The sequence below is a fragment of the Aeromonas sp. R7-2 genome, assembly GCF_040908105.1.
Taxonomy (GTDB): Bacteria; Pseudomonadota; Gammaproteobacteria; order Enterobacterales; family Aeromonadaceae; genus Aeromonas; species Aeromonas caviae.
The window spans coordinates 1-57,500 of the sequence record NZ_JBFODC010000025.1; the positions used below are offsets into that span (position 1 = coordinate 1).

A 57,500-nucleotide genomic window follows, 5' to 3' on the forward strand; every position below is an offset into this window, starting at 1 on the left:
CCACGCCTCAATGGCACGGCTTCGCCGCGCAGGACACGAGGACTCCGTCCTCGACGGGGTTTCGGATTTGTCCCCTCTCCCCTTGGGGGAGAGGGCTAGGGTGAGGGGTGGGTAACGTCATTGCCTGGCGAATGCCGCACCACGCCTCAATGGCACGGCTTCGCCGCGCAGGACACGAGGACTCCGTCCTCGGTGGGGTTTCGCCGCCGCTGCGCGGCTGGGCGAGTGACTTTTCTTTGCGTGGCCAAAGAAAAGTCACCAAAAGAAAGGCCACCCCCACTTGTTCGCCCTCCTGCGTCGGGTTCCCTCGGTTCAGGCAAAAGGTCTGGCGGAACGACGCAGACGGTACATCCCTGTACCGCCTGCGTCTGCGCCGTCGTCCATGACGGCGCTCCTGACCTTGTGCCCTCACCTCGGCGAACAACAGGGGGGCAACACACAACCCGCAGCACCGAGGCCAGTTAATTGACCATGACCTTGTGTTTGCGGGGTCAGGGTCGGGAGGGCTGTTCTCTCAGAGCCAACCCCTCGCCCACCCCATGGCGAGATCAGATTGTCGCACCTATGCAACAGACCTCATCAAGATAGTTGCATTGGTGAAAAAATCATAGTGAATGCAACAGCAAGCGGCAGATGTCTCTATCGGGAAACAGCTTTATATCGAATGCCCGACAGTAAGTATTTCATCGTAATAACACCTTATTTCTCGAACGTCCGATTACGCTCCGCTAAGCGAATATACAGCCCCGTCTAAAGCTATCGATATTTTATAAACTAATAAGCAGGAATCGACATGTATTTACATGAACTAAATGTTCAAGGATTTCGTTGTTTCAATGAAAATTTTAAAATTCAATTAACCAATGGACTAAATGTAATAGTAGGTGAGAATGGAGCAGGAAAAACAGCAATAATAAGCGCTATTAGACAACTCTTTCACGACTCTGAGTCTGGGAGATACAACATCAGCAGTGATGATTTTTTCAATTCCTTTGAATCAAGTGACAATCCATACCAATTCTTTTCCATTAGAGCAGAATTTGATAATTTAGATTTAATTGATAAAGTGGCATTACTCCCGTGGGTTGGTTCAAAAAAAACCGCTCAATTAAATTTACAAGTTGAAAATAAAGAAAGATTTGGTCGTTTTAAAAGAGTGATTTGGGGCGGTAGTTCACGTAGTTCTCAGTTTGACCCAGAGCTTTTAGAACTTATTCAATGTGTATATTTACCGCCTTTACGCGATGCAGAATCAAAGCTATCCAATGGTCGTCAATCACGACTATCAAAATTGCTTAAAGCGATAAACCATAAAGAACTCATGAAGTGCAAAAAGAATGGTAAATTACATCCACTTGAGGAGAAAATAAAAGATTTTAATACATCTCTTGCAACTGATGATGGCCTGAGCATAAAACATGCAAATGAATTGATAACAGAAAACCTCACAAAAGCAATAGGTTATCATTTTGGACAAAACACAAGAATACAGTTTGCTGAAACTGATTTCACTAGGATTGCGGAAAGTTTAACATTATTGTTTTTCCCTAATTTATCAACAGATGATAGAGAACTATTCAGAAACCTAAACCAGAACAGTTTAGGATACAACAACCTATTATATATTGCATCAATTCTTGCAGAGATCACACTGAATGATGAGGCTGATGACCAGCCTCTTTTAAAGCTACTTCTCATTGAGGAGCCTGAGGCTCATTTACATCCTCAACTGCAAATTAGGTTACTTAACTACCTAAAAAACGTTGCTGAAAATAACAAAAACGTTCAAGTGATTGTAACTACCCACTCTACTGTTTTAGCTTCATCTGTTGACATTGAATCTATCATCCACTTATCAAAATCTCATAATCCTGTTGCAACTCCATTAAAGAATTGTGGATTAAAGCCAAATAGCACTCAATTTATTAACCGTTGGTTAGATGTCACAAAATCCAATTTGTTATTTGCAAGTGGTGTGATTCTAGTTGAGGGTATTGCAGAACAAATGCTACTCCCTGCTATTGCAAGAATAGTGCTTAACGGTCAAGAAAATGGGAAGAATAGCCTTGAAGACTTAGGAATATCAACAATCAATCTCAATGGAATATATTTTCAACACTTCATGCAGCTATATTGTAATATCCAAACTAGTGACGATGAAGACACTGAACACTGTAATATTCCAATTAGATGCGCGGGGCTAACTGATTTAGATCCGCCCAAGACAATAAAAGTTAAGAACCCAAATACAGCAACCGAAGATGAATCAAAAGAAATTGATGTCGATTTCATTCCATATGAAGGAAATTTAATGCATGGAACAAATCACGCAATAAAGCTGGTTGAATCAATTAATACTTCAACCCATGCTAGATTATTTGTTAGTAAATATAAGACTCTAGAATATGACCTTGCAATGGAGGGTAATAATGCAGCACTAATGTCTGAAATAATAGCCTCTCTGTGGCCTAAACCTATAAGTGGTAAAAGTCCAATAATTGATGAATTCACAGCAATGTCGAGTGAGGATTGGACTAAAAAATCACAGGAAGAAGTCGCCACTGCAGCACATAAAATTCTTCATAGAATTGATGATGACAATATTGGTAAAGGTATGTTCGCCCAAATTATGACAGATAAGATTCAAGAAAACCCACAGAAGTTTTCTGTCCCAAATTATATTAGAAATGCCATTCTCTGGGCATCATCATTAAACACCGTATAGGAGTTGATGTTCATGGAATTTACCGAAGAGCAATTGAAGTACATCAATTCCAGCATTAATAAACACACCTTTTTAGAGGCATGCCCCGGCAGTGGAAAAACTGAGGTTGTTTCTGCAAAAGTAGCAAAAGAGATTAGTTATTGGGATAAGTATCCCGGTGGAATTGCAATATTATCTTTTACTAATAGTGCTACCGATGAACTAACGCATAGAATATCAACACACCTATTGCAAGCAAAGGTAATGTTCCCCCACACTCTCGGAACATTTGATAGCTTCATCTATAAAAATATTGTTTCCCCATTAGTAACAGAGTTGACAAAATATATAGGGGAAGGAAATGATTCATCAATTAAAATAATTGATGCATCTGTTACGTTGGGTTATAGAACAAAGTATAGTTATGCAAAGAGAGGAAACATATATGCCCATCATTTTTCTTTTGACATGAAAAACGATGGCATTATATTTAACACCGGGGATCCGATAACAGATAAAGCTCTAAGTAAACTTACTCTAACCGACTGGCAAATTAAAGATTTTCAAGACACTAAATTAAAAATGTTTCAAGGGGGATTTGCTACCTATAAAGACATTGAATATCTAGCTATCATGGCTGTCAATGATCTCAAGTTCAAACAATATTTCGAGTTACTTGTAAAGCGCTATCCATTGATTATTATCGATGAATGCCAAGACCTATCAGAAGAGCAACTGACTATCCTTCAGGCTCTTGCAAACAATGGGGCCATATTGCATTTTGTGGGGGATCTTCATCAAGCTATCTATGGCTTCCGCGATGTTGAGCCAATTAAAGTTACAGAGTTTGTTACCAACAATGATTTTTTACACTTAAAGCTAACTAGAAATTTTCGTAGTTGCCAAAATATCATTAATGTTTGTGCCAAAATCACCGGCCGCTCGGATATAATAGGAAATATATCTTGGCTCGAACAAAGATGCATAGTGATGCAATATGAGGTCTGCCCTACAGAACTTGTGAGCAGCTTTGACAAAATATTTTCTCAATTCGAGAACAACGTAATTTTATCAAGAGGACACGCTATCCTACAAAAGTTCCAGACTAATATCGAAAAGTTAAATAATATACAAAGGCTAGCTCTGTCAATTAAATTATTTGATGTTGATGACCCTGATAACCTGAATACATCTATACAACTTTTCTCCGAATTCATTAGTCATCACCTTAAGGAAAGCTATAGACCTAATAGTTTTAACTGTCCTCAATCAATCTCTTCCAATCTTATATGGCGAAAGTTTTTATGTGCTTCATTGAACTATCTAGTAAACAATCATCTAAAAACTATGAATATATCATGGTCTGTATGGACTAAACGAACAAAGCAACTTATTCACTCCCTATCAAAACAAGAATTTTGCTCTGATTTAATAGCCAAATCGATATCTAGCTTAGATGATGTAAAGTTAGTTTCTCCTTCCGGATTGTCAGAAGAAGAAGTAACAACTACTTTAGGCACAGCGTTCAAACCAATGATTTCATACCGAAAATCAACAATTCACGGAGCAAAAGGTGAAACACATGACGTCACAGTCGTCATATCATCGCCACAAGCAGGCAATGACTCTAACTGGCTAAATTGGATTAAATCTCCAGATACAGAATCAGCAAGATTTGCTTATGTCGCGTCATCTAGACCTAAACATTATTTAATCTGGGCAGTAAAAAAACTAAAGGAAGCTGAAAAAGACAAACTAAAAAACATAGGTTTCTTCATACATTAAAATGCCATCAAGCATCCCACCTACAAATTTCTATATTACTGTAACTGCCATATATAAACTGCAGCCTTGAGCTGCGGTTTATATTTCTATTCCCCAAACATGCTTTGATCAAACCCAAACCTATTCCCCCGCCCCCTTGCACTGCTCTCCCCCTGCGGCGTAATAAACGGTCGACCAGAAAGATAAAGCCACGGGGGGGCACGGTATTGGTTCCCCCTGCAAACCGCTGAGTCGAGTTCAACGGGTCAGGAGCGCCATCAGGGATGATGGCGTAGCCGCAGTCGGCATATGGGCCAAATCAGATCAGGGCGAGCACTGCTCGACCCCGATTTGGCGCGAGAACAAGGATGTTCGAAGCGGGCTTTGGCCGAAGCCATGGATGGCGTAGGCCAAAGTGCCGTCTGCGGTGCTCCGTCCGACCCGTTGGACGAGACGAGGGAACCCGCGAAGCGGGCGGTTTGCCGGGGGGAAGACTTTTGGTGTTATTTGCCAAAGAGAGCGGGTCTTTCCAAAGTCACTCGCCCCAGCCCGAAGGGCGGGCGAAATCCTGTCGAGGGCAAGGCCCTCGTGTCCTGCATGGCGAAGCCATGCCATTAAGGCGTGGGACGACATTCAGCCGAGGAATGACATTAGCCCCCTCACCCTGACCCTCTCCCCCAAGGGGCGAGGGGATCAGACCGCAGGATGCCGAGGCTTCGGCAAACCACAAACAAAAACCGCAGCCTTGATCTGCGGTTTTTATTTCTATTCCCCAAACACTTTTTCACTCAAGCCAAAACCCTATTTCCCCAACCCCTTACACAGCTCTCCTCCTGCGGCGGGATAGGCGGTGAGCATGTCGTAGAGAGCGGCGCGCAGGCTGCCGGATTGGCAGAAATCACAGCTGCCGCCAGCGTCGATATCGGTGATGCGGGCGCCCTGCGGCCCTTCCTGTACCAGATAGGTGCTGACAAAACGGTAGGTGCCGCTGGGGGCGTCGGGCGGGGTGCCCGGCTCGCCAAAGGTGAAACGCACCTTGACCTCGCTGCGATCCCGGCTGCCGGCGATGGCGCGCGACGAGAGGATCTCCGAGCCCAGCAGGTGATCCCAGGCATTGGGCAGGAAGGGGTTGCCCTCGACGAAGGGGGGCTTCTCGTCCGGGGCTTCGCGAGTGGCTATCTCCCGCGCCTTGGAGGCGGCATTGAGCAGGCAGAGCAGCTCGGGGGAGACGATGCCTGGCAGTGCGCCGCCAAGATCGCTCTGATAGAGGCCGCTCGGTTTGACTTGGCGCTCCCAGTCGAGAAACTCGGCCACCTTGGCGCGGGCTTGGACCTGCATATCGGGGGCAGTGGCGGCCACAGACAGCCCGGACGCCAGCAGAGGCAGGGCCAGAAACGGCATCCAGTTCAACTTCATGACGTCATCTCCTTGTTATTCTTGAAAAACAGAGCCGCCATCTGGCCGGTTTATGCCGTATATTGGCCCTCTCCCTACCACAAAGGAACAGCCTCTTGAGACCCTATCCCGCCCTGTTGCTCTTGCTGGCAACCACTGCCGTTCAGGCCGAACAGGATTGTACTGCGCCGGTGACACAAACCGACATGAACATCTGTGCGTTTCAGGATTACCAGCGAGCCGATGCCAAGCTCAATGCCGCCTATCAAAAGCGGGTTGCCACCCTCGAGAAGGCACAGCTGGAGAGGCTGAGAACTGCGCAACGGGCCTGGATCGCCTTTCGCGATGCCCAGTGCCGTTACGAGGCCGGCGTCTATGAAGGGGGATCAATGGCGCCCATGGTCCACAGCAGTTGTCTCACCCAGTTGACCGAGGCGCGCACCAAAGACCTGAACATATTGCCAGACCAGCCATGATCAGAGGCGCCAACCAGGTCAGGTAGGAACTGGGGACAAGTAACAGACGGCTTGCAGGCACTCCGGTGAGTAATGACGCTAGTCCCCTCACCCTGACCCTCTCCCACAAGGGGAGAGGGGATCAGAACTCAGGCCGCCGAGGCTTGAGAGGTATCGAGGGAAGAGACACAAACAAAAACCGCAGCCCAAGGGCTGCGGTTTTTTTATTGGCTCAACCTGTTGGCCTAGGCGCCAACAAGGCCACCGGCCTTAGGCACGGCGCCAGCTGGTCTTGCCGGCGCTGTCTTCCAGCACGATGCCCATCTCGGTGAGACGGGCTCTAGCGGCATCCGCCGCGGCCCAGTTCTTGTCGGCGCGGGCCTGGTTGCGCTCGGCAATCAGGCGCTCGATCTCGGCGACCTCTTCGTCCGCCTCAATACCCTTCAGGAAGGCATCCGGATCCTGCTGCAGGATGCCGAGCACGGCGCCCAGCTCGCGCAGACGGGCACCGAGGCCGGCGGCCACGGCCATGTCTTCACCCTTCTGGCGGTTGATCTCGCGCACCAGGTCGAACAGGGCGGAGTAGGCTTCCGGGGTGTTGAAGTCGTCGTCCATGGCTTCCTTGAAGCGGGCCACCTGCTCGTCGCCACCGGCAGCAGCGGCCAGCGGCAGATCCCGCAATGCGGTGTACATGCGCTCCAGGGCGGCGCGGGCCTGCTTCAGGTTGTCTTCCGAGTAGTTGAGCTGGCTGCGGTAGTGGCCGGACATCAGGAAGTAACGGACGGTTTCGGCGTCGTAGTGGGCCAGCACATCACGGATGGTGAAGAAATTGCCAAGGGACTTGGACATCTTCTCTTTATCCACCATCACCATGCCGCTGTGCATCCAGGTGTTGACGTAGTCGCCGCCGTGGGCGCAGCAGGACTGGGCAATCTCGTTCTCGTGGTGGGGGAACTGCAGATCGGAGCCGCCGCCGTGGATGTCGAAGTGGTTGCCAAGGTGCTTGGAGTTCATGGCGGAGCACTCGATGTGCCAGCCAGGGCGACCCGGGCCCCAGGGGCTGTCCCAGGTCGGTTCGCCGGGCTTGGACATCTTCCACAGCACGAAGTCGAGCGGATTGCGCTTGGCATCCACCACGTCGACCCGGGCGCCGGCCTGCAACTGCTCCAGATCCTGGCCCGAGAGCTTGCCGTAATCGGCGTAGGAGTCGACGATGAACATCACATCGCCGTTGTCCGCCACGTAGGCGTGCCCTTTTTCCAGCAGGGTTTCAACCAGGGCGATGATCTCGCCGATGTGCTGGGTGGCGCGGGGTTCGATGTCCGGGCGCACCATGCCGAGGGCGTCGAAATCCTGGTGCATGTCGCCGATGAGGCGCTCGGTGAGATCGTCACAGGTCACGTGCGTTTCGGCGGCGCGCTTGATGATCTTGTCATCCACGTCGGTGACGTTGCGCACATAGGTGAGGTCGTACCCTGCATAACGCAGGTAGCGAGCGACGACGTCGAAGGCGACGAAGGTACGGCCGTGGCCGATATGACAGTGATCATAGATAGTGACGCCACACACATACATGCCCACCTTGCCCGGGTGGATAGGTTTGAATTCTTCTTTTTGACGAGTGAGTGTGTTGTATATCTTCAGCATCTTATGACCACTGCCTGTGAGTAAAATGGCCTGCCATTCTAACCGCATCCGGTATAGAAAACGAGGCAGAAAAAGCCCCCTCTCCCCCCTGCCATCTATGCCGCAGGGCCCTGATGGGCTAGAATTGCCACCACTTTATGCCATACACCTGCGGGCACCTTGCTGCCCGCGTCAAAATGAAAGGACAACTCATGGTTACTCTGCACACCAACCACGGCGACATCACCCTGACCCTGAACGCGGAAAAAGCCCCGGAGACCGTGGCCAACTTCCTGCAATACTGCCGTGACGGTCACTACGACAACACCATCTTCCACCGCGTCATCGACGGCTTCATGATCCAGGGCGGCGGCTATGCCCCGGGCTTCGAAGAGAAAGAGACCCGCGCTCCCATCAAGAACGAGGCGGCCAATGGTCTGTCCAACAAGGTCGGCACCATCGCCATGGCCCGCACCATGGAGCCGCACTCCGCCAGCGCCCAGTTCTTCATCAACGTGAACAACAACGACTTCCTGGACTTCAAGTCCGCCACCACCCAGGGCTTCGGCTACTGCGTGTTCGGTGAAGTGACCGCCGGCATGGACGTGGTCAACAAGATCAAGGGCGTCAAGACCGGCAACTACGGCCGCATGCACCAGGACGTTCCGACCGAAGACGTCGTCATCACCAAGGTGACCCTTGCCGAGTAATCCCTGCCGGCCAGGCTCTGACACAACTGCGGCCCCGGCCGCAGTTTTTCCATCTGCCGCCCCCAACTGGCGCCGCCTCGACTATCTGGCCCAGGGCAACGAACGTCAGCGCTCGGCCCACGCCCTGCTGAGCGGCGGCCTGTGGGATGAGCTTGGCCCCCTGTGCAACGATCTGGCCCTGGTAAGCACGATCGCCATCGGGCTGGATAGGCCCGGCAGCGATCTCGACATCCTCTGCCAGCATCCGGACCCGGCCTTCCTTGCCGCGACACTGGCCGCACAAGGCTGGCAGGTGCGAAGCAAGGGCGAACAGGTCTGGATCGCCGAGCAGCAACGCCACGGGCCAGATGGCCAGTGCTGGCCAGTCGAGCTCTACCTCACCCCTGATCCCCTCGAGATGTGTCATGGCTGGCGCCACCTCAGCCTGATGGCCGCCCTGCTTGAGCGCTTTGGCGCCCCCTTCCACCGGGAGGTGCTGCGCCTGCGCGTTGATGAAGGGCTCAAGGGGGAAGCGGCCATGTGCCGCCTGCTGGGCCTGTCCGGCGACCCTTACGAGGCGTTGCTGACCCTGGAGGGCGTCAACCTTGCGGGGCTCTGCTGCTCTTCCCTCCCCCACCCGCTCGACGAGCAAGGTCACAGGCCTTGTCCGCCCCCAGGCGGGACTCTCTTACCATGATGCCCAGGAACTCATGAGCACCCTCTTTATCAGTGACATTCACCTCAGCCAAGGCAGGCCCGACATGACGGCGGCCCTGGTGCGCTTTCTGGCCGAAGACGCGCCCGGTGCCGACGCCCTCTATGTGCTGGGGGATCTGTTCGAATTCTGGATTGGGGACGACGACCCCAACCCGCTCCACCGCGAGGTGGCCGATGCCTTTCTCGCCCTGAGCCAGCAGGGGGTGCCCCTCTATTTCATTCACGGCAACCGCGACTTTCTCTTGGGGCGCCAGTTTGCCAAACGGGCCGGCATGACCCTGCTCGGCGACCCCTGCGTCATCGAGCTGTACGGCGAGCGGGTGCTGCTGAGCCACGGGGATCTGCTCTGCACCCGGGATGAGGGCTACCAGAAGTTTCGCCGCATCACACAACTCAAATGGCTACGCTGGCTCTTCCTGCGCCTGCCGCTCTCGCGCCGCCAGGCCATCGCCCACAAGATGCGCGGCCAGAGCCAGATGGAGAATGCCCACAAGAGCCAGATCATTATGGACGTGACCCCGGAGGCGGTAGACGAGATGCTGCGCCAGCACGGCTGCCGCCTGATGATCCACGGCCACACTCACAGGCCCGCCATCCACGACTTCACCCTGGATGGGCGTGCGGCGCGGCGCATCGTGCTGGGGGACTGGTTCGAGCAGGGGTCGGTGCTGGTGTGCTCCCCCGCCGGGCAGCGCCTCGACACCCGCGCGCTCGGCTGAGGCCCTCTGCCTGCCATGGTCATGAGCGAGTCTCATAAGACCGTTTCTGACTCACGCCGTGCTGTGGCGGGATACAAGCAGGATCCCTGCATATACTCTGGTTCTCTGCACATAACGAGGAGATGACCATGGGATTTCTTACTTGGGTGGTACTGGGGCTGATCGTCGGCATCCTGGCTAAATGGATCATGCCGGGCAAGGATGGCGGCGGTTTCTTCATGACAGTGATCCTGGGGGTGGTCGGTGCCATGGTGGGGGGCTATGTCAGCACCCTGTTCGGGATGGGAACGGTCACCGGCTTCAACCTGCCGAGCATCATCATCGCCACCGTTGGCGCCCTGATCGTGCTGTTTGTCTACAACAAGTTGCGCAGTTGAGACCCAGCCACCCATCGATGCGAGGGCGCCTGTGGCGCCCTCGCTGTTTTCTGCCCCGCTGGCTCCATCTTGCCGCGACCACCCGATCTCATCCCCCGAGCCTTAGCCCGGCGCCGGGCTTGCATCATTTCTAGTAGAGGCGTCTAATAACTCCCATGCCAACCAGCGACGCTCTGCCCCGCCGCCCTCGCGGTCGCCCTGCCCTGCACGGGCACACCTATGCCGATACCCGGGATCTGTTGATCCGCCGGGGCATGGAGCTGCTGACCGAACAGGGCATCGCCGCCACCTCCATCGAGCGGGTATTGCAGTCGACCGGGATCCCCAAGGGCTCCTTCTATCACTACTTCGCCACCAAGCACGACTTCACCCTGGCGGTCATGGATGCCTATCACCATTACTTCTGCCGCAAGCTGACGCGCTATCTGGAGGATGAGAGCCTGCCTCCCCTGGCCCGTCTTGTCGCCTTCGTCGACAGCGCCTGCCGGGGCATGACCCGTTATGCGTTCCAGCGGGGCTGCCTTGTGGGCAACCTGGGTCAGGAGGTGGTGCAACTGCCCCCCGATCTGCGCCTGCGCCTCGAGCAGATCCTCCTCGACTGGGAGGCACTGCTCGCCCGCTGCCTGAGGGATGCGGTGACGGCGGGGGAGCTGCCCCCTGATTGTGACTGCCCTGCCCTCGCCCATCAGTTCTGGATCGGCTGGGAAGGGGCCGTACTGCGCGCACGACTGGTGGGCGATACCGAGCCCATGCTCTCTTTTCTCCGCTTTTTCATGACCTTGGCCAAATAGGTTTTTTACGAAGATTAATAGTCAGTCAGTCCAATTAATGGGAGTAGACAAGATGTTCAACGGTATTCTGATCGAGAAAGACGAGGCGGGTTATCGCGCCAGCTACCAGAGCCTCTCCGAGGAGATATTGCCTGCCGGGGATGTGACCGTGGCGGTACAGTGGTCTTCCCTCAACTACAAGGATGGCCTGGCCCTCACCGGCGCCGCCCCCGTGGTACGCAGCTTCCCTCTGATCCCCGGCATCGACTTTGCCGGTACCGTGCTGGAGAGCCAGCATCCCGACTGGCATCCCGGCGACAAGGTGGTGCTCAACGGATGGGGCGTGGGCGAGACCCACAGTGGCGGGCTGGCAGAGCGGGCACGGGTCCGGGGCGACTGGCTGGTCGCCCTGCCTGAGCGCTTCCAGCCCCGGGACGCCATGGCCATCGGCACCGCAGGGTACACCGCCATGCTCTGCGTGATGGCGTTGGAGAAGCACGGCATCACCCCCGGTGACGGTGACATTCTGGTGACGGGCGCCAACGGCGGTGTTGGCAGCGTGGCGATCACCCTCCTGGCCAAGCTCGGCTATCGGGTCGTGGCCGCCACCGGGCGGCTGCACGAGGCCGACTATCTGACGTCCCTCGGCGCCGCCGAGGTGATCGATCGCGCCGAACTGGCCACGCCGGGACGCCCGCTGGGCAAGGAACGCTGGGCCGGCGTCATCGACACCGTCGGCAGCCACACCCTGGCCAATGCCTGCGCCACTACCCGCTACGGCGGCGCCGTGGCCGCCTGCGGTCTGGCGGGAGGGATGGACTTCCCCTCCACCGTCATGCCCTTCATCCTGCGCGGCGTCACCCTCTATGGCATCGACAGCGTGATGGCACCGCGCCCGCTGCGCCAGCAGGCCTGGGCCCGACTGGCCGAGGATCTCGACCTGACCCGCCTCCATCTCCTCACCCGGGAAGTGCCCCTCTCCCAGGTCGTGACCCTGGGGGATGCCTTCCTGGCAGGCCAGGTGCGCGGCCGGATCCTGGTCAATGTCCAGGGGTGATGACTGACGCGATATGAGCCGGCTCGCCTGACCAGGTCAGGCGAGCCTCTTTGTGTCCCCCTATTCAGGTCATGGAACTGAGCCGGGATGCAAACCCCATCAGCAGAACGCCTGCCCCGGGGCAGACGTTCGTGAAGGTCAAAACATCAGAAGGCCGCTTCATCAGTGCATAAGGCGCTCAGCTAACCGATCACCGAACAACATGATGACGAGCCCGGTCAGCATGACCAACATTCCACCCAGCTTTATCAAAGATACCGGACGCTGGATGGTGCCAAGCAGACCAAAATGGTCGATGACCTGGGATGAGAGCAACTGTCCGACGATGGCCAACCCAAGCAGGGCTGACAACCCGATTTTCGGTGCGAGCACGATGTAGCTGAACAGCGCGCAAGCACCGATCAGGCCGCCGGCCAGACTCCACAGAGGCTGTGATGGAATGGCCGCAAGCGAGGTGAATAATCCGCCACGCAGCAGCGAGAAGACCCCGAGGCTGAATGCACCGGCCGCAAAGGAGAACAATGCGGCGGTGACCGAATCGCCCCCGAGTCCTCGTGCCAGCTGGCTATTCAGAGTTGTCTGCAGCGTGATCCCGAGACCTGCGGCAAAAGCGATGACGTAATACAGCGTGCTCATGGGTTGCATACCTGTCAGTGTGCATGTGCCAGCGGCAGGAAGGCGTCAGCAAAAATGTCAGGCTCATACCCGGCGGCGGCAAACAGATGCTCACGGGACTCATCAATGGCGGCGCGAAGGCGCGTGCTGTCTACGCCAAGCACCTTGCCATGCTGCTTGACGATGCGCCCGCCAATAATGACGGTATCAATGTTGCTGCGCTCTGTCGCATGCACCACGGTGCCAAAGGCATTGCCGGACGGGTAGAGGTTGATATCGCCAACATTGATCAGAATGAGATCCGCCTGTTTTCCTAGCGTCAGGCTCCCTACCTTGTCCAGCAGCCCTGCACAGGCAGCACCATCGACAGTCGCCGATTTGAGAAGTTGGGCAGCCGGCAGCGTGGTCAGCGAGTGGTCGGAGCCGCAGCAGTGCTGCTGATGCATGCCCATCACCCGTTGCAGGTAAAATGCCACGCGCATTTCCATAAACATATCAGTGCTGTAAGAGGTTTCATTGTCGACGCTGAGGCCAGGGTTGATGCCATGACGCTGCGCCGCCTGGATGGCAAACATACCGTCCTCGATGCCATAGTGCGCATCGGAGCGCGGGCAGACATTCACCCGGACACCGGCTTCTCGCAGGATCTTCCATCCCTCATCTGGCAGTGACGTACAGTGATTGAAAATATTGTCCGGGCCGAGCAGACCGCGCCGATGCAGTGACTCCAGCTCAGACGCCATAAAAGAACCAAAGAATTCAGTGACGATCGGCAGTCCCAGCCTGCGAGCCTCGGCCCACAATGCAGGCTCCAGCTGGGCCATGACAGCAAGGGAAACCAGGCTCTCTGGGTTGTCCTTGAAATATTTCTCTTGCAGGCGTTGCCAGTTACCCGGCCAATGAGCCTTGTCCCATTCCCCCGATACCGGTGCGCCGGAGGCGTGTATGGCACGGATCCCTGCATCCAGCAGGGCCTCGACGGCGGCGTCCGAATGGGCTGCGGTGCGGCTGTTATGGGAATTGTCAATGACGGTGGTGATGCCTGCATCAATGCAGCCCAGTGCCGTCAGCAGGTTGCCGATATACATATCGGCAGGGCGATAGTACTTGGCGAAAGAGAAGTGCGTGGCGTTGCTGTAGTCTTCCAGACAAGTGGCATTCGGATTGATGCGGCGCAGTTGTCCCTCCCAGGAGTGGCGATGAGAATCCACCATCCCCGGCATGGCGATCATGTTCGTAGCATTGATGATACGGGCACCATTCGCCTCCAGATTCTCGCCTATGGCCGTAATGGTTGATCCACTGATCAGAATGTCTCCACGTTCAATGTTACCCACGCTCTCATCCATGCTGAGGATCGTGGCCCCCTTGATCAAGATTGAATCTGGTATTACATCTTGATTATTAACAATATTTCTAACGTATCCGGTCATTTCAAGAGCCTCTTTTCTAGCCAATGGCAAAAAGATACGGCACTCTATTACCCTGAAAAAGATGACCAAACTGTTTTCATAATTCATGATCTTCGAATAATCATGGGAACTATCGGTAGAGTTATCGTCTCAAGGGAGAAGGGCTGTGGATCGTATTCAGGCTATGCAGATCTTTATGCGGGTTGCTGAGACCGGAAGCTTCGTGCAGGCAGCAGAGACCCTCTCACTGCCTTCCTCGACAGTCAGCAGTACGATTAAAAACCTCGAAAAATACCTGCAGGTGCGCCTGCTGAACAGAACAACGAGGCGGGTGAACCTCACCCCTGAAGGCCTGCAGTATCTTGGCCAGTGCAGGGAAATACTCTCATTGATTGAACATGCCGAGTCCAGCCTGACGGAGGCTATCAAGCGGCCACAGGGGCGTTTGCGGGTTGATATGCCGAGCGGGATAGCACATTCCATCGTCATGCCGAATCTCAGAGACTTTCACCAACGTTATCCAGATATCTACCTGATGATAGGTGTGAGTGACCGGCAGGTTGATCTTGTTCAGGAAGGTGTGGACTGCGTGATCAGAACAGGAGAGCTGAATAACTCCACCCTTGTTGCTCGTCCCCTTGGCCGGTTTCGGTGGGTAACCTGCGCCTCGCCTGAATACCTTCACGAAAACGGTGTTCCCCAGTCCCCTGAAGAACTGTCTGTGCACCAGGCGGTCCACTACTTTTCGGGCCTCGCCAGGCATGCAAACGAAATGCGCTTTGTCCGCGGTAAAGAGACTCTATCGGTTACTGTGAGCGGCACCGCAGCCGTCAATGACACGGGGCTTTATATCAAGATGTGCCTCGATGGCTTTGGCCTCATCCAGCTTGCCGAGAATGTTGTACTGGAGCACCTGCAGGCAGGAAGGCTCATCGAGGTGCTAGCAGATTGGCAACCGCCATCGGTGCCAGTCACATTGCTTTATCCCCATCAGCGTTTTCTGTCTCCTGCCGTGCGTGCATTTGCTGACTGGATTGCCGAACTTGTCCACAAGACCAGCCCGGGAAAATGAATACAACCATAGGATTCAAATCTGTTTGCTGGCCAACGAAACGCGAGGCCCAGGCGCCATAACAAGCCGCGCTAGCTTCAGTACCAAAGACCATCCCTAGACAACCTCGGCGCAGTGTCAAGGCACATCTGCTTGCCTATGTCGGAGCACTCAGCCAGCCGATTACAGCAAATCACAGGGAGCAACAAGTCACCTGGACAGGAAATGGCCAATTCAGCAAAAGTGGGAAAGAAATTCTGGGGGGGTAAAACAAAAACGACGCAATGAAGCGTCGTATCTGTTTAATCTGTAAGGCTTTTTTCTTCAATTTTAATGGTGCCTGAGGCCGGAATCGAACCGGCACGACGCGAACGTCGAGGGATTTTAAATCCCTTGTGTCTACCGATTTCACCACTCAGGCACCGCAATCGGTATCAAGTCCGCGGGCGGGCTTGTCAATATGGAGGCACGTTCCGGAGTCGAACCGGACTAAACGGATTTGCAATCCGCTGCATAACCGCTTTGCTAACGCGCCATGCAAAAGAGAGGAACTCTCTATTGTCTGAATTTGGAGCGGGAAACGAGACTCGAACTCGCGACCCCGACCTTGGCAAGGTCGTGCTCTACCAACTGAGCTATTCCCGCATCGGTCTGGCTGACTGCCTGACTGTGAGAACGCATTCTAGCGATGTTCCCCGCCCAGTCAACCAAAAACATTTAATACGCTGATCGTTCGGGTGTTTTTTACCCTTGTCCCACACTTTTGGCGCTCATGGCCGTTTCTCGGCGCCAGTGGCAGAGAAACGGCCATCTTCCCGTTTGGACTAGAACCGGGAGTGGTAGCTGAGATCGCCCCAGGCAGCCTTCATGTACTGGAACATGGACCAGAAGGTGAGCACGGTGGCCACGTAGAGCAGCACATAGGCGAGCCACACCATCCAGATGTCGTATTGCCAGATGAGGCCGGTGAGCGACACCATCTGGATCATGGTCTTCCATTTGCCAATCCAGCTGACCGCCACCGAGGAGCGCTTGCCAAGCTCGGCCATCCATTCACGCAGGGCGGAGATGATGATCTCCCGGCCAATCATGGTCATGGCGGGGATGGTGACCCAGACGGTGTTGTAGTGCTCGACGATGACCACCAGGGCCGCCGCCACCATGATCTTGTCGGCCACCGGATCGAGGAAGGCGCCAAAGGCGGTGGACTGGTTCAGCTTGCGGGCAAGATAGCCGTCAAACCAGTCGGTTGCGGCCGCCAGGATGAAGACGATGGCCGCCGCCATGTAGGACCACTGATAGGGAAGGTAGAACAGGATGACGAAGACGGGGATGAGCAAAATCCGAAAGAACGTCAGCAGGTTAGGAATATTTGTCATTATTTTCAGCCACTTCTTGTATGCCGCTACATGGTAGCCCCAAGCCGATCGCGGATGCAACCGAACTGGCGCCCGCCTTGGTCCATTAATCCATCAATAACCTCAGGATGCCGGTCATTATGGCATTTGGGAGCCCCCTGCGTCACGGCTCTTGTGCGCAGGCGGCACGCCCTGATGCCCCCTGGCGTGACCACCTTCACACCAAAGGCAGCGCTAGAGCGAGTGCAATGCGTCGTGGATGGACTGAGCCAGCTCCTGGCTGATGCCGGGCACCTTGGCGAGCTCGTCCACCCCGGCTTTTTTCACCTCCTGCAAGCCACCCAGGTATTTGAGCAGCGCCTGCCGCCGTTTCGGCCCCACCCCGGGAATCTCTTCCAGGGTACTGGTGGTGCGGGCCTTTGCCCGCCTGGCCCGGTGGCCCGTGATGGCAAAGCGGTGGGATTCATCGCGAATGTGCTGGATGAGGTGCAAGGCGGGCATATCTGCCGGCAGGTGCAGCTCTTCGTGGCTGTCCCCCAGGATCAGGGTTTCCAACCCCGCCTTGCGGGTCACCCCCTTGGCGATGCCCACCAGCAGCGGGTATTTGCCGCCGAGAAACTCCAGCTGGCGCGCCAGGATCTCCTCCGCGCGGCGCAACTGGCCGAGACCGCCGTCGATGAACAGCACATCCGGCACCTTGTCCGGCTCCTGCTGCTTGCCAAAACGGCGCTCAAGCGCCTGCTCCATGGCGGCGTAGTCATCCCCGCCGGTGATGCCGTCGATGTTGAAGCGGCGGTATTCCGAGGAGAGCGGCCCCTCCCGGTTGAACACCACGCAGGAGGCCACGGTGCGCTCCCCCATGGTGTGGGAGATATCGAAACATTCCATGCGGGCGATGGGGGTCTCGAGCTCCAGCAGCTCCTCCAGCTGATCGTAACGGGCGGTGATGGTGCTCTTGTGGGCGAGGCGCGAGCGCAGCGCGGTCTGGGCGTTGATGGAGGCGAGCTTGATGAAGCGGGCCCTTTCGCTGCGCGTCCGGCTCACTACCCGCACCTTGTAGCCGGCGGTCTGGCTCAGGGTGTCTGCGATGACGCTCTCATCCTCCAGCGCCACGTCCAGCAGCACCTCGCTCGGGATCTGCCGTCCCCCCTGCCCCGACAGATAGAACTGCAGCAGGAAGGATTGCACCACCTCGTCAAGCGGGGTATCGGCCGGCACTTTCGGGAAGTAGCTGCGCGATCCCAGCACCTTGCCCTGGCGGATGAAGAGCACGTGGATGCAGGCGGTCCCCTGCTCGAAGGCCACCCCCACCACGTCGAGCTCGTCCAGCACGTTGCCGCTCACAGACTGCTGCTCGGTGACCCGGCGCAGGGCCTGGATCTGATCCCGGTAGCGGGCCGCCTCCTCGAAGCGCAGATCGCCGCTGGCGGACTCCATCTTGCCCACCAGTTCGCCGATCACCTGCTGGTTCTTGCCCGCGAGGAACAGCTTGGCCAGCGCCACCTGCTGGGCATACTCGGCCTCGCTCACCAGCCCCGCCACGCAGGGGCCGGCGCAGCGCTTGAGCTGGTAGAGCAGGCAGGGGCGGGTACGGTTGGCATAGACCGCATCCTCGCACTGGCGCACCGGGAAGATCTTCTGCATCAGGTGCAGGCTCTCGCGTACCGCGCCGCCGGAGGGGTAAGGGCCGAAATACTCCCCCTTCACCTTGCGGGCGCCGCGATGGACGCCGATGCGCGGGTGCCGATGGTCGGTGATGATGATCCAGGGGTAGGACTTGTCATCCCGCAGCAGCACGTTGTAGCGGGGCTGGTACTGCTTGATGAGGTTGTGCTCGAGGATCAGCGCCTCGGTCTCGGTGTGGGTGACCGTTACCTGCACATCGGCAATCTGGCGCACCAAGGTGCGGGTCTTGATGCTGTCGACGTTGGCCCGAAAGTAGGAGGCGAGCCGTTTCTTGAGATCCTTGGCCTTGCCCACGTAGATGACGGTGCCGCCGCTGTCGTACATGCGGTAGACACCGCTCTGGTGGGTGACGGCGCTCAGAAACGCCTTGCTGTCAAAATGGGGCTCGGGAGAGAGGGTCATCGGCAACTCGACTCAACGGATGAATGCAAAAAGACGGGGAGAGCATACTGCCCACAGCCTGCAAAAAGCAAAAGGCGGCCGGTGCCGCCTTTGGTGTCCACACGCCCCCGTTACAGGGTATCGGCATCCAGCATGCCATAACGAATGGCCAGATGGGTCAGCTCCACGTCGCCGTTGATCCCCAGCTTGCTGAACAGGCGGTAGCGGTAGCTGTTGACCGTCTTCGGGCTCAGGTTGAGCTGCTCGGAGATGTCGGTCACCTTCTGCCCCTTGGTGATCATCATCATGATCTGCAGCTCCCGCTCGGAGAGGGACTTGAAGGGGTTCTCGTCGGCGGAGGCGAACTGGCTCAGGGCCATCTGCTGGGCGATCTCCGGGGAGATGTAGCGCTGACCGGAGTGAACCAGGCGAATGGCGTGGATCATCTCGTCCGGCGCGGCCCCCTTGGTGAGGTACCCGGCGGCGCCCGCCTGCATCACCTTGGTGGGGAACGGATTTTCTGAATGAATGGTCAGCACTATGATGCGTACATCGGGGCGGATCCGCAGGATCTTGCGGGTCGCTTCCAGACCACCGATGCCCGGCATGTTCATGTCCATCAGGATCACATCGGGGTGATGTTGCCGACAGAAGGCCACCGCGGTTTCCCCGCTCTGCGCCTCGCCCACCACCTTGATCCCGCGGACGTCTTCCAAAATGCGTCTTATCCCTGTACGCACCAACTCATGATCATCGACCAGGAATACATTAATCACCCAAACACCCCGTTTTTTATCTCGTTATATGCCAGTTAGGGTTAACACGGCGTCTTGCATCATAACCAAACTCGATGATTTGGCAAACCATGGGCGGGAAAAGTTTGAAATTGCTCGTAAAATCCGTTTTAAATCAAATTATTATACAAAGAATCAATTAAAAAACGGCGCCCTGGGGCGCCGTATTGCATCAAAGCCGTTCCGCCAGCCTCAACCGGCCAGCAGCGCTCGCACCTTGTCGAGATCGGCCTGGGTGTCCACCCCCACCGGCGGGGCTTGCAGCGCCTGGGCCACGTGGATCTTCTCCCCGTACCAGAGCACCCGCAGTTGCTCCAGGGCTTCGACCTGCTCGAGCACGCTCGGTGCCCAGTCCACGTAACGCTGGATGAAGCCGGCGCGATAGGCGTAGATGCCGATGTGGCGTTGGTAGTGATTGCCAATCTGCTCGCGGCTCTGGGCAAAGCGGTCCCGATCCCAGGGGATGCTGGCGCGACTGAAATAGAGGGCATACCCCTCCCGGTCGGTCACCACCTTGACGGCATTGGGATTGAACGCCTCTTCGGCATCCCTGATCGGCACCGACAGCGTCGCCATGGGCGCGCTGGCCGCGGCCAGGTTGTCCGCCACCTGGCGGATGATGACGGGGGGAATGAGGGGCTCGTCCCCCTGCACGTTGACGATGATGGTATCGGCGGCAAAGCCGTAGTGACGGCACACCTCGGCCAGACGCTCGGTGCCGGACTGGTGATCCGGTGAGGTCATGCACACCTCGAACCCGGCAGCGGCGGCAAAGGGGGCCAGAGCCTGCTGCACCCGCTCGTCATCGGTGGCGACGATCACCCGATCGGCGCCCGATTGCAGGGCCTTCTCCACCACGTGCTGCACCATGGGCTTGCCGTGAATGTCGGCCAGCGGCTTGCCCGGCAGCCGGGTGGAGGCGTAACGGGCAGGAATGACGACGACGAAACTCATGGCTTCAGCTCTTCCTGCGCCAGGTGACGGGCCCGGTTCTCCAGCAGCACCGGGATCCCCTCCTCCAGGGGATAGGCCAGTCTGTCGAAACGGCAGATGAGCTCCTGAGGGCCCTCGGCGTGCGCTTGATAGTGCAGTTTCCCCTTGCAGACCGGGCAGGCGATGATGTCGAGCAGTTTAATATCCAGTGCCACAACGAAACTCCTTTAACGATTTCCCACAGGCGATCTTGCCTGGCATGTCAATGTGCAGGGCCAGCCCCCGAGTCCGGGCGCTGGCCGTCTGTTCCAATCCGGTGGCGCCCGGTCAGGGCGCCTGGTGCCCGTCCCCTCTTCCGGGCTGCGGGCCCAGGGTGCGCAGCAGCGCCTCCCCCAGGGCATCGGGCAGCTCGGCGCTGACCGGCAGATACCACCAGTTGTCCGGGGCGAAGGGGCGGCACTTGACCGCATCCTTCTCGGTCATCAGCAAGGGGCGCTGGCGGAAGCGGGCCAGCAGCTCGGCGGCGTCGAACGCCTGGTGATCCCCGTAGCCGACGCTCTGCACCAGCTCGTAACCAAGGGCGGTCAGGGTGGCGAAGAAACGGGGGGGATGGCCGATGCCCGCCAGGGCATCCACCGGCCCCGAGAGGGGGGCCGTGAGAGGCGCATCGTCGCACACCCGGCGCAGGGTATCCGGCACCAGGCGCATGGCGTACTCGCCACGGGCGGGTTCGCCGCCGTTGCAGATGATGGCATCCACCCGCTTGAGGCGGGTCGTGGGCTCGCGCAGCGGCCCCATGGGCAGCAGACAACCATTGCCAAAGCGCCGCGCCCCGTCCACCACCACCAGTTCGATGTCACGGGCCAGGGCATAGTGCTGCAGGCCGTCGTCGGTGACAATGATGTCCACCTCACCGCTTTGCTCCAGCAACAGCACAGCATCGGCCCGTCTGGGGGCCACCGCCACGGGGCAGCCGCAGCGCCTTGCGATGAGCACGGGCTCATCCCCGGCCTCGGCCGGGGTGCTGCACTCATCCAGTCGATAGGGGTAATGGGGCGCCTTGCCGCCATAGCCGCGGCTGACCACGCCGGGGCGCCAGCCCCGGGCCTGGAGTTGTTCCACCAGCCAGACCACCACCGGGGTCTTGCCGTTGCCCCCCACCGAGAGATTGCCCACCACCACCACCGGCAGGGTGGCCCGATAGGCGCTGAGCCAGCCCCGGCGATACCCCAGACGGCGGACGCCGCTGATCAGAGCAAACAGCAGGGCGAAGGGGGCCAGCCCCCAGCGCCAGAGGCTGTTCCCGTACCAGAGTCTGGCCAGCATCAGCCCTTGTTACCCGTGGCTGTATTACCAAACTGAATGGCCCGCAGCTGGGCATAAGTACCATGCATGTCCATCAGGGTTTGGTGGTTGCCGCGCTCGACGATGTGCCCCTCGTCGATCACCAGGATCTCGTCCGCCTTCTCGATGGTGGAGAGGCGGTGGGCGATCACGAGGGAAGTGCGCGCCTTGCACAGCTCGTCGATGGCCGCCTGGATGTGGCGCTCGGACTCGGTGTCCAGGGCCGAGGTGGCTTCGTCCAGCAGCAGCACCGGGGAGTCCCGCAGCAGGGCGCGGGCGATGGCGATGCGCTGGCGCTGGCCGCCGGAGAGGGAGGCGCCGTTCTCGCCGATGACGGTGTCATAGCCTTCCGGCATCTTGCTGACGAAGTCGTCCGCATGGGCGATGCGGGCCGCCTGCTGGATCTCGTCGCGGCTGTACTTCTCTTCCGCCGCGTAGGCGATATTGTTGGCCACGGAGTCGTTGAAGAGGTGCACGTGCTGGGAGACCAGGGCGTACTGCTTGCGCAGCTCGCTCAGGCGGTATTCGCGGATGTTGACGCCATCCAGCAGAATTTCCCCCTCTTCGATGTCATAGAAGCGGGTCAGGAGGCTCGCGATGGTGCTCTTGCCGGAGCCGGAACGACCCACCAGGGCCACCGATTTGCCCGCCTCCACCTTGAAGCTGATGTTGCGCAGCGCCGGTGTTTCCTTGGTCGGGTAGGTGAAGGTGACGTTGCGAAACTCGATTTCACCTCGGGCACGTTCCAGGGTGCGGGTGCCGGTGTCCTGCTCCGGGGTGGAGTCCAGCAGACCGAACAGGCTCTGGCAGGCGGTGATGCCGCGCTGGAACTGGTTGTTCACGTCGGTCAGGCTTTTCAGCGGCTTGAGCAGCATCATCATGGAAGTGACCATGACGGTGAAGGTGCCCGCGGTCAGGGTCGCCTTGACGCTGTCGATGGTGGCGACATAGAGGAAGACCGCAAGGGCCACGGAGGCCACCATCTGGACGATGGGGCTGCCGATGGCGTCGGCGGCGACCATCTTCATGGTCTGCTGGCGCATCCGGTTGCTCACCTGGTAGAAGCGCTTGTCCTCCACCTCCTGGCCCCCGAACATCAGCACCTCTTTGTGCCCCTTGAGCATCTGCTCGGTGGAGGTGGTGATGTCACCTACCGCCTGCTGGATGTGGCGGCTTATCTTGCGAAAACGTCGGCTGATGATGCTGATGAGGATCCCGACCAGGGGCCCCACCACCAGGAAGATCACCGACAACTGCCAGGAGTGCCAGAACATCAGGCCCAGCAGGCCGATGACGGTGGCCCCTTCCCGCACCAGGGAGACCAGGGTCGAGCTCGCGGCGGACGACACCTGACCGGCGTCATAGGTCACCTTGGAGAGCAGGTTGCCGGTGTTCTGGCGGTCGAAGAAGCTCATGGGCATGGCCATCAGGTGGCTGAACACCTGCTGCTGCAGGCGCATCACCACGTGGTTGCCGACCCAGGCCATGCAGTAGTTGGAGAGGAAGGCGGCGCAGCCGCGCAGAGCCACGATGCCGAGGACGAAGAAGGGCATCCACTTGAGCACGCTGCTGTCGTTGCCGTTGAGCCCCTGATCGATGAGCGGTTTGATGGAGTAGACGAAGGTGGTATCCACGGCCGCATAACCCAGCATGCCAATGATGCCGCCCACCAGACCCAGCTTGCGATCCCGGACATAACCGAGCAGGCGCTTGAAGACGGTCCAGCTCTCTTGTGAGGTTTCTTGTTGCATGAATAGCCGTTAATAAGGGAAATGACGGGCTATTCTAGCCAAACCTTGGAGCTACACCAAGCGCCGCTGGCACGATGGCTACAACCCGGGTCACAAATGAAGGCCGCCCCTTGCCGGGCTGGCTCACCGGATCCTCACTCCCTTCCCCATACCTGCGGCTGCCACCAGGGGCCGCCACGCCTGTACCAGGGCCCCTGCTCCCGCTCGGCCCGGATCCTGAGCCCCGCGTCCCCCGGCTCGATCAGGATGGCGCCATCCTGCCCCGTGACCCACTGCCGCGCCCCCTGGTATCGCGCCACCACCTCGGGGCGGGGAAAGCCCCACTGGTTCATGAAGCCTGCGCTGTGCACCACGAAGGCAGGTTTCACCGCCGCCACGAAGGGGGCCGTGGAGGAGGTGCGACTGCCATGGTGCGGGCTCACCAGCAGGGTGCTGGCCAGCCCCGCGCCCTCCACCTCCTCCAGCGCCAGTGCCAGCAGGCGGCGCTCTGCCTGCTGCTCGATGTCGCCGCTCAGCAGCAGCCGATGACGCCCATCGTCCAGCTGCACCACGCAACTGTCGTTGTTGCGCCCCGCCCCGGCTGCCAGGGGCCAGAGCACCCGCACATCCAGTCCCTGCCAATGCCACTGCTGACCTCGGCGGCAGGCCTGGGTAGCCGGTCCAAAGGGGAAGGAGGAGAGCTCCCGGCGCACCGCCATGCTCTGCAGCAGAGCCTGCCGGTTGCCCGCGTGATCCCTGTCTCTGTGGCTGATGATCAGGGTGTCGATCACCCGGATGCCGAGCCGGTTGAGCAGGGGCAGGATGGCCGCATCCGCCATGTTGTAGCCCCCGGGGTAGCGATCCCCGGTATCAAACAGGATGGCCCGCTCGCCCCGGGTGACGAGCACCGAGAGCCCCTGCCCCACGTCCAGCACCCGCACCTGCCAGGCAGCGGGAGCAGGCCAGAGGGCGAGCAGCAGGGCCGCCGCCACCGGTCCCCCCAAGGCGCGCCCTCCCGGCAGGTGCCATCCCGTCCACAGCAGGATCAGCAGGGCGCTGGCGGGCATCAGCCAGCCGGGCACCGGCCACCAGAGCTGCAGGCGATCCGCCAGCTGCGTGAGCCCCCACAGCACCCACTCCAGGCCGAAGGCGGAGACCCAGAGCAGGCCGTGGGCCAGCAACGTGGAGAGGGGCGCCACCAGCACGCCGATGAGCGCCAGGGGAATGATGACAAGGCAGAACAGCGGCAGTGCCAGCAGATTGAGCAGAAACGCCAGGGGCGCCATCCCCTCGAACAGCAGCAGTTGCAGGGGCAGCAATCCGAGCAGCAGCAGAAGTTGCAGCCGCACCAGGCCGGGGCGATCGTGCAGCAGGCTCGCCAGCAACAGCAGGGCCACCGCCAGAAAAGAGAGCCAGAACCCCGCAGAATAGAGGGCGAAAGGGTCCCACAATGTCAGTACCACAAAGGCCCACAGCCAGATCCGGTGGCTCGGCCAGTCCCGCTTTAGCCAGCGCAGCAGGCTCCACACCAGCACCATGATGAGGGCACGCTCGGTGGCCACCGCAAACCCCGCCAGCCAGCTGTAGGTGGCCGCGAACAGGAGTGACACGCAGATAGCCCCGCGCAGCCCGAACAGCCGCCCGAGCCACCAGCCGAGCACCGCTACCAGAGCGATATGCTGGCCCGAGATGGCGATGATGTGGGTCAGGCCGCTGCCGCGAAAGAGTTCCCACTGGGCATCCGTGATCCCTCCCTGCTCCCCGAAGGTGAGGGCCGCCAGCAGGGGGGCCTGCGCCATCCCCTCCCAGGCGTGACTCGCCGCCGCCAGCCAGCGATCGCGCACACCCGGGGGCACGGCATCCAGGGCGATGACCCGGCGCAGGTTGCCGGTGGCGGTGATCCCCTTGCCAAGGAGCAGGCGCCGCCCATCCATCCCCGCTTCGTTGGCCAGGCCATGGGCCGGCTTGAGAGAGGTCACCAGGGTGACGCGGCTGCCGGCAGGCAACGGCGGCAACACCTGATAGGCATTGACCCGCACCAGGGGTGGCACGATGAGGGGGCGATCGTCCAGGGTGTCGAGGCGCAGCAGCAGGCGCGCAAATTTATCCCCCTCTTTCTCTCCCGAAGACTCCGTACTTTGCACGTGTGCGGTTATGATGTGGCTCGTTTTTTTGCCAAGCTGATCCAGCCAGGCAAGCCGGTAGTGCAAATTCACCTGCATCCAGAGGATGCCGAGCAGCAGAAACAGCAGCCGCCAGCAACGACCACCGGCGAGGGGGAGCGCGAGCAGTAGCATCAGGCCACCCCATTCCCATGAAGGCAGCCATGGCCAAAGCAGTGAGGAGCTTGCCCCCAGGGCAAACGACAACAGACGCAGATCCATGGAGCAAGTATTTAGCAAGGTTCAGAACATGCCCAAACGAATCATACAGCGCTGGCTACCCGACCCGGCGACCCTCAAGGAACACAAGCACTTGCGACTCTTTGGCAAGCTGCTGCTGGATGCCAACCTCTGGCATCTCAACCGGCGCTCCGCCGCCGGTGCCTGTGCGGTCGGCCTCTTCATGGCCTGGGTTCCCCTCCCCTGCCAGATGCTGCTGGCCGCTGGCGGCGCCATCGCCTGCCGGGTCAACCTGCCCCTCTCGGTGGCCCTGGTCTGGCTCTCCAACCCCCTGACCATGCCACCGCTGTTTTATGGCGCCTATCTGGTGGGCTGCCAGTTGCTGGGGCAACCCTCCCAGCACATCGAGATCACCTTCACCTGGGCCTGGCTGGTGTCGGTGTTCGAGACGGTAGCCCCGCCGCTCTTGCTGGGCTCCCTGGTGCTTGCCCTGCTGAGCGCCCTCGTCGGCTATGTCCTGGTTCGCGCGGGCTGGCGCCTGAGCACGGTGCGCCAGTGGCAAAAACGCAAGGTGGCGCGCCCATGCTGAATCGCTGGTTGGCCCGCTTCAAGATTGACCCCGATACCCTACGCCAACAGAAGTGGTTCGCCCTCTTTGGCGAGCGACTGCTGACACCCGCCCTCTGGCAAGGGGGAACGCGGGCCCTCTGTGGCGCCGTGGCGGCCGGGCTGTTCGCCAGCTGGGTCCCCATGCCCATGCACTCCCTGGTGGCCGTCGCTCTGGTGCTGGCGTTCAGCTTCAACCTGCCGCTGGCCCTCTTGGCGGTCTGGTTCAACAACCCGCTGACGCTCCCCTTCATGTACCTCTACGCCTATCGTACCGGTTGCCTGGTGCTGAACGAGACGCCAGCCCCCTTCCATCTCACCTGGTCCCTGCACTGGCTGGAGCAGGAAGCGGCCATCCTGGTGCCCCCCTTCCTGCTCGGCAGCCTGCTGCTGGCGGTGCTGAGCGCCGCCGCCGGCGCCTTGCTCACCCTGCTGCTGTTACAACTGGGCAAGCTGACCCGCCCCCGCTAGGTTGCCAGCACGCCGTCCTTGTCTCGGGCGGCGTGCCTTGCCATCGTCTGCCTCTGCCACCACACTCCTTGTAACCCGTTGTTTTTCGACCCCCATTCGAAACAAGGAGCCCACCATGGCCGAACCGCTCACGCTGGCCCATGCCAATGGCAACCCCCTCTCCCTGCTCCCCGCCATGGCCAATCGCCACGGCCTTATCACCGGGGCCACCGGCACCGGCAAGACAGTCACCCTGCAGGTGCTGGCGGAGGGGTTTTCCCGCCTCGGCGTGCCGGTCTTTCTGGCAGACGTGAAGGGGGATCTGAGCGGCCTGGGCGCCGCCGGCACCCCCTCTGCCAAGCTGGATGCCCGTCTGGCCCAGCTCGGCCTTCAGGCACCCGACTTTGCCGCCAGCCCCACCCTGTTCTGGGATCTCTTCGCCGAAGAGGGCCACCCGGTGCGGGCCACCGTCTCCGACATGGGGCCTCTGTTGCTTGCACGCCTGCTCGGCCTCAACGACACCCAAAGCGGGGTGCTGGAGCTGGTGTTCAAGGTGGCGGACGACGAGGGGTTGCTGCTGCTCGATCTGAAAGACCTGCGGGCCATGGTGCAGTTTGCGGGGGAGCACGCCAAGACTCTCACCACCCGCTACGGCAATGTGTCGACCGCCTCCATCGGCGCCATCCTGCGCAACCTCCTCACCCTGGAGAGCGCGGGCGGCGATCACTTCTTCGGCGAGCCCATGCTGGACATCCAGGATCTGATGCAGACCGACGAGGCGGGCCACGGCCATATCAATGTGCTGGCCGCCGGCAAGCTCACCCAGTCCAGCCGCCTCTATGCCTGCTTCCTGCTCTGGCTGCTCTCCGAGCTGTTCGAACAGTTGCCCGAGATAGGGGATCCGGAAAAGCCCGTGCTGGTGTTCTTCTTCGACGAGGCCCACCTGCTGTTCAAGGATGCACCCAGGGCGCTGCTGGAGAAAATTGAGCTGGTGGTGCGCCTCATCCGCTCCAAGGGGGTGGGCGTCTACTTCGTGACCCAGAGCCCGGCCGACATCCCCGACAGCGTGCTGGGGCAGCTTGGCAACCGGGTGCAGCACGCCCTGCGCGCCTTCACCCCGAGCGATCAGAAGGCGGTGCGCATCGCCGCCAACACCCTGCGGGCCAACCCTGCCTTCGACGCCGCCGGAGCCATCACTGAACTGGGGGTCGGGGAGGCGCTCATCTCCCTGCTCGACGAGAAGGGGAGGCCCAGCGTGGTGGAGCGCGCCTTCATCGCGCCCCCGGCCAGCCGCATCGGCCCCCTGAGCGCGGCCGAGCGCCAGGTGCTTATTCAGGGCTCATTGCTCTACGGCAGATACGACACCCAGGAGGACAGGGAGTCCGCGTTCGAGCGGCTTCAGGAAGCATCGCCCGCCGCCGGCGACGAGACTGCTTCCCCACAGACCGACCAGGGCGGCGGTCTGCTGGATGCCTTGAATGGCATCCTGTTCGGTCGCACCGGCCCCCGTGGTGGCCAGCATGACGGGGTGGTGCAGACCGCCGCCAAGAGCGTGGCCCGCACCCTCGGCAACGAGGTGGGACGCCAGCTGATGCGCGGGGTGCTCGGCTCCCTGCTGGGAAGCAGCAAGCGGCGCCGCTGATGCTGGAAAATGAAAAAGCCCGCCGATACGGCGGGCTTTTTATGGCTGAAGCAAGGCGCTGGGCGCAGATGCTTCTCTCTTACAACACCTTGGCGATAGCGTCGCAGAGGGGATCAATGTTGGCGCGGGTGATGCCTGCCACGCTGATCCGGCCGGAGCCGACGATATAGATGGCGAATTCGCTCTTGAGGCGCTCCACCTGATCCTTGGAGAGACCGGAGAAGGAGAACATGCCGTTCTGTTCGCGGATGAAACTGAAATCCTGGTTCACCCCCCGCTCGGCCAGCTTCTCCACCAGCAGCTCGCGCATTTCGCGAATGCGCACCCGCATGGCGGCCACTTCTTCCACCCACTCCGCATAGAGGGCCGGGTCGCTCACCACGGTGGTGACAACGGCGGCGCCGTGTGACGGCGGGTTGGAGTAGTTGGCACGAATGACGGTCTTCACCTGGGTGAAGGCGACGTCGGCCACCGCCTTGGTCGCGCAGACCAGAGTGAAGGCGCCGACCCGCTCGTTGTAGAGGCCGAAGTTCTTGGAGAAGGAGCTCGCCACCAGCAGCTCGTCGTGGCACTCGGCGAAGATGCGAAGGCCTTCGGCATCCTCTTCGATACCCCGGGCGAAGCCCTGATAGGCGAAGTCAAAGAGCGGCAGCCAGCCGGCGGCGGCACTCTGCCTGGCCAGGGCGCGCCACTGCTCGGTGGTGGGGTCGATACCGGTCGGGTTGTGGCAGCAGCCGTGCAGCAGCACCAGATCCCCCGCCTGCGCGTCAGACAGGGAGGCCTGCATGGCGGCGAAGTCGAGTCCCTTGGTGGCGGCGTCGTAGTACTTGTACCACTTGACGGTCAAACCGGCCGCCTGGAACACGCTGACGTGGTTCGCCCACGTGGGATCGGAGATCCAGATGGTCTTGGCGAGATTGTTGCGTACCACGAACTCGGCGGCGATGCGCAGGGCACCGGTACCGCCCGGCGCCTGCGCCGTCTTGGCGCGGCCGCTGGTCACCAGGGTGGCATCACGGCCGAACAGCAGTTGCTGCACGATGCGGCCGTATTCGATATTGCCTTCGATACCGAGGTAGTTCTTGGTCTTCTCGTCGGTCAAGAGCTTCTGCTCGGCTTGCTTGACGCAGTGAAGGATAGGAGTGGCACCGGTCTCATCCTTGTAGATACCGACCCCCAGATTGATCTTGTGGCTGCGAGTGTCGGCACGGAAGGCTTCGGTCAGGCCCAGGATCGGATCCGCTGGGGCGGCAACAACCTTTTCAAACATGGTATTCCCTGTAGTCCGTTGAGTTCGTTGGCTGGCAAAGTAGGTTGGCAAACAAAAGCGCCCGTCCAGGGAGCGCTTCGTCAGCTCTTTATACCACTGCCTTCCATAGGGGAAAACCGCTTTCTCGGCGCCGCCTCAACCAATCCCGTGCCAATCCGGTGCCAGGGCACACACCTCGACCGACAGACCCCGATTCGACTCCACCAGATCATTGCACTGCGCCAGCAGCGCACGGGGGATACGGCTCGGCTCCCAGGGCCGGCCATCCCCCAGGGGAGCCCCGTAAGCCGCCTTGATGGGCACCAGATCCCGGGGCAGCCACCAGCTCGCCGGTCTCCCCAACCGCTGGGCCAATGCCAGTACTCTGTCGACCCCGGCCGGATCCAGGGCAGTGAGGTGGCTCCAGAGGGTCTGGGGCGGCAAGGCGGCGATCAGGGGCTCCAGCGTGCCGGGATCCTCGGCAGGATACCAGACCAGCAGGGCGTCGGCGGGCAGTGGCAACTCGGCGAAAGCACCGACGGCATCGGTCGTGATCACCCGCTGTATCTCCCCCTCTCCCCAGAGGATCTTGCCAAGCTGCGCCAGGGTGCGGGCTGGCAGCGCCACCTCCCCCAGGGTCTGGAGCCAGGGGGCGGCATCCAGCAGGGTGCCGCCGCTGAGAAACAGGCTGAACGGCCGTGCGGCCCGCAGACGAAGGGGCAGATCACTGCAAAGCCGGATCCCCTTGTCTTCGAAGTCGATCTGCTCGATGGGGCTGAAATGACCCTCCCCCTTGCGATACAGGGCCGCCAGCACCCGCTCGTTGACCCTCTCCCCCAGTTGCCAGCCGTGGGATTGCAGCCACTCCTCGGGTTCCGGCGGGGCACTGGCCATCTTCGCCAGCATCAGCTCCCGGGTCAGATAGCGGTGCCCGGCAGGGGTGAGCTCATAGTGATGATTGCCAAGGGCCAGCAGCAACTGGTTGTCCCGAAGCATGCCGATGAGCGGCTGCCATTGACGACCGCGAACAGCCTGGGGGCCGCCTCTCAGCAACTGCTGTGCCAGCGCGCGCCACTCGGGGTGGGTGAAATCGATCAAAGGCATCCTTCCCTGTCGGCCAATCTGCTTCAACAAATTGAATAATCTAGCGATTTACCAGAGGAGAACCAAGGGTGCAAAGAAGACAACGTGATATGGCGCAGGGCCAGAGGACGAAAAGTGGTGAAGGGGCCAAAAAACAGAACGGCCAAGCAAGCTTGGCCGTTCATCAACTAAATCAGCGCAGAGGCTAGATTAGAAGTTGTATTGCAGGGCAACAGTCAACTCGTCGTCCTTGTCGTTGATACCCTGGATTTTGTACTCGGTGTACGCCTTGAACTTGGAAGTGAAGTTGTACTGCACGCCCAGCAAGGTTTCGTCGACGATGTCTTCGTAAGAAGAACCGGCGGAGTTGGACAGTACCTTGCCTTCGGCGAAGTTGTAACCGGCCAGGAAGGTCCAGGCGTCAACGTTGTAGGAAGCAGCCAGCTCGTAGCCACGGCCCTTGTCCTTGTTGTTGCCTTGGGTGGTGTTGTCGTAGCTCAGGTCACCCTGGGTGTACATACCGGCGAAGTAGAAACCGTTGATGGCGTAGTGTGCGCCCAGGGCCCACTCTTTCTTGTCGCCAGAAGCGGTGCTGACGGTGCTTTCCAGGTCGGAGTAAGCGTAACCGGCGTTCAGGCCCAGACCGAAGTCGAAGTCGTAGCCAGCAGCAGCGGCGTAGCCGTAGTTGCGCTTGACGTTCGGACCGTAGACGTCGGTTTCCTTGATGCCTTGACCGATGTCAGTAACCTTGACAGCTACGTCATCGTTGGTCTGGTAGGACACTTTGCCCTTGAAGCCACCGAAGGTGTTGGAGTAGATGATCTGGCCTTCTTGACGACCGTCGTAGAAGTTACCTACGTCACCCCATTCGTTGAAGATATCGGTCGGCTCCAGCACGTCGTAGAACGCGGTGTCGGTCTGGCCGAAGATGATCTTGCCGTACTGGGTACCGTCCAGGCCGACATAGATGTGACGGGAGTTGAACTTGTTGTCAGAGTTTTCGGCGGATACTTGCCACTCGGTCTTGGCGATACCGGACCAGGTGTTGTTCAGGCCGACTTTGCCGGACCAGCCCAGACGGGAGGAACCAACCAGTTCAGCGTCGGTATCGTCGTGTTCACCGTAGTAGTTGGCTTGAACACGGCCGTAAATGTCAAAGGAGGTGCCGTCTTTGTCGTAAACGACAGCAGCGTTGGCTGCGGATGCGAACAGAGCCGGGATAGCAATAGCCAGAATTGTCTTTTTCATAGTTTCCAATGCCTACTGTAATTAAACACTAAGTCCTTGTTATTCCCTGTGTTAGCGATGTTCTTTGCATCACTATGGCGCCGAGACTATCACCGGGTTTTCGAATCCGCAATGAAAAAACTTGGAACTTTTTATGAAAACCATAGTCACAGGGAAAAATTTGTGAGCTGAATCTCACAATGTTTGCCCCATCAGGGAAAACGTTTACAGCGATACTCTCTGCCTGAATCCCTCTTTTTTGGTGGTTTATTGCAACCCCCTGTTCCCTCATAACATATGTGCAAAGCTGGGGCTGACCCGACTGCTTCTCCCCTGCCTCGACCCGGGCCGCCTGTTGCGGGTATCCTGTTGCCATCCACACCGACACGGCCACACCTTCTTTATGCTATCGACTCGCCTCAAAGCCACCATCCGCAATACCTATCGCCAGATTGCCGATGGTTTACCCGGTTTTGTGCCGCGCAAGGAGCAGAATTTCCTGGTTGCCGAAATCGCCAAGACCCTGACGGGAGAATATGACAGGAGTCGCCGCATCCTGGTGGCCGAGGCAGGCACCGGCATCGGCAAGTCCCTCTCCTATGCCCAGGGGGCCATACCAGTGGCACGGCTGACCCAGAAGAAGCTGGTGATCTCCACCGCCACCGTGGCCCTTCAGGAGCAGCTCATCCACAAGGATCTCCCCTTTTATCACCGTCACAGCGAGCTGCCGTTTCGTTTCATGCTGGTCAAGGGGCGCCAGCGCTACTGCTGCGAGCACCTGCTGGAGCAGGCGGCAAACGGCAGCGAGATGGCCAATTTCGAACTCGACTTCGGCGCATTGAGCAAACACAAGCCATCGGATGCTGACAAAGCGTGCTACCAGGGGCTGTGGCAGGCCTACACCGAAGGCAAGTGGGACGGGGATCGGGACAACTGGCCCAAACCCATTCCAGACCCTTGCTGGGATCGCATCGCCGCCGACCGCCACACCTGCAACAAGGCCCTGAGCCACCATCAGCACTGCCCCTTCCATCGGGCCCGCAACGACATGGACGCGGCAGACGTGCTGGTGGTCAACCACGCCCTGCTGCTCTCCGACCTCACCATGGGTGGCGGCATCATATTGCCGCCACCGGACGAGTGCATCTATGTGCTGGACGAAGCCCATCACCTGCCCACCATCGCCCGGGATCACGGCGCCGCCAACGCCAGCATCAAGGGATCCCGCCGCTGGCTGGAAAAGCTGGTGCAAAGTGCTGGCAAGCTGGCCAGGACGCTGAACAAGGAGAGCCTGCTCGATCCCCAGCTCAAACTGCAGGATGCCCTGGCCTCTCTCCAGCCGGATCTCAAGGCCCTCGAGCAGTGGCTCGCCAGCAATGATCACCTCTTTGGCGGCGAGCCCCACCACAGATTCGCCGATGGGGTGCTGCCGGATCCCCTGCCCATGCTGGCGGAAAACCTCAAGGAGGCGAGCAAGAAGGCACTGAGGGCGCTGGACAGAATGCAGGGGGCCATCGGCGAGGCGCTCAAGGATGGCGAGATTCGTCGCAAGGAGGCCGAGCCTCTGCTGGCGGAGAGTGGTTTTCACCTGCAGCGGCTCGAGAGCTTCTGCGCCCTCTGGGAGATGCTGAGCCGCCATGTTCCCACCGGCAAGACCCCCCTCGCCCGCTGGATGGCCAGAAGCGAGGACGGGGACATCTGGCTGCACGCCTCCCCCATCGAGGTGGGGTATCTGCTGGAGGAGTGGCTCTGGTCCCGCTGTCTCGGGGCCGTGCTGGTGTCGGCGACCCTCACCGCCCTCTCCTCCTTCAGTTATTTTCGCCACCAGGTGGGGCTCAAGGAGCATGACGGCACCCGCTATCTGCGCCTTCGCTCCCCCTTCGACTACCACAAGGCCGAACTCTATCTGCCCAAGATGGCCCATGAACCCAGTGCCCCCGCCTTCACCCAGGAGTTGATCGATACCCTTCCCCGCCTGCTGGCAGGCAAGGAGGCCAGCCTGGTGCTCTTCTCCTCCTATCGCCAGATGAACGAGGTGGCGGTGGGGCTGCGAGCCAAGGGGATGTCGCTCCTGGTACAGGGGGAAGCGTCCCGCAGCGCCCTGCTCCTCTTGCACAAACAGAAGTGCGACGGCGGCCAGGCCAGCATCCTCTTTGGCACCGGCAGCTTCTCGGAAGGGCTGGATCTGCCTGGCCACTACCTCACCAACCTGGTGATCACCAAGCTCCCCTTCGCGGTGCCCAACTCCCCCGTGGAAGAGGCAACCGCCGAGTGGATAGAGCAGCGCGGCGGCAACCCCTTCCTGCAACTGACGGTGCCGGAGGCGTCGCGCAAGCTCATCCAGGCCTGTGGCCGCCTCATCCGAAAAGAGGCGGATAGGGGGCGGGTCACCATCCTGGACCGGCGCCTGCTGACCAAGCGCTACGGCAAGGGCCTGCTGGACGCCCTCCCCCCCTTCACCCGACGCATCGAGTGACACGGCTGACGCCCGCCATGCGCTCCCCTGACCCTCATGTCAGGAGGGGGCAGGAAGATAGAAGAGCACGCTGCCCGCAGGACTCGGGGCAGCGGGATCCACACCCCGCACACCGGAAGGCGCCATAAACGGCTATTGCCGCTGTGGGGCAAACCTGTAAAAATGACCCCCTATTTTTCAGTGGGCAATTGCCTGACTGTTCAAGGAGATGAAATGAAACTGACTGTTCTGGTACCGGCCCTGGCTGGTCTGTTGTGGGCAGGTAGCGCCCTGGCCGCTAGCCAACTGGAAATTACGAATCCCTATGTCATCCAGCTGCTCGATGGCGAACCCGTCAACCCCCAGCTGCTCGACAAAGCCACCGTCTTCTCCCTGGAGCCCGGCAGGCACCAGGTCGTGGTCGCCTTCGAGGGCAACTACTCCAGCCGCAGTGAAACCAAGCTGGTCACCGCCGAGCCCCTGGTGATCAACTTCACCACCGCCGACAACCAGCAACTCTTCCTCGACTTCAAGAAGCCCCGCAAGGAAGAAGAAGCCAAGCGTTTCGTCAAGGAACAGAACGTCGTTCTGAAAGACAAATCCACCGGCCAGGTTCTGAAATCCGAGCAGTTCGTCATGCCGACCGTGGGTGGCTTCCAGCTGACCCGTGACTATCAGCAGGAGCTGCTGAAGATGGGCAAGGCCTTCAACCAGCCCAAGACCGTTTCCGTCTCCACCGCCGCCGTGATGGCTGCCGCCAGCGCACCGGTGGAAGTGGCCCCGAGCAAGGCCATGAGCAACCCGGAAGCCCTGACCCAGCTGCAGAGCTGGTACAACAAGGCCGATGCGGAGACCCGCAAAGCCTTCCAGATCTGGGTGATCCAGCAGCAGTAAGGCGCATCGCACGCCTGCATCGAGGGGAGCCTGGCTCCCCTTTTTCATACCCGTTCATGGCCGATGCTTCATGTCACTGCGCATCTTCTATCACCCCCACTACTCCGCCCTGACGCTGCCCGAGCGTCACCGCTTCCCCCTGGCCAAGTACCAGGCGCTGTTTGAACGCCTCGTCGCCCTCGACTATCCGCTGGCACAGGCCGCCCCTGCCAGCCGTGAGCAGATAGAGAAGGTGCACGATGCGGCCTATGTACAGGCCGCCCTCGCCGGCACCCTCGATGAAGGGGCCATTCGCCGGCTCGGCTTTCCCTGGTCTCCCCTGCTGATTGAACGTACCCTGCACTCGGTCGGCGCCACCCTGGCCGCCAGCCGCCACGCCCTTGCACAGGGCTGCGGACTGCAGATTTCCGGTGGCTACCACCACGCACACCGGGGGTTTGGCAGCGGCTTCTGCCTCTTCAACGATCTGGTGATCGCGGCGCGAACCTGCCTGGACGAGGGACTCTGCGAGCGGGTACTGATCGTGGATCTCGATGTCCATCAGGGAGATGGCAGCGCTGCCCTGTGCGCGGGCAGCCGCGACATCATCACCCTCTCCCTGCACGGGGAACACAACTTCCCCCGCCACAAGCCGGCCTCCCATCTGGACTTTCCCCTGCCAAGCGGCATGGAGGACGACGCCTATCTCGAGACCCTGGACCAGGCCCTCGCCCTGGCTCATCGCCTCTACGCCCCCGACTTCATCCTCTATCAGGCCGGGGTGGATGTGCACCGGGACGACGAGCTGGGCTACCTCTCCCTGAGCGACTCCGGCGTGCGCCAGCGCGATGCCATGGTCTTTGACTCTGCGCTTCGCCACGGGCTGCCCATCACCGCCGTACCGGGAGGGGGTTACCGGCGAGACTGGCAGCAGTTGATCCCGCTGCACCTCTCGCTCTTTGAAGTAGCAAGGCACCGGTTTGGTTGAGCGGCACCACCCGGCCCATGACGAAATAGAGGCGACCCTTGGGTCGCCTCTTCTATATCCGTGCACAGTGATGATGACGCCGTCTGCCCTCAGGCATGGGCCATTGGCGTCGGGTGCTCGCCCATCTTGCGCAGCAGCATCAGCAGATAGACCAGGGAGACCCCGGCAATCACCATGAACAGCAGATGATCCGAGTAGTGCTGCATCAGGAGCGCCGTCAGGGTCGGCCCGAGCAGGCTGCCGATGGTGTAACTCAGCAGCAGCGCCTGGTTCATGGCCACCAGTTGATGCTGCTCCACCTTCTCGCAGGCCCAGGCCATGGCCACCGGATAGAGCGTGAAGCCCGCGGCCCCCAGAATGAACAGCATCGGTCCCATGGCTGCGTTGCCGAGCATCGCCATGGCCCCCAGGATCACCACCAGCACCTGTACCCGCAGCACCGGCAGGCGCCCGAAACGATCTGCCAGACGCCCCACCGGCCATTGCCCCAGGATGCCGGCGCTCACCATCACCGCCATCCAGTAGCCGATGGCCCCGTCGCTCACCCCCTGGTGGTTCAGATAGAGCGGCATCAGACCATAAAGCACCCCCAGCACGATGCCGGAGAGGATGCAGCCGTTCACCCCCAGACGCGCCTGACGCAGGCGCAGCATCGGCCAGACCGGAGTCCTGGCCTGGTGGTTGCCTGACGGACTGGCGATGCGGGTGAACAAGAGCGGCAGCATGGCCGTCAACACCAGGGCGGTCACCCAGGGCAGCACCGCCATCAGCGACGTCGGCACCTTGCTCACCAGCAGTTGCCCAAGCACAGTGCCCACGTAATAGACCATCATGTAGGCGGCCAGCAGGCGACCCCGATTGCGGGCGTTGCCGCTGCACATCAGCGCGCTCTCCACCACCACCCAGATCATGGCGCAGCCGACACCGGCGATGAATCGCCAGGCGAGCCAGCTCCAGAACGTCACGGTAATGCCGAGCCCGACGCAGCCTGCGGCAAAGAGCGCACTGGCCAGGTAGTAACTGCGATTGAAGCCGCAGCGGGCGATGAGTCTGCCCGCCAGCAGGGTTCCCAGCAGGTTGCCGGTGAAATAGGAGGAGCCGACCATGCCGACCTGCCAGGTGGGCAGATGCTCATGGGCGAGCCAGAGCGGCACCAGGGTATTCAATACCGCGATGGCCAGGGTCAGCAACAGCAGGCCACAGAGCAGGAGCAGCACCGGGCGGGAGTATGTGGTCATGGATAGAACCGTGGGGAGAGGCAAAATGCGAGCGCATCATGCCACCGCCTGTGCCTTTGTCAATCGGCACTGAGGCCGGGTCGCAAGGTTTTTCTGCCCACCGTGATGGCAACACGGCAAGGCCCTCCCCTGACGGGAGCCTCATCCCCTTGATTGGCCGACACCTTGGTCATGATGAGGAGAAGCGGGCGGTTGAATATCGACCCTGTGCCTCCCTCACACCAGAGCGCCATGACCAGAAGAGGCGACCCAGGGCCGCCTCTTCTTTCTATCAAGCACAACCTATCGTGCACAACGCCGGTCAGCGCTGGCGCTTCTTGGCGTACTTGCGACGAGCCCGGGCCTGGCGCTCCTCTTCCCGCTCCGCCTTCTCCCTGGCTTTCTGCTCAGCCTCGGCCTGGGCTTCCACTATCTCGACGCTCACCATCTCTGGCGTCTCCAGGGAGATCCGCCCCAGCATGCCGGACCGGAATTCATTGACCAGGATTTCCGAGGCCTTGTGCAGATCCGCAAGCCCCCCCTTGCGCATGAAGCCGCGCTGACGGGCAATGAGATCCAGCAGCTCGATCTCGGTCTCCGGCAGCTCGCTCAGCTGGTAGCGTGCCTTGATGCGCTCCGGATAGGCCTTGATGAAGTAGTCGGCGGCAAACATGGCGATGTCGGCGTAATCGAAGACGGTATCCTTGATGGCCGCCGTGATCGCCAGTCGATAACCGCAGGAGGGCGGGTTGAGCTTGGGCCACAGGAAGCCAGGGGTGTCCGTCAGGATGACGTGGTTGTCGAGCTTGATCCGCTGCTGGGACTTGGTCACCCCCGCCTCGTTGCCGGTCTTGGCGATGATCCGCCCCGCCAGGGTGTTGATCAGGGTGGACTTGCCCACGTTGGGGATGCCCATGATCATGGCGCGCACCCCGCGCAGCTCGAAGTTGCGCTCCGGCAGCATCTCGTGGCACAGGGTCAGCAGTTGCTTGATCTTCTCCGGCTCCTGCTGGGTCAGGGGCAGAGCCTTGATCCCCTTCTCCTGCTCCATGTGGGCCACCCACAGCTCGGTGATCTCGGGGTCGGCAAGGTCTGCCTTGTTGAGCACCTTGATCACCGGTGTCTCCCCGCGCAGCTCCGGCACCAGGGGGTTCTCGCTGGAGAAGGGGATGCGGGCGTCGAGCATCTCGATGATGACATCGACCTGGGGCATGACCTCTGCAATCTCTTTGCGGGCCTTGTGCATGTGGCCGGGGAACCAGTTGATGGACATATCCGTTACTCTCTCATTGGCATGCGGTCCCCTCTCGGGGCTGCGGGCGCTCGGGGTTGCGGGTGCGTGGTGATGCGCCAGACCGCTGGCACTCATCGCAAGGGGGCGCATTTTACCTGCTGCGGCCCCGATTTGACAGGCTATTCTGGCCGGGTGTTGTCACCCGGGTGGCCGGATGCCCGCCACGCCACCGGGAGGTGAGTGGCAGAACACAATCAACATAACCCATTGATATAATATAACATTTACAAGGCGCTTTCACCGCATTGTCATCTCTCTTCACTAAAAGTGTCATCTGCTCCCTCTAGGCTGCGCTCAGGTTTCACAAGGAGCGAACCCCAATGAGAAAGATGGCAGGACTTGCAGTGATGATAGGCGCCGCCCTGGCCGCCGGCTGCAACTCCAACAACGACAGCAACACCCCGGAACCCAGCGCCAAGAACGTGATCTTCTTCCTCGGCGACGGCATGGGTCTCAACACCCTCACCGCCTCCCGGATCTATGGCGTCGGCGAAGAGGGCAGCCTCACCATCGACACCCTGCCGGAAACGGCCTTCATCAAGACCTTCTCCCACGATGCTCAGGTGACCGACTCGGCCCCCTCCATGGCGGCCTACATGACCGGGGTCAAGAGCAACAACGGCGTCATCAGCATGGACAGCGACGCCACCCAGGAGAGAGATTGCAGCCAGAGCGGCGGCAAAGCGGTGACCACCCTGCTGGAGCTGGCCAAGGCCGATGGCCGTGGCACCGGCGTGGTCACCACCACCCGGGTAACCCACGCCACCCCGGCCGCCACCTATGCCCATATCTGCAACCGGGACCTGGAGGCTGATATCGCCGTCCAGATGGTGCCGGGGGGCAGCGGTTACAACAGCGCCCTGAAGGAGGGGCTGGACGTGGTGCTCGGGGGCGGCAGCGGCTTCTTCCTGCCCAGCGCCGACAAGGGCAAGCGGACCGATGGTCGCAACCTCATCGACGAGATGAAGGCGAAGGGCTATCAGTTTGCCGCCACCCTGGACGAGCTGAACCAGGCCGATGCGAGCAAGCCGCTGCTGGGCCTGTTTGGCTCAAGCCACATGAAATATGACCTGGACCGACCCGCCAGCGAGCCGTCACTGGCCCAAATGACCCTGGCTGCCATCAAGCAGCTCAAGGGCAAAGAGAAGGGCTACTTCCTGATGGTGGAAGGGGGGCGCATCGACCACGCCCTGCACGACACCAACGCCAAGCGCGCCCTGCAGGATACCCTCGCCTTCGACAACGCCATCCAGGCCGCCATCAATGAAGTGAAGAAAACCGATCCCGAGCTGAAAAACACCCTGATCGTGGTCACCGCCGACCATGACCACACCCTGGTGCTCAACGGGTACGCCAAGCGCACCGGCAAGACCACGGCAGGCAATGCGGGCGTGCTCGGGCTGGTGAAGAACTACGAGACCGGCGAGCCGAGCAAGGATAGCGATGGCATGCCCTACACCATCATCGGCTTTGGCAACGGCTACAACCGGGTGGACGGCCCGCGCAGCAGCGTGGCGGCCCTCGACGACGCCACCGTCTCCGCCGACGACTATCACCAGGAGGTGGTGGTCAAGGTGGGCGAGATAGGCAACGAGACCCACGGCGGTACCGATGTCTTCCTCGGCGCCATCGGCCAGGGAGCGGAGCGCTTCCACGGCTCTCTCGACAACACCGCCGTGTTCGGCAAGATCAAGGCTGCGGCCAAGCTGTAAGGGATTATCAGGATGAACATCACCATGAAAAAGACGCTGGTCTGCACCGCCCTGCTCGGCACGCTTGGCGGCCTCTCCCAGGCGCACGCCGCCGATGCCAAGAACGTCATCCTCTTTATCGGTGACGGCATGGGCCCCACAGTGCTCACCGCCACCCGCCTGTTCAAGGTGGGGGAAGAGGGGGATCTCGAGATGATGAAACTGCCCCAGAGCGCGCGCATCAAGACCTTCTCCCACGATGCCCAGACCACGGACTCCGCCCCCTCCATGGCGGCCTACACCACCGGCGTCAAGATGAACAACGAGGTGATCGCCATGAGCAGCGACACCAGGGCAGTGGCACCGTCCAAGGATGCCAACGGCAACAAGGGCATCAACAACTGCACCAGCGACAACGGGAGCCCGGTGCCCACCATTCTCGAGCTGGCCAAGGCGGCGGGCAAGTCGGTGGGGGCCGTCACGACCACTGAGCTCACCCATGCCACCCCGGCGGCGACCTATTCCCATATCTGCCACCGGGATGCGGCCTACGCCATCGCCGAGCAGGCGGTACCGGGCGGAGCCGGCTTCAACCAGGCACTGGGGGATGGGGTCGATGTGCTGATGGGGGGCGGCGCCAACCACTGGACGCCCTACAGCGCCAGCAACAAGGGCGGCCGGGCCGACGGCCGGGATCTCACCGCCGAGCTGACCGCCCGGGGCTACCGCTATGTCACCACCAAGGATGAGCTCTCTGCCGTCAACTCGGGCAAGGTGCTGGGGCTGTTCAGCACCAAGTCCCACCTCGACTACGAACTGGACCGCGTCGCCAAGGGGGCGGCCAGTACCCAGCCGTCCCTCTCCGAGATGACCGCCAAGGCGATCGATCTGCTCAGCCAGAACAGCCAGGGCTACTTCCTGATGGTGGAGGGGGGGCGTATCGACCACGCCCTGCATGCCACCAACGCCAAGCGATCCCTGACCGATGCGGTGGCGCTGGACGAGGCGGTCAAGACGGCCCTCGGCAAAGTGGATTTGAGCGATACCCTGATCGTGGTTACCGCCGACCACGACCACACCATGACCATCAACGGCTATTCCGCCAAGGGCAACAAGGTGCTGGATCTTGTCAAGAACGCCGATGGCTCGACCCAGAACGACGCGGACGGCAAGCCGTTCACTACTCTGGTATTCGGCAACGGCCCCAACCGCCAGGACCAGCGCCCCACCCTTACCAGCGATGAGGTGATGGCGGATGACTACCTGCAGGAAACCGGAGTCAAGCTCGGCTCCGAGACTCACGGCGGCGGCGATGTGATGCTGTTCGCGGGCGGCGCAGGCAGCAGCCAGTTCAAGGGCACCCTCGACAACACCCGGGTGTTCGGCAAGCTCAGGGAGGCCCTCGGCCTGTGATAAAGGGGCCCGGCACCGCGCCGGGCACCTTTTCCGTCGAGCGAGAGACGATGATGAAATATCTGCTTTCTTTATGGCTGCTGGGCAGCGCCCTCTCCTTCCCCCTCCTGGCCGACGAGGTGCCCGATCTGGCCGCCCGCATCCGCTACGTGGACAGGGTGACCGGCAGCGACGGCATCACCCGGGAGAGCCAGTGGCAGGAGAAGTGGCTGCGGGTCGGTGACCAGGTGTGGAGCCAGCGGCTCATTCCCGTTCCCCTGGCCCGTGCCTATCACGCCACCCACGATGCCCGCCCCGGCCACAAGCACTTCACTCACCAGATGGCGGCGCGCTGGGTCACCCGCAGCGAGGGAGACGCACTCCAGTTGCGCTACGCCGATGCCTGGCACAACCAGCTGGTGGAGGTGCCGCAGGAGGAGTACGGCCAGGTGGCCTTCAAGCCGGAGTGGGCGCGGATCCGCCACCTCATCAACCCTGCCCTGTTAGAGGGAATGACACCGCTGGATGAGGCCGCCCCCGACCAGGCGAACTGGTATGAGACCCGCGAAGGTCGCCAGCGTACCCGCATCCTCTGGTCGAGCCGCTGGCAGTTGCCCCTGGTGGTGGAGTCGGCAAGCCTCGACGGTTATCGCAGCTACCGGATGGAGGTGACGCTCAAGCCGCTGCCAAAGACCCTCCCCTGGCAGCAACTGGCAGGGTACCAGACCCTGGATCTGCGGGATTTCTTCGACTGATCCCCCCAGGCGGCAATCGCCTGGCTGACATGGCGTAACGGGATGTTACACTCTCTGTACTCATCCCGGACCCGAACATCCATGCGCCTTGTTACTCTGCTTCTGCTGCTCTCCCCTCTGATCGTCTGCGCCTTTTCGGCCCGTGCCGTGGTCGTCGTGGCCGCGGACATTCCCCCCTATGTGATCCGCGCCCAGCAGGGTGCGCCGAGCGGCATGGCCATCGAGGTGCTGGAGGAGGCTGCCCGCCGCCTCGGGGAACCGCTCGAGATCGAGTTGATGCCGCTGGCTCGCGCCCTCAGCCAGGCCAGCCACCGCCCGGATGTCCTGTTGTTGCCCCCGGCCCGAAATCCCCAGCGCGAACCACTGTTTCTCTGGATTGCCCCCCTGCTGGAGGAGGCCTTCGTGCTGGTCAGCCATCGCCGTCACCATCCAGCGCCGCTCTCCATGAAGACACTGCCAGGTCTCACCGTTGGCGTGATGCGTGGCTCCCATAGCCAGAGCCTGATCCAGCCGCTGACAGGGGTGACCCGGGAGCTGGTCACCGAGGAGGTCAGCAACGCCAGCAAGCTGGCGCGCGGCCGCATCCAGGCATGGGCGGTGGCCTGGAACACCGCCCGTTACAACCAGCAGCGGGCGGGTCTGCCGCTCCCGGATCTGGTGCGAGGCGAGACCTTGCAGCAGAGCACCCTCTACCTGGCCGCCAGTCCCCGCTTCTCCCGCAGCGAGGCGCTGCGCTGGCGCCGGGTCATTCAGGAAATGAGGGAGGATGGCAGTCTCGCGCGCATCCTGCACCAGTACGATTACCAGGCTCCCTGATGAGACAGTCAGTCCAATTGCCAAACCACCCCAGAATGGTTATGGTATCTCCATGAAAGCAATCATGATTTTTTCCAGTACGCTCACACCCCGCTGAGCCCCCGCCCTCGCCCCGCTGCGCGAGTCGCTCGGGGGCATCGCTTTTGCTGTCTGCTTTTTACCCTTGCACCGTTTTTTGTCGACCAGTCTGCCCGTCATCCTGGTCCCTTCAGTCATTGATAAGGAAATACCCTATGAAACAGCCTCATCTCGTCATCTCCAGCCTGGATCTGGATCGCATTGAACAGCTGCTTGGCAACCACCCCCAGCACCTGGCCCTGCAAGAGGAGCTGGATCGCGCCGAGATCCGCGAACCCGCCGACATGCCGCCGGACGTGGTGACCATGAACAGCACGGTGCGCTTCAAGATGCAAAACAGCGGCAACGACTTCTGCCTGACGCTGGTCTATCCAAAGGATGTGCAGGGGGACGAATCGAAGATCTCCGTGCTGGCGCCAGTGGGCAGCGCCCTGCTGGGGCTCAAGGTGGGTGACAGCATCGCCTGGCCGGGGCCGGCCGGTCGCACCATCCAGGTGGAGATCCTGGAAGTGGTCTATCAGCCGGAACGCGCGGGGGAGTTGCACCGCTGACAGGCCGCCATTCTGGTCTGATGCGACCAGGTGGCTGACTCTGCATACCTTTGTCCGGTCGGAGCCGCCGGCCACCGGCCGGGCATGACCTGACGGGGGATCAGGCCCCCTGACAGATCCGGTTCTTGCCCTCCCGCTTGGCCTGATAGAGAGCGCGATCTGCCTGGCTGAACAGGGTGTCAAAGTGCCATTCGCGGGCGCTGGGCGCCCACCCCAGGCTGGCAGTCACCCGGACCCCCTTCAGCCCCAGCGTTTCTATCCCCTGGCGGATCTGCTCGCAGCGCGCCTGCTGGGCCAGGGGGTCCCGCTCGGGCAACAGCAGCACAAACTCTTCCCCGCCGAAGCGGCTGGCCACCAGATCCCGCTGGCCGGCAAGATAGCGACCCACCGCCTCCAGCACCCTGTCCCCGGTCTCGTGACCGTGGCGATCGTTGATCTGCTTGAAGTCGTCGAGATCCAGCACCACCAGCGCCCCCTGCCTTGCCATCGTCACGCAGTGATCCATGAAGCCGCGCCGGTTCAGGAGGCCGGTCAGGGGATCCTGGCTGGCCTGTCGACGCAGGGCCAGGGCCCGGTACTGGGTACAGAGCAGCAGCACCCCGAAGGTCGACAGATAGTTGCCCATCAGCATGGAGAGGAAGGGGAGCACATTGACCGCATGCTGATCCATCAGGACCCGCACCTCGCCGCCGAGCAGGGCCCCCATGCGCACCAGATTGAAACCGTAGAGCAGGATGTTGACCACGGTGAACACCAGCACCGCAGGCAGATAGTCAGGGTAGCCATGGCGCCAGATGAGCCAGACAATCACCGCCCCCACCATCATGTAGCTCAGGCAGGCCAGCAGCACCCGGGGGGCCATCTTGTCGTTGAAGATGACGCTCCAGCAGAGGATCAGCAGGTAGACCAGCATGAAGAGGGTGAATGCCCGCCAGTTTGGCGGCTCCCCGAAGAAGCGCTGGATGGCAAGTGGCATCAGGGCGAGGCAGAAGGTGATGAGCAGGTTGGCCAGCCAGATCCCCGCGATATGGGGGGCAAATGCCTGCATGAAGAAGAGCGATTGCGCCGCCAGGGCACAGAGGCTGGACCACCACCAGAGCCCGAGACCGGGTATTTCCCTGTGGGTCGACCAGATGATGGAGAGGGTGATGAATCCCAGGCTGTAGCCCCCGAGGGCCATCAACATCAGGGTAAATACGTCCAGATTGAGCAGAATTGAGGCGTCCATTCCCGAACCTTCCAATGGGGATGGCTGAGTATATGGGAAGCCCATGACAAGACACAGAGGGAGCCTATGGGCCGGGCAAAAATATTTGACCGGCTCGCACGCCTCATTTCCCGTGAAGCGTGCCGGACAACGCCCTGTCTGTGCCCGGATTTTCCACCGAGACGGCCGCCGGATATTTTGCACTTGAACCGGCGCCATTAGATAGATATGTTGTTTTCATGTGGTTTTATGAGTCACCACGAGGGATAAAAGTCTCCATAACTTATTGAGTCTTCTGGCACAAACAGGTTTTGGTACATTTTTCATCCAACGAACCATTCATAGAATCTCATATGGGGCTTTTGCCCCGACCAAGACAATAATCCTGTCTTGCCTGCTGCCGGATGCAGCAGTCTCTTGTGCCATGGAGTCGCACGGGAGCAGGTTCAAGGCCGACCACATTTACGACAGAGACGTCATTTATGATCAAAAAACTCATTCTCTCTACCCTGCTGCTGTGCGGGCTGGCCAACGCCGCGCCCACTTCCACCCTGGATGCCGTGCTGGAGCGCGGTGTGCTGCGGGTCGGCTTCGATGCCGGCTATCAACCCTTCGAGATGACCAACAAGCAGGGCCAGTACATCGGCTTTGACGTGGATCTCGCCAAGATGGTCGCCAAGGAGATGGGCGTGAAGGTGGAGTTCGTCAACACCGCCTGGGACGGCATCATCCCCGCGCTCTTGACCGACAAGTTCGACGTCATCATGGGCGGCATGACCGTCACTCCCCAGCGCAACCTGCGCGTGAACTTTGCCGATCCCTACATCGTCGTCGGCCAGACCATCGTGCTTCGCAAGGACAAGGCGGGCGAAATCAAATCCTTCCAGGACCTCAACGATCCCAAATACAAGATCGCGGTCAAACTCGGCACCACCGGCGAGCAAGCGGTCAAGCGCATGATCCCCAAAGCCACCCTGCTGCAGTTTGAAACCCAGGATGACGCCAAGCTGGAAGTGATCAACGGCAAGGTGGATGCCTTCGTCTACGACCTGCCCTACAACGCCATTTTCGCGTCCCAGAACCAGGGCGCCGTGGTACACCTCGACAAGCCGTTCACCTTCGAGCCGCTGGCCTGGGCCATCCGCAAGGGAGATCAGGACACCCTCAACTGGTTCAACAACTACCTGCGCCAGATCAAGGGCGACGGCAGCTACGACCGTCTCTACAAGAAGTGGTTTGAATCCACCGCCTGGCTGAACCAGCTCAAATAACCTCTCAAAGGGGCGGCATGCCGCCCCTTCACGCAGACTCCCCACACGATAACGACAAAAGAGGTTGTGACAGTGATCAACCCCAAACTCACAAGACAGATGGAAAAACAGCCCAATCAGCTGCTCTGGCACGGGATCTTCCTGCTGCTGGTGCTGGCCGCCATTTTCGGCATCTACAAGGCCGTGCAGGCAGTGGATTACACCTGGCGCTGGGAACGCATTCCCCAGTACATCGCCTATCAGGCAGAACAGAAACACTATGCCGAGTTTGACGGCACCGTGGTCGCGGACAAGGGACAGCTCTTCCTGCAAGACGATCTCGACCCCAGCCGCCGTCAGGCCATCGCACCCAAGGGCTCCCAGCTGGCTGAAGGGGATACCGTCTTCCTCGGCGATACCCTGGATGTGCAACTGAGCTGGACCGCCGGCCCCATCGCCTGGGGCGTCTGGGTCACGGTCAAGCTCTCCCTGGTGGCGGGCATCTTCGCCATCCTGCTTGGCACCCTGGCCGGGCTCGCCCGCCTCTCCCCCAATCCGGCCCTGCGCAACCTGGCCGTGACCTATGTGGAGCTCATCCGTGGCACCCCGTTGCTGGTGCAGATCTTCATCGTCTATTTCTTTATCGGCACCGTGCTGAACCTCGACCGATTCACCGCTGGTGTGGCGGCGCTCGCGGTCTTCACCGGCGCCTACGTGGCGGAGATCGTGCGCGCCGGCATCAGCTCCATTCACAAGGGGCAGATGGAAGCGGGCAGAAGCCTTGGCATGACCTCGGCCCAGACCATGCGCTACGTCATCCTGCCCCAGGCCTTCAAACGGGTGCTGCCACCGCTCGCGGGTCAGTTCATCAACCTCATCAAGGACTCCTCTCTGGTCTCCGTCATCTCCATCACGGATCTCACCAAGGCAGGGCGCGAAGTGGTCAGCTCCACCTTCAGCCCGTTCGAGGTGTGGTTCACCGTGGCCCTGCTCTATCTGGTGCTGACCGGCACTCTCTCCTTCCTGGTGCGTCGTCTGGAGGTGAAATATGCGCGCAGCAACTGATCCCGTTATCAAGGCGCCATCGGTGTCGAAATGTTCTGCCATCACCGGTACTCCCTGCCCCTTCCCGGTGCGTCGTCTGGAGGTGAACTATGCGCGCTGCAACTGATCCCATCATCAAGGCGACCGGTGTAGAGAAGTTCTACGGCACCGAGGTGCACGCCCTGAAAAACGTCAGCACCCAGGTGGCCGAAGGGGAAGTGGTGGTGATCGTGGGGCCGAGCGGCTCGGGCAAGTCGACCTTCCTGCGCACCCTCAACCAGCTGGAAACCATCAACGATGGCAATATCGTGGTCGACGGCATCAGCCTCACCGAACCCGGGGATGTCAACAAGCTGCGGGAAGAGGTGGGCATGGTGTTCCAGTCATTCAACCTCTTCCCTCACCTGACGGTGCTGGACAACATCACCCTGGCCCCCCAGAAGGTGAGAGGGCTCTCTCGCCAGGAGGCAGAGGAGCGAGCCAAGGCCCTGCTGCTCAAGGTCGGTCTCTCCAACAAGGCCCAGAGCTACCCCTCCCAGCTCTCCGGCGGCCAGCAGCAGCGGGTGGCCATCGCCCGGGCGCTCGCCATGCAGCCGCGCATCATGCTGTTTGACGAGCCCACCAGCGCCCTCGACCCAGAAATGGTGGGAGAGGTGCTGGACGTCATGAAGGGGTTGGCCCGCGAAGGGATGACCATGGTGGTGGTGACTCACGAGATGGGCTTTGCCCGGGAAGTGGCGGACAGGGTGCTCTTCATGGAGAGCGGCGAGCTGCTGGTGGACGAGAAACCCGCCGACTTCTTCGACAATCCCCCCTCCCCGCGCCTGCGTCAGTTCCTGAGCCAGGTGCTATAACCCGCGATGCACCAACACGAAGAGGGAGCCCATGGCTCCCTCTTCTATGCTTGCCTTCCCCCCAGATCATCTCCCTGGCGCATTGCTTGCCACAGCCTTTTGCCATCGGGTTGTCACCACGCCAACGAGCAAGGATGTTAATGAAATTTTAAATTCATCCGGTATGCTGACATCCAACTGGTCCAACCGGATGGCTCACATGGATGTGCAACTGCTCCTGCTCTACCTCTCGCCCCTCTTTCTGGTCTTCATCGGCTGGGAGATGCTCTACCTGCGAAAACACAGCGCCGCCTATCCCACGGCGGGCTACCAGTGGAAGGATCTCTTCGCCAATGCCACCCTGGCACTGATGCATCAGGGGGGCGATGCCCTGGCAGCCATTGTCATCGCCTATCTCTATGACACCCTCTGGGGCTGGCGACTATTCGATATCGAACTGAACCTCTGGAGCCTCTTGCTGCTCTTTCTGTTGCAGGATCTCTGCTACTGGCTGTTTCACTTCGCGAGCCACCATGTGCGCTGGCTCTGGGCCTCTCACGTGGTGCACCACAGCTCGGAGCGGCTCAACCTCTCCACCGCCTTTCGCCAAAGCCTGATGTACCCGGTCTCCGGCATGTGGCTGTTCTGGATCCCCATGATCCTCATCGGCTTCCCCCCCGAGGCGGTGGTGGCCACCGTACTCTTGAGCCTGGGTTTTCAGTTCTTCGTCCACACCCAGGTGGTGGGCAAGCTGGGCAAACTTGAATGGATCTTCAACACCCCCTCCCACCACAGGGTGCATCACGCCAGCAACGCCAGATACATCGATCGCAACTTCGCCGGCGTGCTCATCATCTGGGACCGGCTGTTTGGCACCTTCGTGGAAGAAGACTTGGGCGAGCCGTGCCGTTTCGGCATCACCAAGCCAATCCACAGCTTCAACCCGCTCACCCTCACCTTCCACGAGTGGCGCGACATGCTGCAAGAGGCCCGTGGCCTCCCCTGGCGGCAAAAGCTCGCCGTGCTGTTCGGCAAGCCAGCGGGTCCCGCCAGCCGCTGAGCACGCACTGTAGGCAATCAGCAGACAAAAAAGAGCGCCCCCTTGGGCGCTCTCTTGCATTGACGGTCACACCTGTCAGACGTGAACGAAGGACCAGACGGCGGGGATCAGGCTCAGCAGCGTCACCCCGGCCAGCAGCCGTTCGCGCCCGCTGAGCCGCTGTTCGGCACCGAGCTGGCGACGGCTGTAGAGAAACAGCAGCAGACCCGGCCCGTAAAGCAGAAGCGACAGCAGCAGGTACTCCACCCCGGCGGCGTAGAGCAGCCAGAAACCATAACCGCTCGACACCAGCGCCACCACCCGCATCAGGCCGCGGCCCTGCCCCCCCTTGCCACTGAAGACCAGCTTGAGCAGGAAGAGGCCGATGAGCAGGTAGGGCACCAGGATCATGGAGGTGGAGATGAGCAGCAGGTTGGTATACCCCTTGCCAAGCAGCCACACCAGCAGCAGGCAGCCCTGCACGGTCAGGCTGGTGAGCCAGAGCGAGGCGATGGGGGTGCCGTTGCGGTTCTCGCGCCGGAAGATGGCCGGGAAGGCCCCGTGACGCGCCGCGCTGAACGGCACCTCGGCCGAGAAGAGGGTCCAGCTCACGTAGGAGGCGAGCACCGACACGATGAGGCCGGCGCTGATGAGCAGCTTGCCCCAGGAACCCGTCATCTGGGCCATCAGTCCCGCCATGGAGGGGTTGGGCAGGGCCGCAAGCTCCGGGCGGCTCAATATTCCGAGCGCCAGCACCGAGATGAGCACATAGAGCAGCAGCGCCAGCACCACGCCGAGCACGGTGGCGGTGCCCACATCCCGCTTGTTTCTCGCCCGGGCCGAGAGCACCGCTGCCCCTTCGATGCCGGTGAAGACCCAGAGGGTGATGAGCATGGTGTTGCGCACCTGCTCGGAGACCGGTACCGCCAGGGTGCTGCCCTCCTGATCCGCCGCAAAGGTGACCGGATCGAACCAGTAGCAGGCGAACAGGATGAACAGCAGCAGCGGCAGGCTCTTGGCCAGGGTCGCCACCAGATTGAACAGGGCCGCCTGCTGTACGCCGCGGGCCACCAGCAGGTGCACCGCCCAGAGGATGCAGGACTCGCCGATGAAGGCCGCCAGGGTGTTGCCCTCGCCAAACCAGACCCGCTCCGGCGTGTCGACGAAGCTGCCCAGCGCCGCGAAGGCGATCACCAGATAACCCACCACGCCGATGGTGGCACAGAGCCAGTATCCCCAGGCGGAGAAGAACCCCACCAGCTCGCCAAAGCCGGCTCGGGCATAGCTGTAGATGCCGCCGTCGAGCTCGGGTTTGAGCCGCGACAGGTAAAGGAAGCTCATGGCCAGCGCCAGTATGCCGACCCCGGTGACGGCCCAGCCGATCAGCACGGCGCGAGCGCCCGCCACATCGGCCATGTTCTGGGGCAAGCTGAAGATGCCGGCCCCCACCATGGAGCTGAACACCAGCGCAGTGAGGGACCAGAGCCCGATCTTGCTCTCTTTCATGGGCGCTCCTTAACGCAGCCGGCTGGCCAGCGCCTCGATGTGTTCCGGGCCGATGCCGCAGCAGCCGCCGATGAGGTTTGCCCCGGCTCTGCGCCAGCGCTCGGCCCAGCCGAGGTAATCCAGCGGCCCCAGATCGCCACGGATCTCGTCCAGACCGTCATTGGCAGTCGCCTCCTTGGGCTGGGGCGGGAAGGCATTGGCATAGGCGCCGAGGCGAACGTCGGTGCGCCCCTGAACCTGCAACGCGGCGACGGCCACCTTGAGCGCCCCTTCAATCACCTCGGGCTGGCAGCAGTTGAACAGGATGGCATCCACCCCGGCCGACGCCAACGCGGTCACGGCATCCGCCACCCGCTCGCCGGAGCGCAGGGTGGGCTCGCTGCCCGGCGCCTCGTCTTCCAGAGTAAAGGAGACCCAGAACGGCTTGCCGTCCTCGGGCAGCAGGGCCTTGAGGGCCAGGGGCTCGGCGATGAGGCTCATGGTCTCCGCCAGCCAGAGATCCACATGGGGTGACAGGGCACGGATAAGCGGTGTCGCCAGCTCGCTCACCCGCTCGGCCTGATAGAGGTCCGCACGATAGGAGCCAAAGAGCGGCGGCAAGGAACCGGCCACCTTGACGGCTCCCCCCTGCTCGTCGGCCACGTCTCGGGCCAGTTGCCCGGCCAGAGCTGCAAGTGCCTCCCCTTGGGCGGCAAAGCGCGCCTCGCCGATATGGAAGGGCACCAGGGCATAGCTGTTGGTGGTGATCACCCGGGCACCGCTCGTCGCATAGGCCTGGTGTACCTCGCGCACCGTCTCGGGCGCTTCCATCAACGCCAGTGCCGACCACTCCGGTTGACGGAACGGCGCACCACGCCGCGCCAGTTCACGGCCCATACCGCCATCGAGTACCCACAAATCCTGCTTGTCCATCTCTGTCTCTCTGCGTCTCCCCGCCATGACGGGTGTTTATTGTGTGAAACCACATCAAGCCATCAAAACATCTAGACGGCTAGAAATCCCAAATATCATGACCCAAAGTAGAACAAGAGGCAATCGGGGGCTACGAACAAATCCGGGCAAGCTCAGGATGATGGCGGCAAAGGGAGGTCTCCCCGGCACAGGCATCACCTGGCCAGGCACTGAAACGACAAGAGGCCACCCCGGGGGGTGGCCTCTTGTGAAACAGGGGATCAAGGCGGGCACAGCCGCCGATAACCAGGGGCTCAGCGCCCGGCCAGCACCCGCTTGGTCTGCTTGACCCAGTCGGAGACCCGGCCCTGCTGGGGATAGCCCTGCCAGATCTGCTCCCACTGGGCGGGGCTGAGGGGGCGGCCCAGCCGACGCTGCACCCCGGCATAGAGGTAGTCGTGGGCCGTGGTGCGTGCCTGGGCCGAGGTGAGGAACTTGGCAACAGGGTCAGTGAGACGCACGTCCCGCATGCCGAGCAGCGGATAGTCGCTGTGCACCGCCGCCAGCATGGTCTCGCGCATGGCGGATTCGATGTAACCCCGGGCAAACAGGGCGGTGACCGATTCAAGCGACCCTTGATCCGGGCCGTGATACTCCTCGTCGAACACCGGGCTGGGCTCTGCCACGGCGCTTTGCACCACCGCATCGGGATCCTGCTGCGGGACCACCACGGCAGGCTGGGGAGCGACGGGTTTGGCAGGCGTCACCGGCTTGCGCGGTGCGCTCTGGCTGCAGGCACCCAGTGCCAGGGCGAGCGCCACACAGGCCAGCGCACGGGAATGAGTCTTCATCTTCATGATTGCTAACGAACTCCTTTAGGATTCCTGAGCGGGCTTCTCATTGCTCGCAGGTTCTACCCGGGTGACCAGCAACTGGTCAATCTTGTAACTGTCGATGTCCACCACTTCGAACTTGTAACCGGCATATTTGACCGAGTCGGTGCGCTTGGGGATCTTGCGCAGCATGTACATGATGAAACCGGCGATGGTCTCGTAGTTCTGGTTTTCCGGGAACTCCTCGATGTCGAAGGCGCGCATCACGTCGGAGATGGGGGTCACCCCGTCCACCAGCCAGGAGTTCTCGTCCCGCTGGACGATCTGCTCTTCCACCACGTGGGTGGCCCACTCCCCCATGACGGTACTCATCAGGTCATTCATGGTGACGATGCCCACCACCAGGGCGTATTCGTTCATCACCACCGCAAAATCGCCGCGATGGTTCTTGAAGTACTCCATTGCCTCGTAGAGGTTGAGGGTGTCGGGAATGATGATGACGTTCTGCACCAGGGAGCCGCTGTTGAGATCGATGCTCTGGCCGCCGATGACGCGGATCAGCAGCTCCTTGGCATCCACGAACCCCTTGATGCTGTCGAGGTTGTGGTCGCACACCAGGAACTTGTTGTGGGGGTGCTCGGCGATCTTCGCCTTGATGCTCTCCTCCCCCTCTTGCAGGGTGAAGTAGATGAGGCTCTCCCGCGCCGTCATGGCGGAAGTGACACCCAAGGACTGGAGCTCGAACACGTTCTCGATGAGCTGGTGCTCCTCGCGCTGGATGACACCGGCTTCGGCACCTGCATCCATCACCGCATAAATATCGTCGGAGGTGATCTCGTCGTTGCGCACCATGGAGATGCGCATCAGCCGGAACAGGCCGTTGGCCATGCCGTTGAACAGCCACACCAGCGGCATCAGCAAGGTGACGCACAGCATCATGGGACGCACCACCACCACGGCGATCCGCTCGGGCATGGTCATGGCAAGGCGCTTGGGCATCAGATCCGCTATCAGGATGAACATGCCGGTGACGAAGACGAACGAGGCCGCAGAGCTAATCTGGCCGAGCCAGGGCCCCTGGTAGAAGCCGGCTATCAGCTCCCTGATGGCGGGATTGAGGGCGGATTCCCCCAGGATACCACCGAGGATGGCGACGGTATTGAGGCCTATCTGCACCACGGTAAAGAAGTTGCCCGGTTGGGCCTGCAATGCCAGCACCTTCTCGGCGTGGCGGTTGCCCTCGTCGGCCATCACCTGCAACTTGATCTTGCGGGAGGCGGCAAGGGAGATCTCGGAGAGTGAGAAGAACACGCTGCCGGCGACCAGCAGCATCAGAAAGAACAAACTATCGGCAAAACTCATGATTAACCTATTGCTACAGCCGCCTTAGCACAAGACGGCAAACTGGGCCCGGGAAACCGGACCGTGACTCCATCCGGGACTCACACAGGGGCCATATTCTAGCAGAAAAGCGCCCGCTGGGTGGCGTTATCTTGAACTGCCGTGCCATGCAATGAAAAAGGCGCTCAAAGCGCCTTTTTATTCAATCAGAGTTGGATTCCCGTCGTGCAGCCGCGACGGGAGCTCCACCCAAGGCGCCCCATCAGCCCTTGCCGAGCAGATCGCTCAGGTCATCGGCCTTGGTGTGACGCACATCCTTGCCCTTGACGTAGTAGACGATGTACTCGCAGATGTGCTGGCAGCGATCGCCGACCCGCTCGATGGCCCGTGCCGCCCAGAGCACGTTGAGCACCTGGGGGATGGTGCGGGGATCTTCCATCATGTAGGTCATCAGCTCGCGGATGATGGACTCGTATTCGCGGTCCACCTTGTCATCTTCCTTGTAGACCGCCAGGGCTGCATCCAGATCCATGCGGGCGAAGGCGTCCAGCACGTCGTGGAGCATCTTGATGGTGCGACGCCCCATGTTCTCCAGCGACACCAGCGGTGGCTGGGGTTTGTTGGCGTTGTCGGTCAGCATACGGGCAATCTTGTCCGCCACGTCGCCAATCCGCTCCAGATCCGTGATGGTCTTGATGATGGCCATCACCAGCCGCAGGTCGGACGCGGTGGGCTGACGCTTGGCGATGATGCGGGTGCACTCCTCGTCGATCGCCACTTCCATGGCGTTGACCTTGTGGTCGTTGGCCACGATCTTGCGCGCCGCATCCAGATCCTGGCCATGGATGGCGGCGATGGCGTCGGTGAGTTGCTTCTCCACCAGCCCCCCCATCACCAGTACCTGGTTGCGCACGCTCTCAAGCTCGGCATTGAACTGACCGGAGATGTGTTTGTTGAGGTTCATATTGTCCATACCAGTAATCCTTGTTGCTCCGATTATGCCTTAGCCGTTGAACTAACTGCCAATCTGTTTGTTGATGCCCATCTTGCTCATCTTGCTCATCTCAATCACCGGCATCCCTTAGCCGTAACGACCGGTAATGTAGTCTTCGGTCTTCTTCTTGGCCGGGGTGGTGAAGATGGTGTTGGTATTCGAGTACTCGATGAGTTCCCCCATGTACATGAACGCGGTCTGATCCGAGACCCGCGCCGCCTGCTGCATGTTGTGGGTCACGATCACCACGGTGAACTGGCTCTTGAGCTCGTTGATGAGCTCCTCGATGGTGAGGGTGGAGATGGGGTCCAGCGCCGAGGTCGGTTCATCGAGCAACAGCACTTCCGGCTCGATGGCGATGGCACGGGCAATCACCAGACGCTGCTGCTGACCGCCGGAGAGACCAAAGGCGTTGTCGTGCAGACGATCCTTCACCTCCTCCCACAGGGCAGCACCGCGCAGGGAACGCTCGGCGGCCTCGTCCAGGGTACGGCGGTCATTGATGCCCTGCAGGCGCAGGCCGTAGACCACGTTCTCGTAGATGGACTTGGGGAAGGGGTTGGGGCGCTGGAACACCATGCCCACCTGACGGCGCAGGGCGGAGACATCCACGCTCTTGTCATAGATGTTGTGGCCGTGCAGCTGGATCTCCCCCTCGATGCGGCAGATCTCCACCAGATCGTTCATCCGGTTGATGCAGCGCAGCAAAGTGGACTTGCCGCAACCGGACGGGCCGATGAAGGCGGTGACCTGACCCTTGGGGATCTTCATGTTGACGTTGAACAGCGCCTGCTTGTTGCCGTAGTACAGGTTGAGATCCTTCACCTCCAGCGCAGTCTGCTCCGGGGTCAGGTTGAGCAGGTCGGTGGCGGTGTGCGGGGCCGAACTCGGTGTTACGTTGATCATCTGTTTACCTCAAATTCTCTTGGTGGCAGCGGGCAAACGTCTTGCCCGCTGCCGGAATATCTAGTTGGCAGGGAAGACCCCTGCCCGTCTCTGTAATGGCTGGATTAATGTTCCAGCGACCGGAATTTCTCGCGCAGGTGGTTACGAATACCGATCGCCGTCAGGTTGAGGCCGACGATCACAGTCACCAGCAGGAAGGAGGTGGCGTAGACCAGAGGACGCGCCGCCTCGACGTTCGGGCTCTGGAAGCCCACGTCATAGATGTGGAAGCCCAGGTGCATGAACTTGCGCTCCACATGCAGGTACGGGAAGTTGCCATCCATCGGCAACGTGGGAGCAAGCTTCACCACCCCCACCAGCATCAGCGGCGCCACCTCGCCCGCCGCACGGGCGATGGCCAGGATAAGGCCGGTCATGATGGCCGGGCTTGCCATGGGCAGCACGATGCGCCACAGGGTCTCGGCCTGGGTGGCACCCAGCGCCAGCGAACCCTGGCGAATGGTGCTCGGGATCCGGGCCAGCCCCTCTTCGGTGGAGACGATCACCACCGGCAGGGTCAGGATGGCCAGGGTCAGGGCTGACCAGATGACACCAGGGGAGCCGAAGGTCGGGCTCGGCAGCGCTTCCGGGTAGAAGAGGCGGTCGATGCTGCCCCCCAGGGTGTAGACGAAGAAACCCAGGCCAAACACGCCGTAGACGATGGAGGGCACCCCCGCCAGGTTGATCACCGCGATGCGGATGATCTTGGTCAGGCTGTTCTTGCCCGCGTACTCGTGCAGGTAGACCGCCGCCACCACCCCGAGCGGGGTCACGATGATGGCCATCAGGATCACCATGAAGACGGTGCCGAAGATGGCCGGGAAGACGCCGCCCTCGGTGTTCGCCTCCCGGGGGTCATCGGAGACGAACTTGCCAATCTGGTGGAACCAGTGACCCACCTTGGCCATCAGGCTCATGTCGTTGGGCCAGACCACATCCAGCACCCGGGACATGGGCATGGTCACCAGCTCGCCGCGCATGTCCTTGACGGTGATGCTGTCTCTGTCCGCCTGGGTACGCAGGGAGAAGAGCTCTTTCTCCAGCACCTGATAACGGTCGTTGAGCGCCTGACGCTCGCTCGCCAGCTCGGCTTTAAGCTGATCGGTCAGCTTGTCATCCAGCTCGGCCTTGCGCTCTTTCAGGCGCAGGCGCTCCAGCTGATAGTTGATGCTGCCGATGGCCCCTTTTTGCAGGTCGTTGGCTTGGCTTGAGAGGCCGTTGGCACGGGCCAACACCCGCTGCAAGGCGGGATGCAGATCCGTGGTCAGCTCCTGGCCATCTTCCTTCACCGAGGTGATGTAACCATAGAAGTTGCCGTTGGTGGCGCGTTC

50 protein-coding genes and 3 tRNA genes (1 of these 53 running past the window's edge) are annotated in these 57,500 nt (G+C 60.6%); 25 read left to right on the forward strand and 28 right to left on the reverse strand.

Features of this window, described 5'->3' with window-relative positions; translation table 11 throughout:
* Positions 1-793 precede the first annotated feature (793 nt).
* Together AB5Y47_RS10445 and AB5Y47_RS10450 are read left to right on the forward strand one after the other, a co-directional pair.
* Positions 794-2,725: an ATP-dependent endonuclease gene (locus AB5Y47_RS10445; RefSeq protein WP_368220209.1), complete on the forward strand. Its 1,932-nt coding sequence runs from the start codon at positions 794-796 to the stop codon at positions 2,723-2,725.
* Between the two features lie 12 nt (positions 2,726-2,737).
* Positions 2,738-4,489, forward strand: a complete 1,752-nt coding sequence (locus AB5Y47_RS10450; protein ID WP_368220210.1) for a UvrD-helicase domain-containing protein — start codon at positions 2,738-2,740, stop codon at positions 4,487-4,489.
* Positions 4,490-5,269: 780 nt separating this feature from the next.
* Here the strand turns inward: AB5Y47_RS10450 and AB5Y47_RS10455 are convergent.
* Positions 5,270-5,884 (reverse strand): hypothetical protein, encoded by a 615-nt coding sequence (locus tag AB5Y47_RS10455; RefSeq protein ID WP_368220211.1) that lies wholly within the window; start codon positions 5,882-5,884, stop codon positions 5,270-5,272.
* Between the two features lie 95 nt (positions 5,885-5,979).
* On the opposite strand from AB5Y47_RS10455, the gene AB5Y47_RS10460 reads away from it, so the two are divergent.
* On the forward strand, positions 5,980-6,339 hold the full coding sequence (locus AB5Y47_RS10460) for a lysozyme inhibitor LprI family protein (RefSeq protein ID WP_368220212.1): 360 nt from the start codon (positions 5,980-5,982) through the stop codon (positions 6,337-6,339).
* A gap of 249 nt (positions 6,340-6,588) precedes the next feature.
* On the opposite strand, the gene cysS is transcribed toward AB5Y47_RS10460, so the two are convergent.
* Positions 6,589-7,965, reverse strand: a complete 1,377-nt coding sequence (gene cysS, locus AB5Y47_RS10465; protein ID WP_323954823.1) for a cysteine--tRNA ligase — start codon at positions 7,963-7,965, stop codon at positions 6,589-6,591.
* A gap of 191 nt (positions 7,966-8,156) precedes the next feature.
* Here cysS and AB5Y47_RS10470 point away from each other — a divergent pair, with 191 nt between their 5' ends.
* From AB5Y47_RS10470 to AB5Y47_RS10495, 6 genes are all read left to right on the forward strand, one after another.
* Complete coding sequence (locus tag AB5Y47_RS10470; protein ID WP_010675220.1) at positions 8,157-8,654, forward strand: peptidylprolyl isomerase; 498 nt, start codon at positions 8,157-8,159, stop codon at positions 8,652-8,654.
* Positions 8,644-9,330 (forward strand): DUF4269 domain-containing protein, encoded by a 687-nt coding sequence (locus AB5Y47_RS10475; protein WP_368220213.1) that lies wholly within the window; start codon positions 8,644-8,646, stop codon positions 9,328-9,330. Before AB5Y47_RS10470 ends, AB5Y47_RS10475 begins: the two co-directional genes overlap by 11 nt.
* Before the next feature lie 13 nt (positions 9,331-9,343).
* Positions 9,344-10,069, forward strand: coding sequence for a UDP-2,3-diacylglucosamine diphosphatase (lpxH, locus tag AB5Y47_RS10480; RefSeq protein ID WP_041213119.1), 726 nt, complete (start codon positions 9,344-9,346; stop codon positions 10,067-10,069).
* Between the two features lie 128 nt (positions 10,070-10,197).
* Positions 10,198-10,446 (forward strand): GlsB/YeaQ/YmgE family stress response membrane protein, encoded by a 249-nt coding sequence (locus tag AB5Y47_RS10485; protein ID WP_043156234.1) that lies wholly within the window; start codon positions 10,198-10,200, stop codon positions 10,444-10,446.
* A gap of 155 nt (positions 10,447-10,601) precedes the next feature.
* Positions 10,602-11,237: a TetR/AcrR family transcriptional regulator gene (locus tag AB5Y47_RS10490; RefSeq protein WP_045524203.1), complete on the forward strand. Its 636-nt coding sequence runs from the start codon at positions 10,602-10,604 to the stop codon at positions 11,235-11,237.
* A gap of 52 nt (positions 11,238-11,289) precedes the next feature.
* Positions 11,290-12,273, forward strand: coding sequence for an MDR family oxidoreductase (locus AB5Y47_RS10495; RefSeq protein WP_368220214.1), 984 nt, complete (start codon positions 11,290-11,292; stop codon positions 12,271-12,273).
* A 162-nt stretch (positions 12,274-12,435) separates the two neighbouring features.
* Here the strand turns inward: AB5Y47_RS10495 and AB5Y47_RS10500 are convergent, their stop codons facing one another.
* Positions 12,436-12,909, reverse strand: coding sequence for a DMT family transporter (locus tag AB5Y47_RS10500; protein ID WP_042014762.1), 474 nt, complete (start codon positions 12,907-12,909; stop codon positions 12,436-12,438).
* A gap of 14 nt (positions 12,910-12,923) precedes the next feature.
* Entirely contained in the window at positions 12,924-14,408 is a 1,485-nt protein-coding gene (locus AB5Y47_RS10505) for an amidohydrolase family protein (protein ID WP_368220215.1), read from the reverse strand.
* Between the two features lie 58 nt (positions 14,409-14,466).
* Here AB5Y47_RS10505 and AB5Y47_RS10510 point away from each other — a divergent pair, with 58 nt between their 5' ends.
* On the forward strand, positions 14,467-15,372 hold the full coding sequence (locus tag AB5Y47_RS10510; protein WP_041213122.1) for a LysR family transcriptional regulator: 906 nt from the start codon (positions 14,467-14,469) through the stop codon (positions 15,370-15,372).
* Positions 15,373-15,685: 313 nt separating this feature from the next.
* On the opposite strand, the gene AB5Y47_RS10515 is transcribed toward AB5Y47_RS10510, so the two are convergent.
* The 11 genes from AB5Y47_RS10515 to AB5Y47_RS10565 all read right to left on the reverse strand — a co-directional run bounded on the left by AB5Y47_RS10515 (position 15,686) and on the right by AB5Y47_RS10565 (position 25,874).
* Positions 15,686-15,772: transfer RNA gene (locus tag AB5Y47_RS10515), tRNA-Leu, on the reverse strand.
* A gap of 40 nt (positions 15,773-15,812) precedes the next feature.
* Positions 15,813-15,886: transfer RNA gene (locus AB5Y47_RS10520), tRNA-Cys, on the reverse strand.
* Positions 15,887-15,920: 34 nt separating this feature from the next.
* Positions 15,921-15,996 (reverse strand) — tRNA-Gly (locus tag AB5Y47_RS10525).
* A 179-nt stretch (positions 15,997-16,175) separates the two neighbouring features.
* A complete protein-coding gene (pgsA, locus tag AB5Y47_RS10530) occupies positions 16,176-16,730 on the reverse strand; it encodes a CDP-diacylglycerol--glycerol-3-phosphate 3-phosphatidyltransferase (protein WP_010675229.1) in 555 nt (184 codons plus the stop codon).
* 213 nt (positions 16,731-16,943) lie between these two features.
* A complete protein-coding gene (uvrC, locus tag AB5Y47_RS10535; RefSeq protein ID WP_029314745.1) occupies positions 16,944-18,797 on the reverse strand; it encodes an excinuclease ABC subunit UvrC in 1,854 nt (617 codons plus the stop codon).
* A gap of 110 nt (positions 18,798-18,907) precedes the next feature.
* Positions 18,908-19,552 (reverse strand): UvrY/SirA/GacA family response regulator transcription factor, encoded by a 645-nt coding sequence (gene uvrY, locus AB5Y47_RS10540; protein WP_010675231.1) that lies wholly within the window; start codon positions 19,550-19,552, stop codon positions 18,908-18,910.
* 210 nt (positions 19,553-19,762) lie between these two features.
* Positions 19,763-20,524 carry a 3-deoxy-manno-octulosonate cytidylyltransferase gene (kdsB, locus tag AB5Y47_RS10545; RefSeq protein WP_239053790.1) on the reverse strand — a complete coding sequence of 254 codons (762 nt, stop codon included), beginning with the start codon at positions 20,522-20,524 and terminating at the stop codon, positions 19,763-19,765.
* On the reverse strand, positions 20,521-20,718 hold the full coding sequence (locus tag AB5Y47_RS10550) for a Trm112 family protein (protein WP_270833924.1): 198 nt from the start codon (positions 20,716-20,718) through the stop codon (positions 20,521-20,523). Before AB5Y47_RS10550 ends, kdsB begins: the two co-directional genes overlap by 4 nt.
* Before the next feature lie 112 nt (positions 20,719-20,830).
* The gene (gene lpxK / locus AB5Y47_RS10555) at positions 20,831-21,829 is read right to left on the reverse strand and encodes a tetraacyldisaccharide 4'-kinase (RefSeq protein WP_368220216.1); all 999 of its coding nucleotides are present in this window, start codon (positions 21,827-21,829) and stop codon (positions 20,831-20,833) included.
* Positions 21,829-23,598: a lipid A ABC transporter ATP-binding protein/permease MsbA gene (gene msbA, locus AB5Y47_RS10560; protein WP_042014329.1), complete on the reverse strand. Its 1,770-nt coding sequence runs from the start codon at positions 23,596-23,598 to the stop codon at positions 21,829-21,831. Before msbA ends, lpxK begins: the two co-directional genes overlap by 1 nt.
* Positions 23,599-23,732: 134 nt before the next feature.
* On the reverse strand, positions 23,733-25,874 hold the full coding sequence (locus AB5Y47_RS10565) for a DNA internalization-related competence protein ComEC/Rec2 (RefSeq protein ID WP_368220217.1): 2,142 nt from the start codon (positions 25,872-25,874) through the stop codon (positions 23,733-23,735).
* A 115-nt stretch (positions 25,875-25,989) separates the two neighbouring features.
* Between AB5Y47_RS10565 and AB5Y47_RS10570 the strand changes: the two genes are divergently transcribed.
* The 3 genes from AB5Y47_RS10570 to AB5Y47_RS10580 all read left to right on the forward strand — a co-directional run bounded on the left by AB5Y47_RS10570 (position 25,990) and on the right by AB5Y47_RS10580 (position 28,617).
* A complete protein-coding gene (locus AB5Y47_RS10570; RefSeq protein ID WP_010675237.1) occupies positions 25,990-26,508 on the forward strand; it encodes a DUF2062 domain-containing protein in 519 nt (172 codons plus the stop codon).
* Positions 26,502-26,996 (forward strand): DUF2062 domain-containing protein, encoded by a 495-nt coding sequence (locus AB5Y47_RS10575; protein ID WP_042017571.1) that lies wholly within the window; start codon positions 26,502-26,504, stop codon positions 26,994-26,996. The genes AB5Y47_RS10570 and AB5Y47_RS10575 overlap by 7 nt, the downstream gene beginning before the upstream one ends.
* Before the next feature lie 115 nt (positions 26,997-27,111).
* Positions 27,112-28,617 carry a helicase HerA-like domain-containing protein gene (locus tag AB5Y47_RS10580; protein ID WP_368220218.1) on the forward strand — a complete coding sequence of 502 codons (1,506 nt, stop codon included), beginning with the start codon at positions 27,112-27,114 and terminating at the stop codon, positions 28,615-28,617.
* 79 nt (positions 28,618-28,696) lie between these two features.
* Here AB5Y47_RS10580 and AB5Y47_RS10585 read toward each other — a convergent pair whose 3' ends face one another.
* From AB5Y47_RS10585 to AB5Y47_RS10595, 3 genes are all read right to left on the reverse strand, one after another.
* Entirely contained in the window at positions 28,697-29,887 is a 1,191-nt protein-coding gene (locus AB5Y47_RS10585) for an amino acid aminotransferase (protein WP_323929220.1), read from the reverse strand.
* Positions 29,888-30,022: 135 nt separating this feature from the next.
* Positions 30,023-30,964, reverse strand: coding sequence for a hypothetical protein (locus AB5Y47_RS10590; RefSeq protein WP_162540618.1), 942 nt, complete (start codon positions 30,962-30,964; stop codon positions 30,023-30,025).
* 195 nt (positions 30,965-31,159) lie between these two features.
* A complete protein-coding gene (locus tag AB5Y47_RS10595; protein ID WP_368220219.1) occupies positions 31,160-32,197 on the reverse strand; it encodes a porin in 1,038 nt (345 codons plus the stop codon).
* 382 nt (positions 32,198-32,579) lie between these two features.
* Between AB5Y47_RS10595 and dinG the strand changes: the two genes are divergently transcribed.
* The 3 genes from dinG to AB5Y47_RS10610 all read left to right on the forward strand — a co-directional run bounded on the left by dinG (position 32,580) and on the right by AB5Y47_RS10610 (position 36,492).
* Complete coding sequence (dinG, locus tag AB5Y47_RS10600; RefSeq protein ID WP_368220220.1) at positions 32,580-34,652, forward strand: ATP-dependent DNA helicase DinG; 2,073 nt, start codon at positions 32,580-32,582, stop codon at positions 34,650-34,652.
* A 213-nt stretch (positions 34,653-34,865) separates the two neighbouring features.
* Complete coding sequence (locus tag AB5Y47_RS10605) at positions 34,866-35,525, forward strand: DUF2057 family protein (RefSeq protein WP_368220221.1); 660 nt, start codon at positions 34,866-34,868, stop codon at positions 35,523-35,525.
* Between the two features lie 70 nt (positions 35,526-35,595).
* A complete protein-coding gene (locus AB5Y47_RS10610) occupies positions 35,596-36,492 on the forward strand; it encodes a histone deacetylase (protein WP_368220222.1) in 897 nt (298 codons plus the stop codon).
* Positions 36,493-36,581: 89 nt separating this feature from the next.
* On the opposite strand, the gene AB5Y47_RS10615 is transcribed toward AB5Y47_RS10610, so the two are convergent.
* Both AB5Y47_RS10615 and ylqF read right to left on the reverse strand, forming a co-directional pair.
* Entirely contained in the window at positions 36,582-37,730 is a 1,149-nt protein-coding gene (locus AB5Y47_RS10615) for an MFS transporter (protein WP_180898886.1), read from the reverse strand.
* A 301-nt stretch (positions 37,731-38,031) separates the two neighbouring features.
* Complete coding sequence (gene ylqF / locus AB5Y47_RS10620; RefSeq protein ID WP_010675247.1) at positions 38,032-38,982, reverse strand: ribosome biogenesis GTPase YlqF; 951 nt, start codon at positions 38,980-38,982, stop codon at positions 38,032-38,034.
* Positions 38,983-39,323: 341 nt separating this feature from the next.
* Between ylqF and AB5Y47_RS10625 the strand changes: the two genes are divergently transcribed.
* From AB5Y47_RS10625 to rnk, 5 genes are all read left to right on the forward strand, one after another.
* A complete protein-coding gene (locus AB5Y47_RS10625) occupies positions 39,324-40,715 on the forward strand; it encodes an alkaline phosphatase (protein ID WP_323954846.1) in 1,392 nt (463 codons plus the stop codon).
* Positions 40,716-40,739: 24 nt separating this feature from the next.
* Positions 40,740-42,107 carry an alkaline phosphatase gene (locus tag AB5Y47_RS10630; protein ID WP_174218574.1) on the forward strand — a complete coding sequence of 456 codons (1,368 nt, stop codon included), beginning with the start codon at positions 40,740-40,742 and terminating at the stop codon, positions 42,105-42,107.
* 50 nt (positions 42,108-42,157) lie between these two features.
* Positions 42,158-42,841: a hypothetical protein gene (locus AB5Y47_RS10635; protein WP_048208747.1), complete on the forward strand. Its 684-nt coding sequence runs from the start codon at positions 42,158-42,160 to the stop codon at positions 42,839-42,841.
* A gap of 81 nt (positions 42,842-42,922) precedes the next feature.
* Positions 42,923-43,657: an ABC transporter substrate-binding protein gene (locus AB5Y47_RS10640; RefSeq protein WP_010675251.1), complete on the forward strand. Its 735-nt coding sequence runs from the start codon at positions 42,923-42,925 to the stop codon at positions 43,655-43,657.
* Positions 43,658-43,890: 233 nt separating this feature from the next.
* A complete protein-coding gene (gene rnk, locus AB5Y47_RS10645; protein WP_010675253.1) occupies positions 43,891-44,286 on the forward strand; it encodes a nucleoside diphosphate kinase regulator in 396 nt (131 codons plus the stop codon).
* 100 nt (positions 44,287-44,386) lie between these two features.
* Here the strand turns inward: rnk and AB5Y47_RS10650 are convergent, their stop codons facing one another.
* On the reverse strand, positions 44,387-45,514 hold the full coding sequence (locus tag AB5Y47_RS10650) for a GGDEF domain-containing protein (protein ID WP_010675254.1): 1,128 nt from the start codon (positions 45,512-45,514) through the stop codon (positions 44,387-44,389).
* A 461-nt stretch (positions 45,515-45,975) separates the two neighbouring features.
* Between AB5Y47_RS10650 and AB5Y47_RS10655 the strand changes: the two genes are divergently transcribed.
* The 4 genes from AB5Y47_RS10655 to AB5Y47_RS10670 all read left to right on the forward strand — a co-directional run bounded on the left by AB5Y47_RS10655 (position 45,976) and on the right by AB5Y47_RS10670 (position 49,680).
* On the forward strand, positions 45,976-46,764 hold the full coding sequence (locus AB5Y47_RS10655; RefSeq protein ID WP_010675255.1) for a transporter substrate-binding domain-containing protein: 789 nt from the start codon (positions 45,976-45,978) through the stop codon (positions 46,762-46,764).
* Between the two features lie 99 nt (positions 46,765-46,863).
* A complete protein-coding gene (locus tag AB5Y47_RS10660; protein WP_041201654.1) occupies positions 46,864-47,808 on the forward strand; it encodes an amino acid ABC transporter permease in 945 nt (314 codons plus the stop codon).
* Between the two features lie 89 nt (positions 47,809-47,897).
* Positions 47,898-48,641, forward strand: coding sequence for an amino acid ABC transporter ATP-binding protein (locus tag AB5Y47_RS10665; RefSeq protein WP_010675257.1), 744 nt, complete (start codon positions 47,898-47,900; stop codon positions 48,639-48,641).
* A gap of 199 nt (positions 48,642-48,840) precedes the next feature.
* On the forward strand, positions 48,841-49,680 hold the full coding sequence (locus AB5Y47_RS10670) for a sterol desaturase family protein (RefSeq protein ID WP_049636859.1): 840 nt from the start codon (positions 48,841-48,843) through the stop codon (positions 49,678-49,680).
* Between the two features lie 75 nt (positions 49,681-49,755).
* On the opposite strand, the gene AB5Y47_RS10675 is transcribed toward AB5Y47_RS10670, so the two are convergent.
* The 7 genes from AB5Y47_RS10675 to pstA all read right to left on the reverse strand — a co-directional run.
* Positions 49,756-51,165, reverse strand: a complete 1,410-nt coding sequence (locus AB5Y47_RS10675) for a basic amino acid/polyamine antiporter (RefSeq protein WP_043153853.1) — start codon at positions 51,163-51,165, stop codon at positions 49,756-49,758.
* Positions 51,166-51,174: 9 nt separating this feature from the next.
* Positions 51,175-52,077 (reverse strand): homocysteine S-methyltransferase family protein, encoded by a 903-nt coding sequence (locus AB5Y47_RS10680; RefSeq protein WP_039040257.1) that lies wholly within the window; start codon positions 52,075-52,077, stop codon positions 51,175-51,177.
* Between the two features lie 293 nt (positions 52,078-52,370).
* Positions 52,371-52,913, reverse strand: coding sequence for a hypothetical protein (locus tag AB5Y47_RS10685; protein ID WP_039040256.1), 543 nt, complete (start codon positions 52,911-52,913; stop codon positions 52,371-52,373).
* A gap of 18 nt (positions 52,914-52,931) precedes the next feature.
* Positions 52,932-54,251, reverse strand: coding sequence for a hemolysin family protein (locus tag AB5Y47_RS10690; protein WP_029314751.1), 1,320 nt, complete (start codon positions 54,249-54,251; stop codon positions 52,932-52,934).
* Positions 54,252-54,492: 241 nt separating this feature from the next.
* On the reverse strand, positions 54,493-55,203 hold the full coding sequence (phoU, locus tag AB5Y47_RS10695) for a phosphate signaling complex protein PhoU (RefSeq protein WP_029314752.1): 711 nt from the start codon (positions 55,201-55,203) through the stop codon (positions 54,493-54,495).
* A gap of 108 nt (positions 55,204-55,311) precedes the next feature.
* On the reverse strand, positions 55,312-56,130 hold the full coding sequence (pstB, locus tag AB5Y47_RS10700; RefSeq protein ID WP_010675264.1) for a phosphate ABC transporter ATP-binding protein PstB: 819 nt from the start codon (positions 56,128-56,130) through the stop codon (positions 55,312-55,314).
* 104 nt (positions 56,131-56,234) lie between these two features.
* Positions 56,235-57,500 carry the 3' portion of a phosphate ABC transporter permease PstA gene (pstA, locus tag AB5Y47_RS10705; protein ID WP_042864111.1) on the reverse strand. It continues 384 nt past the right edge of the window, so the window shows 1,266 of its 1,650 coding nt (coding positions 385-1,650); its start codon lies beyond the right edge, outside the window — the gene reads right to left on this strand; it ends in the stop codon at positions 56,235-56,237.

Coding starts and splice junctions, on each gene's coding strand:
- phoU (WP_029314752.1), bottom strand. CDS start 55,203: ATGGACAATATGAACCTCAACAAACACATCTCCGGTCAGTTCAATGCC.
- AB5Y47_RS10580 (WP_368220218.1), top strand. CDS start 27,112: ATGGCCGAACCGCTCACGCTGGCCCATGCCAATGGCAACCCCCTCTCC.
- AB5Y47_RS10505 (WP_368220215.1), bottom strand. CDS start 14,408: ATGAATTATGAAAACAGTTTGGTCATCTTTTTCAGGGTAATAGAGTGC.
- kdsB (WP_239053790.1), bottom strand. CDS start 20,524: ATGAGTTTCGTCGTCGTCATTCCTGCCCGTTACGCCTCCACCCGGCTG.
- AB5Y47_RS10635 (WP_048208747.1), top strand. CDS start 42,158: ATGATGAAATATCTGCTTTCTTTATGGCTGCTGGGCAGCGCCCTCTCC.
- AB5Y47_RS10665 (WP_010675257.1), top strand. CDS start 47,898: ATGCGCGCTGCAACTGATCCCATCATCAAGGCGACCGGTGTAGAGAAG.
- AB5Y47_RS10640 (WP_010675251.1), top strand. CDS start 42,923: ATGCGCCTTGTTACTCTGCTTCTGCTGCTCTCCCCTCTGATCGTCTGC.
- AB5Y47_RS10610 (WP_368220222.1), top strand. CDS start 35,596: ATGTCACTGCGCATCTTCTATCACCCCCACTACTCCGCCCTGACGCTG.
- AB5Y47_RS10595 (WP_368220219.1), bottom strand. CDS start 32,197: ATGAAAAAGACAATTCTGGCTATTGCTATCCCGGCTCTGTTCGCATCC.
- rnk (WP_010675253.1), top strand. CDS start 43,891: ATGAAACAGCCTCATCTCGTCATCTCCAGCCTGGATCTGGATCGCATT.
- AB5Y47_RS10685 (WP_039040256.1), bottom strand. CDS start 52,913: ATGAAGATGAAGACTCATTCCCGTGCGCTGGCCTGTGTGGCGCTCGCC.
- lpxK (WP_368220216.1), bottom strand. CDS start 21,829: ATGCTGGCCAGACTCTGGTACGGGAACAGCCTCTGGCGCTGGGGGCTG.
- AB5Y47_RS10495 (WP_368220214.1), top strand. CDS start 11,290: ATGTTCAACGGTATTCTGATCGAGAAAGACGAGGCGGGTTATCGCGCC.
- AB5Y47_RS10660 (WP_041201654.1), top strand. CDS start 46,864: ATGGAAAAACAGCCCAATCAGCTGCTCTGGCACGGGATCTTCCTGCTG.
- AB5Y47_RS10485 (WP_043156234.1), top strand. CDS start 10,198: ATGGGATTTCTTACTTGGGTGGTACTGGGGCTGATCGTCGGCATCCTG.
- AB5Y47_RS10470 (WP_010675220.1), top strand. CDS start 8,157: ATGGTTACTCTGCACACCAACCACGGCGACATCACCCTGACCCTGAAC.
- AB5Y47_RS10565 (WP_368220217.1), bottom strand. CDS start 25,874: ATGCTACTGCTCGCGCTCCCCCTCGCCGGTGGTCGTTGCTGGCGGCTG.
- dinG (WP_368220220.1), top strand. CDS start 32,580: ATGCTATCGACTCGCCTCAAAGCCACCATCCGCAATACCTATCGCCAG.
- cysS (WP_323954823.1), bottom strand. CDS start 7,965: ATGCTGAAGATATACAACACACTCACTCGTCAAAAAGAAGAATTCAAA.
- pgsA (WP_010675229.1), bottom strand. CDS start 16,730: ATGACAAATATTCCTAACCTGCTGACGTTCTTTCGGATTTTGCTCATC.
- AB5Y47_RS10680 (WP_039040257.1), bottom strand. CDS start 52,077: ATGGACAAGCAGGATTTGTGGGTACTCGATGGCGGTATGGGCCGTGAA.
- pstB (WP_010675264.1), bottom strand. CDS start 56,130: ATGATCAACGTAACACCGAGTTCGGCCCCGCACACCGCCACCGACCTG.
- AB5Y47_RS10670 (WP_049636859.1), top strand. CDS start 48,841: ATGGATGTGCAACTGCTCCTGCTCTACCTCTCGCCCCTCTTTCTGGTC.
- AB5Y47_RS10675 (WP_043153853.1), bottom strand. CDS start 51,165: ATGAAAGAGAGCAAGATCGGGCTCTGGTCCCTCACTGCGCTGGTGTTC.
- AB5Y47_RS10650 (WP_010675254.1), bottom strand. CDS start 45,514: ATGGACGCCTCAATTCTGCTCAATCTGGACGTATTTACCCTGATGTTG.
- AB5Y47_RS10490 (WP_045524203.1), top strand. CDS start 10,602: ATGCCAACCAGCGACGCTCTGCCCCGCCGCCCTCGCGGTCGCCCTGCC.
- ylqF (WP_010675247.1), bottom strand. CDS start 38,982: ATGTCCATCAACTGGTTCCCCGGCCACATGCACAAGGCCCGCAAAGAG.
- AB5Y47_RS10445 (WP_368220209.1), top strand. CDS start 794: ATGTATTTACATGAACTAAATGTTCAAGGATTTCGTTGTTTCAATGAA.
- lpxH (WP_041213119.1), top strand. CDS start 9,344: ATGAGCACCCTCTTTATCAGTGACATTCACCTCAGCCAAGGCAGGCCC.
- AB5Y47_RS10615 (WP_180898886.1), bottom strand. CDS start 37,730: ATGACCACATACTCCCGCCCGGTGCTGCTCCTGCTCTGTGGCCTGCTG.
- AB5Y47_RS10605 (WP_368220221.1), top strand. CDS start 34,866: ATGAAACTGACTGTTCTGGTACCGGCCCTGGCTGGTCTGTTGTGGGCA.
- AB5Y47_RS10625 (WP_323954846.1), top strand. CDS start 39,324: ATGAGAAAGATGGCAGGACTTGCAGTGATGATAGGCGCCGCCCTGGCC.
- AB5Y47_RS10455 (WP_368220211.1), bottom strand. CDS start 5,884: ATGAAGTTGAACTGGATGCCGTTTCTGGCCCTGCCTCTGCTGGCGTCC.
- uvrC (WP_029314745.1), bottom strand. CDS start 18,797: ATGACCCTCTCTCCCGAGCCCCATTTTGACAGCAAGGCGTTTCTGAGC.
- AB5Y47_RS10575 (WP_042017571.1), top strand. CDS start 26,502: ATGCTGAATCGCTGGTTGGCCCGCTTCAAGATTGACCCCGATACCCTA.
- msbA (WP_042014329.1), bottom strand. CDS start 23,598: ATGCAACAAGAAACCTCACAAGAGAGCTGGACCGTCTTCAAGCGCCTG.
- AB5Y47_RS10630 (WP_174218574.1), top strand. CDS start 40,740: ATGAAAAAGACGCTGGTCTGCACCGCCCTGCTCGGCACGCTTGGCGGC.
- AB5Y47_RS10585 (WP_323929220.1), bottom strand. CDS start 29,887: ATGTTTGAAAAGGTTGTTGCCGCCCCAGCGGATCCGATCCTGGGCCTG.
- AB5Y47_RS10450 (WP_368220210.1), top strand. CDS start 2,738: ATGGAATTTACCGAAGAGCAATTGAAGTACATCAATTCCAGCATTAAT.
- AB5Y47_RS10500 (WP_042014762.1), bottom strand. CDS start 12,909: ATGAGCACGCTGTATTACGTCATCGCTTTTGCCGCAGGTCTCGGGATC.
- AB5Y47_RS10690 (WP_029314751.1), bottom strand. CDS start 54,251: ATGAGTTTTGCCGATAGTTTGTTCTTTCTGATGCTGCTGGTCGCCGGC.
- AB5Y47_RS10570 (WP_010675237.1), top strand. CDS start 25,990: ATGCCCAAACGAATCATACAGCGCTGGCTACCCGACCCGGCGACCCTC.
- AB5Y47_RS10655 (WP_010675255.1), top strand. CDS start 45,976: ATGATCAAAAAACTCATTCTCTCTACCCTGCTGCTGTGCGGGCTGGCC.